This is a genomic window from Salinisphaera hydrothermalis C41B8 (genome assembly GCF_000732535.1).
Classification (GTDB): domain Bacteria; phylum Pseudomonadota; class Gammaproteobacteria; order Nevskiales; family Salinisphaeraceae; genus Salinisphaera; species Salinisphaera hydrothermalis.
Genome location: NZ_APNK01000025.1, coordinates 1 through 57328 on the forward strand (window position 1 = coordinate 1; position 57328 = coordinate 57328).

The 57328-nt window shown below is 64.1% G+C and carries 45 protein-coding genes and 1 pseudogene; 34 read left to right on the plus strand and 12 right to left on the minus strand.

The window, feature by feature from the left end; translation table 11 throughout:
* The first annotated feature begins 176 nt into the window (after window positions 1-176).
* From cyoA to cyoD, 4 genes are read left to right on the plus strand one after another with little or no spacing between them, the layout of a single operon-like run.
* A complete protein-coding gene (cyoA, locus tag C41B8_RS13955; RefSeq protein ID WP_051883549.1) occupies window positions 177-1088 on the plus strand; it encodes a ubiquinol oxidase subunit II in 912 nt (303 codons plus the stop codon).
* Between the two features lie 45 nt (window positions 1089-1133).
* The gene (gene cyoB, locus C41B8_RS13960; protein WP_037339526.1) at window positions 1134-3116 is read left to right on the plus strand and encodes a cytochrome o ubiquinol oxidase subunit I; all 1983 of its coding nucleotides are present in this window, start codon (window positions 1134-1136) and stop codon (window positions 3114-3116) included.
* Between the two features lie 54 nt (window positions 3117-3170).
* The gene (gene cyoC / locus C41B8_RS13965; RefSeq protein ID WP_037339445.1) at window positions 3171-3773 is read left to right on the plus strand and encodes a cytochrome o ubiquinol oxidase subunit III; all 603 of its coding nucleotides are present in this window, start codon (window positions 3171-3173) and stop codon (window positions 3771-3773) included.
* A complete protein-coding gene (gene cyoD / locus C41B8_RS13970) occupies window positions 3773-4108 on the plus strand; it encodes a cytochrome o ubiquinol oxidase subunit IV (RefSeq protein WP_037339447.1) in 336 nt (111 codons plus the stop codon). Before cyoC ends, cyoD begins: the two co-directional genes overlap by 1 nt.
* Before the next feature lie 142 nt (window positions 4109-4250).
* On the opposite strand, the gene xylB is transcribed toward cyoD, so the two are convergent.
* Entirely contained in the window at window positions 4251-5765 is a 1515-nt protein-coding gene (gene xylB / locus C41B8_RS13975) for a xylulokinase (RefSeq protein WP_037339450.1), read from the minus strand.
* Between the two features lie 171 nt (window positions 5766-5936).
* Here xylB and fsa point away from each other — a divergent pair, with 171 nt between their 5' ends.
* From fsa to C41B8_RS14015, 8 genes are all read left to right on the plus strand, one after another.
* Complete coding sequence (gene fsa / locus C41B8_RS13980) at window positions 5937-6593, plus strand: fructose-6-phosphate aldolase (protein ID WP_037339452.1); 657 nt, start codon at window positions 5937-5939, stop codon at window positions 6591-6593.
* Window positions 6594-6689: 96 nt separating this feature from the next.
* Entirely contained in the window at window positions 6690-7625 is a 936-nt protein-coding gene (locus C41B8_RS13985) for a sugar kinase (protein ID WP_037339455.1), read from the plus strand.
* A gap of 259 nt (window positions 7626-7884) precedes the next feature.
* Complete coding sequence (locus C41B8_RS13990) at window positions 7885-9201, plus strand: ABC transporter substrate-binding protein (protein WP_037339458.1); 1317 nt, start codon at window positions 7885-7887, stop codon at window positions 9199-9201.
* 96 nt (window positions 9202-9297) lie between these two features.
* Entirely contained in the window at window positions 9298-10215 is a 918-nt protein-coding gene (locus tag C41B8_RS13995; RefSeq protein WP_084189009.1) for a carbohydrate ABC transporter permease, read from the plus strand.
* Entirely contained in the window at window positions 10212-11048 is an 837-nt protein-coding gene (locus C41B8_RS14000; RefSeq protein WP_037339464.1) for a carbohydrate ABC transporter permease, read from the plus strand. Before C41B8_RS13995 ends, C41B8_RS14000 begins: the two co-directional genes overlap by 4 nt.
* Window positions 11049-11389: 341 nt before the next feature.
* Window positions 11390-12505 carry an ABC transporter ATP-binding protein gene (locus tag C41B8_RS14005; protein WP_037339466.1) on the plus strand — a complete coding sequence of 372 codons (1116 nt, stop codon included), beginning with the start codon at window positions 11390-11392 and terminating at the stop codon, window positions 12503-12505.
* 62 nt (window positions 12506-12567) lie between these two features.
* Entirely contained in the window at window positions 12568-14037 is a 1470-nt protein-coding gene (locus C41B8_RS14010) for a mannitol dehydrogenase family protein (RefSeq protein WP_037339468.1), read from the plus strand.
* A 252-nt stretch (window positions 14038-14289) separates the two neighbouring features.
* Window positions 14290-16560, plus strand: a complete 2271-nt coding sequence (locus C41B8_RS14015) for a TonB-dependent receptor (RefSeq protein ID WP_156962546.1) — start codon at window positions 14290-14292, stop codon at window positions 16558-16560.
* Window positions 16561-16655: 95 nt separating this feature from the next.
* On the opposite strand, the gene C41B8_RS14020 is transcribed toward C41B8_RS14015, so the two are convergent.
* Together C41B8_RS14020 and C41B8_RS14025 are read right to left on the minus strand one after the other, a co-directional pair.
* The gene (locus C41B8_RS14020) at window positions 16656-17702 is read right to left on the minus strand and encodes a 3-oxoacyl-ACP synthase III family protein (protein ID WP_037339473.1); all 1047 of its coding nucleotides are present in this window, start codon (window positions 17700-17702) and stop codon (window positions 16656-16658) included.
* 152 nt (window positions 17703-17854) lie between these two features.
* Complete coding sequence (locus tag C41B8_RS14025) at window positions 17855-18154, minus strand: rhodanese-like domain-containing protein (RefSeq protein ID WP_051883551.1); 300 nt, start codon at window positions 18152-18154, stop codon at window positions 17855-17857.
* A 182-nt stretch (window positions 18155-18336) separates the two neighbouring features.
* On the opposite strand from C41B8_RS14025, the gene C41B8_RS14030 reads away from it, so the two are divergent.
* Window positions 18337-20025 carry a phosphoethanolamine transferase gene (locus C41B8_RS14030; RefSeq protein WP_051883552.1) on the plus strand — a complete coding sequence of 563 codons (1689 nt, stop codon included), beginning with the start codon at window positions 18337-18339 and terminating at the stop codon, window positions 20023-20025.
* Between the two features lie 76 nt (window positions 20026-20101).
* Here C41B8_RS14030 and C41B8_RS14035 read toward each other — a convergent pair whose 3' ends face one another.
* The 3 genes from C41B8_RS14035 to C41B8_RS14045 are packed head-to-tail and all read right to left on the minus strand — an operon-like array spanning window position 20102 to window position 22472.
* Window positions 20102-20383, minus strand: a complete 282-nt coding sequence (locus C41B8_RS14035) for a DUF6587 family protein (RefSeq protein WP_051883553.1) — start codon at window positions 20381-20383, stop codon at window positions 20102-20104.
* On the minus strand, window positions 20380-22224 hold the full coding sequence (gene feoB, locus C41B8_RS14040; protein ID WP_037339475.1) for a ferrous iron transporter B: 1845 nt from the start codon (window positions 22222-22224) through the stop codon (window positions 20380-20382). Before feoB ends, C41B8_RS14035 begins: the two co-directional genes overlap by 4 nt.
* Window positions 22224-22472 (minus strand): FeoA family protein, encoded by a 249-nt coding sequence (locus C41B8_RS14045; RefSeq protein ID WP_037339476.1) that lies wholly within the window; start codon window positions 22470-22472, stop codon window positions 22224-22226. Before C41B8_RS14045 ends, feoB begins: the two co-directional genes overlap by 1 nt.
* A gap of 157 nt (window positions 22473-22629) precedes the next feature.
* On the opposite strand from C41B8_RS14045, the gene C41B8_RS14050 reads away from it, so the two are divergent.
* The 3 genes from C41B8_RS14050 (at window position 22630) to fhuB (ending at window position 26350) form a co-directional block, all read left to right on the plus strand.
* Complete coding sequence (locus C41B8_RS14050) at window positions 22630-23397, plus strand: ATP-binding cassette domain-containing protein (RefSeq protein ID WP_037339478.1); 768 nt, start codon at window positions 22630-22632, stop codon at window positions 23395-23397.
* Window positions 23398-23561: 164 nt separating this feature from the next.
* Window positions 23562-24374, plus strand: a complete 813-nt coding sequence (locus tag C41B8_RS14055; RefSeq protein ID WP_269634494.1) for an iron-siderophore ABC transporter substrate-binding protein — start codon at window positions 23562-23564, stop codon at window positions 24372-24374.
* Window positions 24371-26350 carry a Fe(3+)-hydroxamate ABC transporter permease FhuB gene (gene fhuB / locus C41B8_RS14060; protein WP_037339480.1) on the plus strand — a complete coding sequence of 660 codons (1980 nt, stop codon included), beginning with the start codon at window positions 24371-24373 and terminating at the stop codon, window positions 26348-26350. The genes C41B8_RS14055 and fhuB overlap by 4 nt, the downstream gene beginning before the upstream one ends.
* Window positions 26351-26369: 19 nt before the next feature.
* On the opposite strand, the gene C41B8_RS19740 is transcribed toward fhuB, so the two are convergent.
* The 3 genes from C41B8_RS19740 to fhuF are packed head-to-tail and all read right to left on the minus strand — an operon-like array spanning window position 26370 to window position 29624.
* Window positions 26370-27128, minus strand: a complete 759-nt coding sequence (locus C41B8_RS19740) for a class I SAM-dependent methyltransferase (RefSeq protein WP_051883555.1) — start codon at window positions 27126-27128, stop codon at window positions 26370-26372.
* Entirely contained in the window at window positions 27125-28792 is a 1668-nt protein-coding gene (locus tag C41B8_RS14070; protein WP_037339483.1) for a multidrug ABC transporter permease/ATP-binding protein, read from the minus strand. The genes C41B8_RS19740 and C41B8_RS14070 overlap by 4 nt, the downstream gene beginning before the upstream one ends.
* 58 nt (window positions 28793-28850) lie before the next feature.
* Window positions 28851-29624: a siderophore-iron reductase FhuF gene (gene fhuF, locus C41B8_RS14075; protein ID WP_037339485.1), complete on the minus strand. Its 774-nt coding sequence runs from the start codon at window positions 29622-29624 to the stop codon at window positions 28851-28853.
* A 219-nt stretch (window positions 29625-29843) separates the two neighbouring features.
* On the opposite strand from fhuF, the gene C41B8_RS14080 reads away from it, so the two are divergent.
* Window positions 29844-31391: a flavin-containing monooxygenase gene (locus C41B8_RS14080; RefSeq protein ID WP_051883556.1), complete on the plus strand. Its 1548-nt coding sequence runs from the start codon at window positions 29844-29846 to the stop codon at window positions 31389-31391.
* Window positions 31392-31412: 21 nt separating this feature from the next.
* On the opposite strand, the gene C41B8_RS14085 is transcribed toward C41B8_RS14080, so the two are convergent.
* Window positions 31413-32687 carry a PQQ-dependent sugar dehydrogenase gene (locus C41B8_RS14085; protein WP_037339488.1) on the minus strand — a complete coding sequence of 425 codons (1275 nt, stop codon included), beginning with the start codon at window positions 32685-32687 and terminating at the stop codon, window positions 31413-31415.
* A gap of 409 nt (window positions 32688-33096) precedes the next feature.
* On the opposite strand from C41B8_RS14085, the gene C41B8_RS14090 reads away from it, so the two are divergent.
* From C41B8_RS14090 to C41B8_RS14105, 4 genes are all read left to right on the plus strand, one after another.
* The gene (locus C41B8_RS14090; protein WP_037339490.1) at window positions 33097-34170 is read left to right on the plus strand and encodes an NADH:flavin oxidoreductase/NADH oxidase; all 1074 of its coding nucleotides are present in this window, start codon (window positions 33097-33099) and stop codon (window positions 34168-34170) included.
* A 182-nt stretch (window positions 34171-34352) separates the two neighbouring features.
* Complete coding sequence (locus C41B8_RS14095) at window positions 34353-35336, plus strand: bile acid:sodium symporter family protein (RefSeq protein WP_037339493.1); 984 nt, start codon at window positions 34353-34355, stop codon at window positions 35334-35336.
* Complete coding sequence (locus C41B8_RS14100; RefSeq protein ID WP_037339495.1) at window positions 35333-36544, plus strand: MFS transporter; 1212 nt, start codon at window positions 35333-35335, stop codon at window positions 36542-36544. Before C41B8_RS14095 ends, C41B8_RS14100 begins: the two co-directional genes overlap by 4 nt.
* Window positions 36545-36906: 362 nt before the next feature.
* Window positions 36907-38571 (plus strand): methyl-accepting chemotaxis protein, encoded by a 1665-nt coding sequence (locus C41B8_RS14105; RefSeq protein WP_037339498.1) that lies wholly within the window; start codon window positions 36907-36909, stop codon window positions 38569-38571.
* 39 nt (window positions 38572-38610) lie between these two features.
* Here the strand turns inward: C41B8_RS14105 and C41B8_RS14110 are convergent, their stop codons facing one another.
* Window positions 38611-39492 (minus strand): metallophosphoesterase, encoded by an 882-nt coding sequence (locus tag C41B8_RS14110; protein ID WP_051883557.1) that lies wholly within the window; start codon window positions 39490-39492, stop codon window positions 38611-38613.
* Window positions 39493-39620: 128 nt separating this feature from the next.
* On the opposite strand from C41B8_RS14110, the gene C41B8_RS14115 reads away from it, so the two are divergent.
* From C41B8_RS14115 to C41B8_RS14130, 4 genes are all read left to right on the plus strand, one after another.
* Window positions 39621-41774 (plus strand): TonB-dependent receptor plug domain-containing protein, encoded by a 2154-nt coding sequence (locus tag C41B8_RS14115; RefSeq protein WP_037339501.1) that lies wholly within the window; start codon window positions 39621-39623, stop codon window positions 41772-41774.
* 80 nt (window positions 41775-41854) lie between these two features.
* Window positions 41855-43114 carry an ATP-binding protein gene (locus C41B8_RS14120; RefSeq protein WP_037339504.1) on the plus strand — a complete coding sequence of 420 codons (1260 nt, stop codon included), beginning with the start codon at window positions 41855-41857 and terminating at the stop codon, window positions 43112-43114.
* Window positions 43111-43644 carry a response regulator transcription factor gene (locus C41B8_RS14125; protein WP_037339507.1) on the plus strand — a complete coding sequence of 178 codons (534 nt, stop codon included), beginning with the start codon at window positions 43111-43113 and terminating at the stop codon, window positions 43642-43644. The genes C41B8_RS14120 and C41B8_RS14125 overlap by 4 nt, the downstream gene beginning before the upstream one ends.
* Before the next feature lie 638 nt (window positions 43645-44282).
* Window positions 44283-45491: a TraB/GumN family protein gene (locus C41B8_RS14130; RefSeq protein ID WP_415752839.1), complete on the plus strand. Its 1209-nt coding sequence runs from the start codon at window positions 44283-44285 to the stop codon at window positions 45489-45491.
* A 156-nt stretch (window positions 45492-45647) separates the two neighbouring features.
* On the opposite strand, the gene C41B8_RS14135 is transcribed toward C41B8_RS14130, so the two are convergent.
* On the minus strand, window positions 45648-46664 hold the full coding sequence (locus C41B8_RS14135; protein ID WP_051883558.1) for a sugar-binding transcriptional regulator: 1017 nt from the start codon (window positions 46662-46664) through the stop codon (window positions 45648-45650).
* A 445-nt stretch (window positions 46665-47109) separates the two neighbouring features.
* Between C41B8_RS14135 and C41B8_RS14140 the strand changes: the two genes are divergently transcribed.
* The 9 genes and pseudogenes from C41B8_RS14140 (at window position 47110) to C41B8_RS20180 (ending at window position 57083) form a co-directional block, all read left to right on the plus strand.
* The gene (locus C41B8_RS14140) at window positions 47110-48237 is read left to right on the plus strand and encodes an MDR/zinc-dependent alcohol dehydrogenase-like family protein (RefSeq protein ID WP_037339508.1); all 1128 of its coding nucleotides are present in this window, start codon (window positions 47110-47112) and stop codon (window positions 48235-48237) included.
* A gap of 245 nt (window positions 48238-48482) precedes the next feature.
* The gene (locus C41B8_RS14145; RefSeq protein ID WP_037339511.1) at window positions 48483-49148 is read left to right on the plus strand and encodes a DUF2291 family protein; all 666 of its coding nucleotides are present in this window, start codon (window positions 48483-48485) and stop codon (window positions 49146-49148) included.
* Window positions 49145-50683 (plus strand): sugar ABC transporter ATP-binding protein, encoded by a 1539-nt coding sequence (locus C41B8_RS14150; RefSeq protein WP_037339513.1) that lies wholly within the window; start codon window positions 49145-49147, stop codon window positions 50681-50683. The genes C41B8_RS14145 and C41B8_RS14150 overlap by 4 nt, the downstream gene beginning before the upstream one ends.
* A gap of 24 nt (window positions 50684-50707) precedes the next feature.
* Complete coding sequence (locus tag C41B8_RS14155) at window positions 50708-51865, plus strand: ABC transporter permease (protein WP_051883559.1); 1158 nt, start codon at window positions 50708-50710, stop codon at window positions 51863-51865.
* Window positions 51866-51937: 72 nt separating this feature from the next.
* The gene (locus C41B8_RS14160; RefSeq protein ID WP_415752840.1) at window positions 51938-52885 is read left to right on the plus strand and encodes a D-ribose ABC transporter substrate-binding protein; all 948 of its coding nucleotides are present in this window, start codon (window positions 51938-51940) and stop codon (window positions 52883-52885) included.
* A gap of 72 nt (window positions 52886-52957) precedes the next feature.
* The gene (locus C41B8_RS14165) at window positions 52958-54691 is read left to right on the plus strand and encodes a dihydroxyacetone kinase family protein (RefSeq protein ID WP_037339516.1); all 1734 of its coding nucleotides are present in this window, start codon (window positions 52958-52960) and stop codon (window positions 54689-54691) included.
* On the plus strand, window positions 54688-55170 hold the full coding sequence (locus C41B8_RS14170) for a ribose-5-phosphate isomerase (protein WP_037339518.1): 483 nt from the start codon (window positions 54688-54690) through the stop codon (window positions 55168-55170). Before C41B8_RS14165 ends, C41B8_RS14170 begins: the two co-directional genes overlap by 4 nt.
* A gap of 41 nt (window positions 55171-55211) precedes the next feature.
* A complete protein-coding gene (locus tag C41B8_RS14175) occupies window positions 55212-55961 on the plus strand; it encodes a triose-phosphate isomerase (RefSeq protein ID WP_037339520.1) in 750 nt (249 codons plus the stop codon).
* Window positions 55962-56282: 321 nt separating this feature from the next.
* Window positions 56283-57083 (plus strand): annotated as a pseudogene (locus C41B8_RS20180) (IS1595 family transposase).
* Window positions 57084-57328 lie beyond the last annotated feature (245 nt).

The following is a 57328-nucleotide window of genomic DNA, read 5'->3' on the forward strand; positions in this document are numbered from 1 at the left end:
TCAAGAACAATCATCGTGATATCAATGTGTTATATTTTATCACGAATTAACGGTGACATAGCCCTCCCGAGTCATGGTCGGTATGGGGTTCCGGCCAAGCCGTTTTCACGAGATTTGGCCGGTGGGCTGTGCTCGCCAGTGCCCGATCCGGTTTCGACTCCAAGGCATATAACGCAATGCTAGGTAAGATTTTTCGATTCTCATCGGGCGCTGCTGCCGCCGGTCTGCTTCTGCTGGTCAGCGGCTGTGGTGTGAGCCTGAGTACCATGATGCCGGTTGGCCCGGTCGGGGAGACCGAGCGCAACATCACGATCTTCACGATCCTGTTGCTGTTGTTCGTGCTCATTCCGATCGTGGGGCTCACGCTCGGCATCGCTTGGCGCTATCGCAAGTCCAATACGGATTCGACGTACTCGCCGGACTGGGATCATTCCTGGTTGATCGAGTTCTTCGTCTGGGGGGGGCCGCTGGCGATTCTGATCATCCTGTCGGTGATGACCTGGATCTCGACCCATAACCTGGATCCGTACAAAGCCATCAAGTCCGATGCGAAGCCCGTCACCATCCAGGCGGTGGCCACCGACTGGAAGTGGTTGTTCATCTATCCGGATGAACACGTCGCCTCCGTCAACGAATTCGCGTTCCCGAAGAACGTGCCGCTGAACATCAAGCTGACGTCCAATTCGGTGATGAACGCGTTCATGATTCAGCGCATGGGCACGCAGATCTTCGCGATGTCGGGCATGCAGACCCAGCTGCATCTCATGTCGCACAAGACCGGTGATTTCGCCGGTGGCAATTACCAGTACAACGGTCATGGCTTTGCGAAGAACCGTTTCGTCGCGAAGGCGATGACCAAGCAGGGCTATCAGCAGTGGCTCGACAAGGTGCGTGCCCAGGGCAAGCCGCTGGACATGAGCCAGTTCAAGCAGTTCGCCAAGCCCAGCGTGGTCAAGCATCCGATCTACTTCGCACCGGTGTCCTCCGGGCTGTTTGCCGACGTGATCGGCCAGTTCCACGCACCGAAGGGGCCGGACATGAAGCCGGGCATGAAGGCCGAGCTCAAGCAGACGGCGGCGCACGAGTAGCGCGGCCGGCGGCTTTGGCGAGACCAGCGAGATAACACCATGGATATTTTTGGCAAGCTCACAATCCACGCGATCCCGTACGACAACGCGATCATCTTCAGCGCCGACATCCTCATGGCTGTGGTCGGGCTGTCGGTCATTGCGGCCATCACCTACTTCGGGCAGTGGAAGTATCTCTATAACGAGTGGCTGACCTCGGTCGACCACAAGAAGATCGGCGTGATGTACATCATCATCGCCTTCGTCTTCCTGTTACGCGGGTTTGTCGATGCGTTGATGATGCGGGCCCAGCAGGCCTTTGCCGGACCCGGCATGTCGGGCTATCTGCCGCCGGACCATTTCGCCGAGCTGTTCACCGGCCACGGCACCATGATGATTTTCTTCATGGGCATGCCTTTCCTGATCGGCTTGATGAATATCGCGGTGCCGACGCAGATTGGCGCACGTGACGTGGCGTTTCCGTATCTCAATGCCGTCAGTCTGTGGCTGACCGCTTCGGCCGGCATGCTGGTGATGGCATCGCTCGCCATCGGTCAGTTCTCCGAGGCGGGTTGGACCGGTTATGCCCCGTATTCGGGCATCAAGGCCAGCCCGGGTGTCGGCGTCGATTACTGGATCTGGGCGCTACAGATATCCGGTATCGGGACCACGATCACCGGCATCAACTTCTTCGTAACCATCATCAAAGAGCGGGCCCCGGGCATGACGTTCATGCGCATGCCGCTGTTCACCTGGACCACGCTCTGCACCAACATCCTGATGGTGCTGGCGTTCCCGGCACTGACCGTGGTGCTGGCGCTGCTCACGCTGGATCGTTACGTCGGTACGCACTTCTTTACGTCGGGCGGCGGCGGCAACCAGATGATGTACGTCAACATGTTCTGGGTGTGGGGTCATCCGGAGGTGTACATCCTCATCCTGCCGGCCTTCGGTGTGTTCTCCGAGGTGGTGGCCACGTATTCCAACAAGCGCATCTTCGGCTACACATCGCTGGTCTACGCGACCATGGTGATCGCCTTGCTGTCGTTCACGGTCTGGGTGCATCACTTCTTCACGATGGGCCAGGATCCGGTTCGTAACTCCATCTTCGCCATCGCGACCATGGTCATTGGCGTGCCGACCGGCGTGAAGATTTATGACTGGTTGTTCACGATGTTCCGCGGTCGGATCTCGTTCAACCTGCCGATGTTGTGGACGCTGGGCTTCATCATCACGTTCACCATCGGTGGCATGACCGGCGTGATGCTCGCCATCCCGGGCATCGACTTCAAGATGCACAACAGTCTGTTCCTGGTCGCGCATTTCCATAATGTGCTGATCCCGGGGATGCTGTTCGGTCTGTTCGCGGGTTACCACTACTGGTTCCCGAAGGCGTTCGGCTTCCGTCTGGACGAGAAGTGGGGCGCCCGTTCCTTCTGGGGCTGGCTCATCGGTTTCTATCTGGCCTTCATGCCGCTGTACGTGCTGGGCCTGATGGGCATGCCGCGTCGAATGGTCACCTACAACGACCCGGCCTGGCAGCCGTTCCTGATCGTCGCGGCTATCGGTGCGCTGTTCGTGCTGTTCGGCGTCATCAGCATGATTATTCAGCTCATCGTAAGCGTGCGCGATCGCGAGCAGCTGCGTGATACCACCGGCGATCCGTGGAACGGCCGGACCCTGGAATGGTCGACGTCATCGCCGCCGGCGGACTATAACTTCGCGGTCATTCCGACGGTCGAAGACCGTGACGCCTTCGCCTATATGAAGGAGCACGGTACGGCCTACAAGCGGCCCGAGAAGTACAACGACATTCACATGCCGAAGAACACCATCGCCGGGTTCGTGATTGGCGGGCTATCGTTCTTCCTCGGGTTTGCGCTGATCTGGCACATATGGTGGCTGGCGATCGCCTCCGGCCTCGGCATGCTGGCGACCGTGATCGCCCGCGGTTGCCAGGACGATGTCGAGTTCGTCATTCCGGCGGCCGAGGTCGAGCGCATCGAGAACGAGCGCTATCGCAGGCTGGAGGAGGCCGGCGTCGCCTAGTGCGACGCCGCGTCCCCGGTCCTTTCAGGTTTCCGTGAGCGATTTGGAATAACTATGACGAGTCATGCCGCCAGCGGTAACGACGTTCATGCGGCATCCAACCCGAACACCTTGGTGAACTTCGGGTTCTGGGTGTACCTCATGAGCGACGTGATCATCTTTTCGATGCTGTTCACGATGTTCGTGACCGTGTCCACGCATTACAACGGCGGGCCCTCGGGCCGCGACCTATTCGAGCTGCGCGATGTTTTCTTCGAGACGATGGCGCTGCTGTTCTCCAGTATCACCTTCGGTATGGCGATGCTGTCCATGCATGCCCGGCGCAAGTCGCAGGTGCTGCTCTGGTTGCTCATCACCTTCGTCTTCGGCGCCCTGTTCGTTGGGCTCGAGGTGCATGAGTTCCTGGGTTTGGTCCATGAAGGGGCCGGCCCGTGGACCAGCGCGTTCTTATCCGCGTTCTTCACTCTGGTAGGCACCCACGGTACTCACGTGACCTTCGGTCTGATCTGGATCGCGGTGATGATCGGCCAAGTGGCCGTGAAGGGCGTGACCGCGCCGGTGGCCTCGCGCCTGATGCGCCTTGCGCTGTTCTGGCACTTTCTGGACATCGTGTGGATCGCGGTGTTCTCGACGGTCTATCTTTCGGGAGTCATGTAATGAGCACGTCCAGTCATGACGCACGTCTTGGGGGGCTGAACCTCAAGACCTATCTCACCGGCTTCGTTCTGGCCCTCATCCTTACCGCCATTCCGTTCGGCGCAGTGGCGTTCGGCTGGTTCTCCTCTGGCCTGACGTTGATCCTGGTCGCGGTGGCCGCGGTGGTCCAGATCCTGGTGCATCTGTTCTGTTTCCTGCATCTGGATTTCTCGGAAGAGAACGCCTGGAACACCGGTTCTGGCGCATTCTGCGTGCTGATTCTGGCGATCCTCGTTGGCGGCACCCTGTGGCTGATGTATAGCCTCGAAATGCGTACGATGATCGCGGGCGGATAAGCGGCCAGGCCGGAAGGGCGCGCCAGCGCGCCGCCGGCCTCGATCTAACGACCCAAAAAAAGGCGACTCCCTCGGGAGTCGCCTTTTTTTGTCGGCCGGATTCGGCCGGGGCGGCGCCATGACGCCCGTTGGGCGCCATTGCTTAGTCGATATCACGCAGGGCGGGATACAGCCGGGTGAAACGCTGGTAACGCGGTGCATACTCGGCAACCAGCTCGGCATCCGGCGCTTCGAAGGTTTCCGGTGCCGACACCATGGCTGCGACGGCCGCATCCACATCAGCATGCACGCCCGCGCCCACGGCGGCCAGTACGGTAGCGCCGTAAGCCGGGCCTTCCTGGTCTTCCTGCACGGCAACGGGCTTGTTCAACACGGCGGCCAGAATACGGCGCCAGACGTCGCTGTGTGCGCCGCCGCCGCCCAGAATGAGCTTGTCCGGCGTCACGCCCTGAGCTTCGATACGAACCAGCGAGTCGCGCAGAGAAAACGCTACGCCCTCGAGAATGGCGCGCACCATGTGTCGGCGATCGTGCGACAGGGTCAGACCGATCCAGGCGCCGCGCGCGTTCGGATCCATATGCGGCGTGCGTTCGCCGGCGAGATAGGGCAGGAAATACAGATCGTCCGCCCCGGGCGCCACCGTATCCGCTTCGGCCGCGAGCAGTTCGTGCAGATTACGGCCCAGCCGTTGGGCCACCGCCGCTTCATCGCTGGCGATACGGTCGGCGAACCACTGCAGGCTGCCGCCCGAAGCCAGCGATACGCCCATCAGATGATAGGCGCCGGGCACGGCGTGGCAGAAGCAGTGCAGCTCGCCGCTGGTGTCCGGCGTGGCGGATTCGCTGTGCGCGAAGACCACGCCCGACGTGCCCACCGAAACGAAGGCGACGCCGGTTTTCACGATGCCGCCGCCGACGGCGGCCGCGGCGTTGTCGCCTGCACCGGCGACGATCGGCGTGCCGGCCACGAGGCCGGTCGTGCGCGCGCCGGTGTCCGAAACTTCGGCGGTGACCTCCGGGCTCTCGAAGACCTGGGGCAGCCATTCGCGCGGAATATCGAGCGCGGCCAGCACTTCGTCGGACCAGTCGCGCGCGGCGAGATCCAGCAGCAGCGTGCCGGCGGCATCCGAGACGTCGGTCGCGAACGCGCCGGACAGCCGGTAGCGGATGTAGTCCTTGGGCAGCAAGACATGCGCAAGGCGCGCGTAGTTGTCCGGCTCGTTGTCGCGCAGCCACAGAATCTTCGGCGCCTGGAAACCGGTCAGCGCCGGATTGCCGGTGATGCGGCGCAGCTTCTCGCTGCCGACGTCGCGTTCGATGGTTTCGCAGGCCGCGCCCGTGCGCTGGTCGTTCCAGAGAATGGCGGGGCGGATGACTTCACCCGCGGCGTCCAGAAAGACGGCACCGTGCATCTGGCCGGTGAGACCGATCGCCTCGATCGGCGTGTCGGCCGCCGCCACGAGAGTCTGCAGGACGCTCTCGGCCGCGCTCCACCAGGCCTCCGGATCCTGCTCGGTCCAGCCGGGTCGCGGCACGAGCAGCGGGTAGTCGCCCGACGCCCGGGCGATGACCCGGCCGGCATCATCGACCAGTACGCCCTTGGCGCTGCTGGTGCCGATATCCAGGCCAATGAAAAGTTTGCGCGCGTCGCCGACCATTGGGGCATTCTCCTCGTGCACGGGTTTGCGTTACCTTGCCATGTTTGGCACGGGCGATGATGGCGTTATCCTGAAAGCCCGAGCCCAAACCGGGTATTCTGGCCGAAACCATACACTAGGCGCACGTGTCCCGTGCGCCGCTCGGCTTGAGAAATCAGTAAAGGATCCACCATGAAATTCTTCGTCGATACCGCCAACGTGGACGAAATCCGCGAACTTGCCGACATGGGCATGCTCGATGGCGTGACCACCAACCCCAGCCTGATCAACAAGGCGGGCAAGGACTTCATCGAGACCATCACCGAGATCTGCAAGATCGTCGACGGTCCGGTGAGCGCGGAAGTGGCCGCGACCGACTACGAGACGATGATGAAGGAAGGCGAGAAGCTCGCCACGATCGCGGACAACGTCTGCGTGAAGGTGCCGCTGACCCCGGCCGGCCTGAAGGTCGGCAAGAACCTGGTCGACAATGGTCAGGAAATCAACGTCACGCTGTGCTTTTCGGCCGCGCAGGCGCTGCTGGCCGCCAAGATCGGCGCGACCTATGTCTCGCCCTTCATCGGCCGTTTGGACGACATCGGTCAGGAAGGCATGCAGCTGATTCGTGACATCAACACGATCTACAGCAGCTACGACCGCATCAACACCCAGGTGCTGGCCGCGTCCGTGCGCGGTGCGCAACACGTGGTGCAGGCGGCGCTGGCCGGCGCCGACGTGGTGACCGTGCCGCCGGCCGTGCTGCATCAGATGTTCAAGCACCCGCTGACCGACAACGGTCTCGAGAAGTTCGTCTCCGACTGGAAGGCGACCGGGCAGTCGATCCTGTAGCGATCCGCCCGTCTCGATGATGACGGCCCGCGAGCCCGGCTGCGCGGGCCGTTCTCGTTCCGGCCGTTTCCGTCATTCACTCCATCGCATTCGCATATGACCGATATCGTGACCTTCGGCGAAGTCCTCGCCGAATTCATGGCCACCCGGATCAACCAGCGCCTCGGCGAAGCCGGGCAGTTCGCGGGGCCTTACCCGGGCGGCGCGCCGGCCATTTTCATCGACCAGGCCGCCAAACTCGGCTCGACGGCAGCGCTGGTGAGTGCGGTGGGGGATGACGACTTCGGGCGCATGCTCGTCGAGCGTCTGAAGGCCGATGGCGTGGATACCTCGTCCATCGCCACCCTGGCAGACGAGACCACCGCGAGTGCCTTCGTGACCTATTACGACGATGGCTCGCGGGATTTCATCTTCAATATAGCCAACGGCGCCTGTGCGAGGATCGCCGAGGCCCAGTTCGGGCCAGTGCTCGAAGGCTGCAAGCTGTTTCATGTCGCCGGCACGGCATTGTTTTCGGAGCACATGATCGAGCTCGCGCGCGTCGCCATCGGGCGCGTGAAGGCCGGCGGCGGCCGGATTTCCTTCGACCCGAACGTGCGCAAGGAAATGCTCGACCGGCCGGGCGTGCGCGAAGCGCTGACCGGCCTGCTGTCGTCGACCGATATCCTGTTGCCGAGCGACGACGAGTTGAATGTGCTCGTCGAACGCGAGGCCGAGAGTGAGGCCGTGGCGCGTGCCTTCGAGCTCGGTGTCAGCGAGATCGTGCTCAAGCGCGGCGGCGACGGTTGTCGTTACTACGACGGCAGCGGTATGCGCGAGCTGCCAGGCTTCGAGGTCGAGGAAGTCGACCCCACCGGTGCTGGCGATTCCTTCGGCGCAACGTTCTGCACGCTGCGCAGTCAAGGCATGGCGGCTGCCGATGCGCTGGTCTACGCCAACGCGGCCGGCGCGAGCGCCGTATCCCGACAGGGCGCCATGGAAGGCACCTCGACACGCGAGCAGCTCGACGCCTTTATTGCTTCGCACTCCTGACACCTTCGTGCCGGGAGTCTGACTCTCGCCCCCACCGGCCCGACCGACGCCGCGTGGTCTCGAACGAGATCACGCGACGCGCGTTCGCCCCCACGGCCGGGTGCTTGCTCCGCGTATACGATTAAAGGCGAATTGCGCCCGGGGCGAATTAATTTTCATCATAAGAACAATATTGCAGGCGCCGGCGGTTCGGCACCTGTAGGAGGGCACCCTTGGGGGCCCGCTCGTCTACCGATAGACAACGAGGAGATGCTCCGTCATGAGAATAAAGTTTCTGGTTGCCGGCCTGATGCTGGGCGCCGGTGGTATGACCGCGGCCCAGGCTGCGACCCAGATCACGATCGCCACCGTGAACAATCCCGACATGCAGACGATGGAGAAGCTGGCGCCGGCGTTCGAGAAATCGCATCCGGATATCAAGGTCAACTTCGTCACCCTGCCGGAAAACGAAGTGCGTCAGAAGATGACTACCGACATCGCCACCAACGCCGGTCAGTACGACGCGTTGATGATCAGCAACTATGAGGTGCCGATCTGGGCCAAGAACGGCTGGCTTGTGCCGTTCGATAACGTGCCGGCGTCGTACGACGAAAGCGACATGATCCCGACCGTCAAGAAGGCGCTCTCGGCCAATGGCAAGCTCTACGCCATGCCGTTCTACGCCGAGTCCTCGATGACCTATTATCGCAAGGACCTGTTCAAAAAAGCCGGCCTGACCATGCCGGAGCACCCGAAGTGGTCGCAGATTCAGCAGTTCGCCAAGAAGTTGAATGACCCCAAGAACAATACCTACGGTATCTGCCTGCGCGGCCTGCCGGGCTGGGGTGAGAACATGGCGTTGTTCTCCACCATGGTGAATTCCTACGGCGGTCGCTGGTTCGACATGAACTGGAAGCCGCAGCTGACCTCGTCGGCCTGGAAGAAAGCGGCGACCGAATACAAGAACCTGGTCACCAAGTACGGCCCGCCCGGCGTGACGTCGAACGGTTTCACGGAGTCCGAGACGCTGTTCGCCAACGGCCAGTGTGCGATGTGGGTCGATTCCACCGTCGCTGCGGGTTATCTGTCCGATCCGGCCAACTCGAAGGTCGCCAAGGATGTCGGTTTTGCCCAGTCGCCGTATGCGACCACCAAGAAGGGCAGCCATTGGCTGTATAGCTGGGCGCTGGCCGTGCCGAAGTCGTCGAACCACAAGGAGGCCGCCAAGACCTTCATCGAGTGGGCGACTTCGAAGAAGTACATCGATCTCGTAGGCCAGAAGAAGGGCTGGGTCTCGGTGCCGCCGGGTACGCGCAAGTCCACCTATGAGAACGCCGAGTACAAGAAGGTCGCGCCGTTCGCGTCGCTGGTGCTCAATGCTATCCAGACGGCCGATCCGAAAGATCCGTCGGCCAAGCCGGTGCCTTATACGGGTATCCAGTTCGTCGACATCCCGCCGTTCCAGGCGATTGGTACCCGCGTCGGTCAGATCCTGGCCGGTATCGTGGCGGGGCAGACCAGCGTGGACCAGGGGCTGTCGCAGGCCAATTCGGTCACCAAGCGCATGATGCAGCAAGCCGGCTACCCCAAGAAGTAAGTCGGGCGCTGTAGAGGCCGGGCGGATCGAATGATCCGTCCGGCTCCTGTCGTTCGAAAGGCTCATCCCGATGAGGACGTTTGATCCGTGGCATCCATGACAACCCGAAGCCCAGCCGCAGACGCCGCCAAGCGCGAAAAAGCCAAGCGCGCGCCTGCGAAGTGGTTGCTCGCCCCGGCCGTGATCTTCCTGCTGGTCTGGATGATCGTGCCGCTGGGCATGACGCTGTACTACTCGTTCCGCAACTACAACCTGATGATGCCCACGATGACCGGCTGGGCGGGCATCACCAATTACAGCATCCTGTTCACCGATCCCACGTTCTGGAGCGCCCTCAAGGTGACGCTACTGATCGTGCTGTGTTCGCTGATCATCACGGTGGGCTTCGGCCTCGCCTTCGCATTGCTGTTTCATCGAAATTTCTTCGGTCGCGGCGTGGCACGCACGCTGGCCGTGGCCCCGTTCTTCGTCATGCCGGTGGTAACCGGCCTGATCTGGAAGAACATGCTGTTTCACCCAGCCTTCGGCCTGTTGGCCTGGCTGTTCCGGTTGTTCGGCGCCACGCCGATCGACTGGCTGGCGCACTTCCCGCTGACCTCGATCATCATCATGATCAGCTGGGAGTGGACGCCCTTTGCCATGCTGGTGTTGCTGACCGGCCTGCAATCGCTGCCCGAAGACCAACTCGAGGCCGTGCGGCTCGACGGCGCCAACAAATGGCATGAATTCCGGCACATTGTGGTGCCGCATCTGGGGCAGGTGCTCTATGTCGTGGTCATGTTGGAATCGATCTTCTTTCTGACCTCCTTCGCCGAAATCTATACCACCACCAGCGGCGGGCCCGGCACGGCGACCACTAATCTGCCGTACTACATCTTCCAGGGCACGTTCGCCCAGTACGACATCGGCACATCGTCGGCGGCGGCCATAGGCGCGGTGATCCTCGCCAATATCTTCGCCATATTCCTGATCCGGTTCGTGGCCGGCAATCTCAACGCGGGAGAGAACCGATGAGTACTGCAACACGCAAGACTTCGTTCGGCGGTATCGCGCTGGGTATTCTGGGTTGGATCGTTGCGCTGCTGATGTTCTTTCCCATCGCGTGGTTGTTGCTGACGTCTTTCAAGACCGAGGCCGAGGCGTTCACCATCACGCCGCACCTGTTTTTCACGCCGACGTTGCAGAGTTTCGAAACGGCCTTGTCGCAGGGCGGTGGCTATTGGCACTACGCCTGGAATTCAGCGGTCACCTCGGTGGTCTCAACCCTGTTCGGGCTAGTGCTGACGGTCCCGGCGGCGTATGCCATGGCGTTCTACCCGTCCAAGCGAACCGATTTCACGCTGGTGTGGATGGTCTCGACCAAGTTCATCCCGGCGGTCGGCGTGCTAATCCCGATCTTTCTGGTCTACAAGAACCTCGACCTGCTGGATAACGTCTGGGGCCTGATCGCCCTGTATACGGCGATGAACCTGCCGATCATGGTGTGGATGGTCTATTCGTATTTCCGGGATATTCCCAAGGACCTTGTCGAAGCCGCGGACATCGACGGCGCGAGCATGATGCAGACCATGACGCGGGTGATCCTGCCCCTGGCGATGCCGGGGCTGGCTTCGACCTGCCTGCTGGCGTTGATCCTGGCGTGGAACGAGTCGTTCTGGTCGATCACGATGACCAACCACTCGGCCGCGACACTGGCCGTATTCATCGCCTCGTTCAAATCGGCCGAGGGCCTGTTTTGGGCCAAGATGTCGGCCGCGTCGGTGCTGTCGATCGCCCCGATCGTCGTGCTCGGCTGGTTCGCCCAGCGGCAGATGGTTCGAGGCCTGACCTTCGGCGCAGTGAAGTGATCCAGCACGGGTCGCCTGACTCAGGCGATCCGCTCACCAACACGAATACAAGCAAGACACCAAGAGTTATCTGCAGATCGACGTGGAACCGCGCCGATCGAATACAGACCCGAAAACGTTCATCCGCATATTGCACAGATTCAGCAGATTTGAAGACAGAGGTTGGGCGGTATCGATTCGGTGCCTCCGTTCGAGCCGACGCCAGCCGCGATGCCTCCGGTTCTGCAGCGCCTACCGCGCTTAATCTGCGTATATCTGTGAAATCTGTGGATAAAACGTCGGTATTCATTCGTCGGTCGACGCCGATCCGCGGATAGACAGAGTTTTCAGAGGACAGACCCATGGCAGTCGTAGAACTCAGCAAAGTCGGCAAGCAATACCCGGGCTCGGACGACCTGGCGGTCAAGGACTTCAACCTCGTGACCGAAGACGGCGAATTCGTCGTCCTGGTCGGCCCGTCGGGCTGTGGCAAGACCACCACCATGCGCATGATCGCCGGCCTGGAAGAACACACCCAGGGCGCGATCAAGATCGGCGGGCGCGACGTCACCGGGGTGGCCCCCAAGGATCGCGACATCGCCATGGTTTTCCAGAGCTATGCCCTGTACCCGCACATGACCGTGCGCGACAACATGGCCTTCTCGCTCAAGCTCAAGAAATACGACAAGGCCGACATCAAGAAACGCGTCGATGAAGCGGCCGAAGTGCTCGGCATCACCGCCTTGCTGGAGCGCAAGCCAAGAGCCCTGTCCGGCGGTCAGCGCCAGCGTGTCGCGCTCGGTCGGGCCATCGTGCGTCAGCCGCAGGTCTTTCTCATGGACGAACCGCTGTCCAACCTCGACGCCAAACTGCGCGTCGACATGCGGGCCGAGATCGTCAAACTGCATCGCAAGCTGGGCGTCACCACCTTCTACGTCACCCACGACCAGACCGAAGCCATGACCATGGGCCAGCGGATCGCGGTGATGAAGGACGGCATCGTCCAGCAGATCGACAGCCCCAACAATCTCTACCAGCGCCCGTCGAACGTGTTCGTGGCCGGTTTCATCGGCACGCCGTCGATGAATTTCCTGGATGCCGATATCGACGGCGAGCGGGCGACCGGCACCAGCTTCGAGCTGGCGTTGGACGAAGCTCATCGTCAGGCCGCCGGCGATCGTTCGCGTATCCGGATCGGCATTCGGCCTGAGCATCTGCATCTGGCCAGCGCCGACGACTCGCGTTGTCGTCTGTCCGGGGCAGTGGAAGTGGTCGAGCCCCTCGGGTCGCTCACCATGATTCAGGTCAAGGTCGGTGAGACTACGCTCACCGCTCAGATCGAACCACACCAGCAGGTTGCCATGGGCGACGACGTCACCCTGACGTGCGCGCCCGACAAGCTGTATCTGTTCGATCCGGAATCCGAGGCCGCGCTGATCGGTATCGATTCCGGCGTCGCCGACAGCCCCAAACACTGAATTCGAATGATCCGCGCAGGCCGGGGCGCCCGAGCGGCGGCCCGGCATCGAGAGAGACTGTCATGCCTGCACTGAACAATACTTCGCTCGCCGAAATCGACGGCGCCGTTCCCACGCCGAGCTACGATCGCAGCCGGGTCGCGACCGGCATCGTGCATTTCGGGGTGGGCGGGTTCCATCGCGCGCATCAGGCGATGTATCTCGATGCGCTCATGAACGACGGCAAGGCCCTGGAGTGGGGTATTTGCGGCGTCGGCGTGATGCCGTCGGACAAGCGTATGGCCGAGGTCATGGCCGATCAGGACGGCCTGTATACGCTGGTATTGAAACACGCCGACGGCACCTACGAACCGCGTGTGATCGGCTCCATCGTCGACTACAAGTTCGCGCCGGACGATCCGGAGGACGTGATCGAGACCATGGCGGCCGAAACCACGCGCATTGTGTCGTTGACGGTGACCGAGGGCGGCTACAACTTTCACCACGTCACCGGCGAATTCAATTTCGACAACCCGGACGTCCAGCATGACCTGGCCGACGGCGCGACGCCGAAGACGACCTTCGGTCTGGTGACCGAAGCCTTGCGCCGACGTCGGGAGCGGGGCACTACGCCGTTCACGCTGATGTCCTGCGACAACATCCAGGGCAATGGCGACGTGGCGCGCAAGATGTTCACGGCCTACGCCAAAGCCAAGGATGCCGAGCTCGGCGCCTGGATCGACGACAACGTGCAGTTCCCGAACTCGATGGTCGATCGCATCACCCCGGTGACGACCGACGCCGATCGGGCCGAAGTACGGGATCGTTTCGGTATCGACGATGCCTGGCCCGTGGTCTGCGAGCCGTTCACGCAGTGGGTGCTGGAAGACCACTTCAACCTCGGGCGGCCGCCCTATGAAGACGTGGGCGTACAGATCGTCGACGACGTCATGCCCTACGAACTGATGAAGCTGCGCCTGCTGAATGCCAGCCATCAGGCGCTGACGTATTTCGGTTATCTGGCCGGCTATCGCTATGCCCATGAAGTCTGCCAGGACCAGCTGTTCGCCGATTTCCTGATGGACTACATGACCCACGAGGGGCAGCCGACGCTGCGTCCCGTACCGGGCGTGGATCTCGAGGACTACAAGCGCACGCTGATCGAGCGTTTCTCCAACCCCGAGATTCGCGACACGCTGGCCCGGCTGTGTGCCGAGTCGTCGGATCGCATCCCGAAATGGCTGCTGCCGGTGATTCGCGAACAGCTCGCGGCGGGCGGCGAGATCCAGCGTTCGGCCGCCGTGGTAGCCAGCTGGGCACGCTATGCCGAGGGCACCGACGAGGCTGGCGAGCCGATCGAGATCGTCGATCGGCTGGCCGACGAACTCAAGGCCATCGCGCAGCACAACCGCGACAACCCGACCGCCTTCATCGAGAACCGCGAGCTCTTCGGCGATCTGGTCGACGACGAACGCTTCGTCACCGCCTATACCGAAACCTTGGCGCTACTTCACGAGCGCGGTGCGCGTGCAGCGCTCGAAGCCCTGAAGTAAGCGCGTTCTGCTGCCGGGAGCGATAAGACGCCGGTCGTCAAAGAGGACGGCCGGTGTCTTGTCGCGCTGGCGATACGCGATCATCCCGCGCTCCGTTTGCAAATGAGAACGATTATCATTACATTTCTGCCTCGAATTTGATGGGCGTCGGCGCTTTGCCGAAACATGCCCAGCCGTCGGCTTGTTTGGCCGACATGACGAGGACAGGGAATGAAGGCAGCACGGGGCAGGGTCGCGACGTCTGTTGGACGTTTGCAACGAGTCGGGACGGTCTTCGGGGTCTGTGTAGGGGTGGCCTCGCTGCCGGCCTGGGCCGCGTCGTCGAGCACGGATACCGGCCATCGCGCGGACGCGCCCGCGCCGGCGGCACCCGCGGCGCCGGCCGATGCCGCGGCGCCTGCACCGAGCGAACCGACGACGCAGTTCGGCACGGTCCATGTCCAAGGTCAGGTCACCGGGGGTGATCGCGTGCCGCCTGCGTATGCCGGCGGCCAGATTGCCACGGGCGGTCGTATCGGCGTGCTGGGGGAGAAGAATGCCGCCAACGTGCCGTTTTCGGTGGTCAGTTTTACCTCGCAGCTCATCAACAACCAACAGGACGGCACGCTCGCCGGCGTGCTGGAGAACGATGCCGCCGTGCAGAGCTCGAACGGCTACGGCAACTTCGCTCAGACGTTCCAGATTCGCGGTTTCAACTTCGACGGCGACGATGTGTCGTTCGGCGGCCTGTACGGCGTGCTGCCGCGTCAGATCGTGCAGACGAACTACGTCAACCGGGTCGAGCTGTTCAAGGGCGCCAATGCTTTCGCCAAAGGCGTCGGACCCGGTGGCTCGGGTGTCGGCGGCGCGGTCAATCTCGAGCCCAAACGGGCCACGGATAAGCCGATAACGCGTCTGCGCCTGGGTTATGCCTCCGATTCGCAGTTCGAGCAGTCGCTGGACGTCGGGCGCCGATACGGCCGCAACGACCAGTACGGCGCGCGGCTCAACGTCCAGCACGAGAGCGGCGACACGGCCATCAACAAGGAAAACGCCAACGATACCTCCGCGGCCATCGCGCTGGATTATCGGGGCGGGCGCGGTCATGTCGCGCTCGATTTCGGCTATCAGCGCCAGCACATCGACCACGGTCGTTCGACCGTACGGGTCGGCGACGCCACGACGATACCCGCCGCGCCGGACGCCGAGACCAACTACTGGCCCGAGTTCGCCAATACCGAATTGAAATCCGAGTTCGGCATGCTCAGCGGCGCGTTCGATATCACCGACGACTGGACGGCCTACGCAGCGTTCGGCGGCAATCACAGCCACGAATCCGGAGACTATGGCCAACCGGTCCTCAGCAGTCCCGACAGCACGGGCTATCAGGTCGGTGATGCCACGGTGTCGCGCCTGACGGTCGTGCGGGCAACGCAGACTTATACCGGCCAGGCCGGTTTCCGCGGCCATTTCGATACCGGCCCGATCAGCCACGACGTGAATCTCGGGTATTCGGGCTATTACCAGCGGGCCGACAGTGCCTACAACTACTCCGGCAGCGTCGATACCAATCTCTACCAGCCGGCAACCATCGACAGTCTGCCCACCATTGGCAGCGCGGGCGATCTGAACGATCCGAACGTGGTGAGCCGCACCCACGCCAACGGCTGGGCCCTGTCGGACACGGCCGGTCTTTTCGACGATCGGCTGTTGGTCACGGTCGGTGCGCGGTATCAGAGCCTGTCGATCCGGAACTACGACTACAACAATGCCGATCAGGCCAGCGGCAAGCCGATCATCGGGCATCGTGTGTCGCCGGTCTACGGCGTGGTCTACAAGCCGACCTCCTGGCTGTCGTTGTATGCCAACCATATCGAGGCCCTGCAGCCGGGCGATACCGCGCCGGCGACAGCTCAGAATCCGGGGCAGACGCTGGGTATTCTGCATGCCAAGCAGGACGAAGTTGGCGCCAAGCTGGATTTCGGGCGCATCGGCGGCAGCCTCGCGCTCTATCAGATCAAAAAGCCCAACGCCTATCTCGACCCGAAGACCCAGCAATATGGTTATTTCGGCGAACAGCGTAACCGTGGCGTCGAACTCAATATCCACGGCCAGCCGACCCGGCGTCTCAAGCTACTGGCCAGCGCCACCTATGTGGACCCGAGGCTCACGCAGACCCCGGGTGATCAGTTCAACGGCAACGATGCAGTCGGGGTGCCGAATTATCGCGTGGCCCTGTCGGGTGACTGGCAGTTGCCGGGCGCGCCGCACTGGCACGCCAATGCCCGCGTGATTCGGACCGGGTCGCAGTACGCCGACCAGGCCAACGATCTCAAGGTGGATGCCTGGACGCGCGTGGATCTCGGTCTGCGCTACAACATGCCGTGGGGCAACGACGGCCGGTCGATCGTCTGGCGCGCGAACGTGGAGAACGTGGCGAACAGCAGTTACTGGTCGTCGGTGCGCCGCATCGCGAGTACGAACTATCTCACCCAGGGTGATCCGCGCACCTTCAAGTTGTCGGCGACCTTCAATTTCGACTGAGGATAGAGCGCAGGCGTTCATAAAAAAGCCGGCCTCGGGGCCGGCTTTTTTATGGCTCCGGTGCGGGCCCGAAGCCTGTGGGGCAGGCCTTGGATTCAGTCCGGCTCGCTCAGCACGAAATCCGAGGGCAGGCGCACGAGGGTGGCCCCCCAGGACAGTCCGACGCCGAACCCGACCAGCAGCACCAGCGCGCCCGGGCCGATCTGGCCGGACAGCACTGCGCGCTTGAGCGCGATCGGCACGCTGCAGGAGACGGTATTGCCGATGTCTTCCATGCAGACGACGAATTTCTCTTTCGGCAGTTTCAGGCGTTCCCGGATGCCTTCCAGCACCATGGCGCTGGCCTGATGCGGCACGACGGCATCGACGTCGTCGAGCGTGATGCCGGCTTTCGCACAGGTCTCGTGTATGGCTTTCGGCACTTCGCGCAGCGTGAACTCGACCACGGCGCGACCGTTCATGAAGATATTGTGGTCAGAACGCACGTTGCCGTGCCGGTCGGTATATTCCTCAACCGGATTGTGTGAAGCGCGACGGCGCATGCCGCTGGTCGGCACAATCAGGTCCTTGGCGCCGGATCCATCCGTGCCGTAGACGAACGGGCCGATCTTGGGATCGCCGTCGGCGGCTCGATCGCTGAGCAGTGTGGCGGCCGCCGCGTCGCCGAACAGGGCGCGTACGCTCTTGTCGCCCGGGTGCACGAACTTGCTGTAGGTATCGGCAGTGATCAGCAGCAGGCGCCTGGCCTGACCCGATTCGATCAGCGCCTTGGCCACGCCCAGCGCGTAGATATAGCCCGAACAGCCGAGATTGATGTCGAGGGCGCCGATATGCTTATTCAGCCCCAGCCGTTCCTGGACCAGGCACGCCGTCGTGGGTGCCAGATAATCCGGCGTCTGGGTGGTAAAGATCAGGTAATCGATCTCGTCGCGGGCGATACCGGTCTTGTCGAACAACCGCTCGGCGGCGATCACACCGAAATCCGAGGCGCATTCCTCCTCGCTGGCTACATGGCGAGCCCGGATGCCGGTTTTTTCGGCGATACGTTCCAGCGGCCAGTTGGGAAAACGCGCGGCGATCTCCTCGATCGATTCCGTGCGCGCCGGCAGCATATATTCGATGGCGTCAATGACAGCAGGCATCGGACCTCGCTTTACGCATGAACGGGTGGAGCGGTCGGTCGCAGGATCGGCCGCCGGCGCGAATCGGCGCGTCCAAACGGACGGTCCGATTCGTTAAAGTCGCACAATATCCGGGTCAACGCCTGTCACGTCAACGCCTGGACGGGCCAAGCCTATTCCGTTGGGTATCCGGCGGCACGCCAGTCTTCGAACCCTCCGCGCATCGCGCGCACGTTCGCGTAGCCGGCCGCCTCCAGGACTTCGGCGGCTCGCTGGGCACGGCCCCCGGCCTTGCAATACGTCACGATCGGCGTAGTGGGGTCGACATCGACGTCCGGATCGCTGGAGATACGCGTGACCGGATAGAACAGGGCCCCGGCCACATGGCCCGCCTCCCATTCATCGCGCTCGCGCACATCGATGAGAGCCGCGCCGTTCTCCTGCGCTTCACGGGCTTCGTGATGATCGATCATAAGACGGTCTCCAATACGTTCCGATGTCGCATTAGTGGTGCCACGATGCACCAGAATCAAGTCGTCCGACGGTCGCGACGTCATGGCACGGCCGGCCTACAACGGCAGCGCGCCGTGGGTTACGATCTGATTACGCAGGATTTATAAAAATACCAGCCCGCGCATTGACCCGAGGGCCGCGCATGACCGCTGCACGTCCGTCCGCCCCCGATCGCGATCACCGGCGCGTGCCACGCCCCGCGCTGGGTGTGCCGAGCCTCACGTTGTTGGCCGCGGCATTCATCATCGGCTTCGACAACGTCGCCTTCTGGCACCAACTGGCGTCGGTTTCCCGTGTCGGCACCACGGCGGGTCTGGGCTTTGCTTCAGCCACTGCGGTGTTTCTCGTCAGCGCCCTGGCGCTGATGATGTCGGTGTTCGCCTTTCGCTGGATCTACAAGCCGTTTCTGATCGGGCTGTTGATCGTGGCGGCCGTGGTCGGCTATTTCATGCAGACCTACGGCGTGGTCATCGACGACACGATGATTCGCAACACGCTGGATACGGACACCGGCGAAGCCGAAGGCCTGTTCAATTTCACCCTGGTCTGGCACATCGTGGTGTTCGGGTTGCTGCCGGCGGCGTTTGTGGCCTGGGTGCGCATCAAGCGCGCGGTATGGTGGCGCCAGGCGTTGATTCGCGTCCTGTTCGGCGTGGTGCTGGCAGCGATCGCGGTCGGGGCGCTGGCCTCGCATTACAAGGAATTCTCGTTGACCCTGCGCCAGCATCGCGAGCTGCGCATGTACATCAACCCGACTTATGCCATCTACTCGGCTGCGGAGCTTGCCCATGGCGAGGCCGATGTGGCTGATCACCCGCTGGTGACCATCGCCCCGCATGCGCATCGCACGGCTGCGGCCAGACGGATCAAGCGTCGCAAGATCGTGATCGTGGTCGTGGGCGAGACCACGCGCGCCACGGACTGGGGCATGGACGGCTATCACCGCCAGACCACGCCGGAGCTGGCGGCGCTGCCTAATCTGATCAATTTCCCCAACGCGCACTCCTGTGGCACGTCCACCGCCATATCCGTGCCCTGCATGTTCTCGGCCAAGTCGCGCGCCGATTTCAATGCCGATACCGCGGGCTATACGGAAAACCTGCTCGATGTGCTCAAGCGGGCCGGCATCACCGTGCGCTGGGAAGAAAACCAGGCCGGGGGCTGCAAGGGCGTATGTGACCGCGTGCCAACCCAGAACATGCGCAAGATGCGTATTCCGGGCGTCTGCGGCGATGGCCATTGTCTGGACAGTGTGTTCCTGCACGGGCTGGCCGATCGGATCAACGCCACCTCGGGCGATCTGCTGCTGGTGATGCACACCATGGGCAGCCACGGGCCGAGTTATTTCGAGCGTTATCCCAAGGCGTTCGAGAAATACAAGCCGATCTGTCACTCCAATCGCCCGCAGGACTGCTCGACCCAGACGCTTACCAACAGCTACGACAACACCGTGCGCTACGTCGACCACGTGCTGGCGTCACTGATCGGCGTGCTCAAGACCAAAGAATCCGACGCCGACACCGCGCTGATCTATATGTCCGACCACGGCGAATCGCTGGGCGAGGACGGCATCTACCTGCACGGCTTTCCCTACATGCTGGCACCGTCCCAGCAGACGCATATCCCGATGATTCTCTGGCTGTCGCCGGACTGGCGCCACGACAACCAGCTGTCGAACGCCTGTCTGAGCGGTCTCAAAAAGCAGCGCGTGGGGCAGGACAACCTGTTTTCGACCGTCATGGGCATGTTCGACGTGCGCGCCGACGTCTACCAGCCGAAGCTCGATCTGCTGGCGCCCTGCCGGGGGCAGGGCAGCGTCGCGTCGAACTAGAGTTTCAGGGCGTCGCGGGGCAAGCGTCGCCGGCGGCCGATGACGACAGCGAGGCCTGCATTGGCCGGTGGGGCGGCTAGCGTTCCGGACGCGTCAGGCGCGCTTTCAGGTCGCAGCCGCGACAGGCGCTGCAGCCCCCGGTATCGCAGCCGCTGGATTGGGCCTGGATGCCCGGCGTGATCCGTCGGGCTATGGCCTGGCGCCAATCGGCACTCGCCGGCGTCGGCGCGATCCGATAGGCCGCGATCATGCGAAGACGATGCGTGATCCGCGGTGCGAAGCGATGGGCGACGTGCACCAGGCAGGCGAGGCCCACCAGCGCCAGCAGGATCCCCTGGATGATATCGAACGCGCTCATCCGGCCCCCAGGGCGGCGGCGATCTGATAGGTCGCCAGCGACGCCAGATAAGCCAGCCCGAACAGATACACCAGCGCGATGATCACCACCCGCCACGAATTGGTCTCGCGGCGCATCACCGCCAGCGTGGAAATACACTGCGGCGCGAATACATACCAGGCCAGCAGCGACAGCGCCGTGCCCAGCGCCCATTGCTGACCGATCAAGGTGCCGAGCTGATGGCTGATACCGGCCGGATTACCTGACATCGAGTAGACCGTGCCCAGCGCCGAGACCGCGACTTCGCGAGCGGCCATGCCCGGCACCAGCGCCACGCAGATCTGCCAGTTGAAGCCGAGCGGCGCGAGCAAGTAATGCAGGTAGTGGCCAATGAAGCCGACCACGCTGTATTCGATCGCCGGGCCGGTGGCACCGGCCGGCGGCTGCGGAAAACTCGCCAGGAACCAGAGCAGCACCGTGACCGTGAAGATGATGCCGCCAACACGCTTGAGGAATATTCGAGCGCGCTGCCACAACCCCAGCGCGATATCGCGCGGGTTGGGCATGCGATACGCCGGCAGTTCCATCAGCAGGGCATGATCGGAACTGTCGCGGCGGACGTGTTTCATCACGAACGCCACGGCCATCGCGCCCACGATGCCGAAGATATACAGACCGAACAGCACGATGCCCTGCAGATTGAACAGATCGAGCACGGTGCGATGCGGAATGAAGGCGGCGATCAGCAGGGTGTAGACCGGCAATCGGGCCGAACAGGTCATCAGCGGCGCGACCAGGATGGTCGCCAGCCGATCGCGTGAATCGGCCATGCTGCGCGTGGCCATGATGCCGGGGATCGCGCAGGCGAAACTCGACAACAGGGGAATGAAGGCCCGGCCGGTGAGCCCGACCTTGAACATCAGCCGGTCGAGAAGAAACGCCGCGCGCGGCAGATAGCCTGATTCCTCGAGCATCAGAATGAACAGAAACAGGATCAGGATTTGCGGCAGGAACACCAGCACGCCGCCAACCCCGGCCACGATGCCATCGGTCACCAGGCTATGCAGGGCGGAATGCACCGGCAACAGGCTCGCCACCGTGCCCCCGACGAGGTTCACCCCGGCATCGATCGCGTCCATGAGGGGCACGGCCCAGGAGAATACCGCCTGGAATATCAGGAACATCAGAACGGCGAGGATCGCCGGGCCGGCCACTGGGTGCAGGGTCCATGCGTCGATGCGGTCTTCGAGCGTCGGGCCTGGATTCGTAAGGCGGACCGTGGCGTCCATGATCACGCGCGCGGCGGTATGAATATCGTCGTGATCGGCGCGCAGCGTCGGCGGCGCGGGTGGTGTGCCGTCGAGATGGGCGATCAGGGCGGCTGCGCCTTCGCGATGTACGGCCACGGTCTCGATCACCGGCACGCCCAACTCGGCGGCCAGCCGCGTGCTGTCGATCTCGACGCCGCGCCGGCGGGCCGCGTCCATCATGTTCAGAGCCACGATCATCGGCCGGCCGAGCCGCGCGACTTCCAGCACGAAACGCAGGTGCAGCCGCAGGTTGGTGGCATCGACCACGCATACGATCACATCAGGCGCGGCTTCACTGGCATGGGTGCCGGCGCAGATGGACGCGGTGATTGCTTCGTCCGGGCTGGCGGCGGCCAGGCTGTAGGCGCCCGGCAGATCGAGCACATCGAATTCGCGCCCCGCTACCGTGGTCATGCGCCCACTCTTGCGCTCGACCGTCACGCCGGCGTAGTTGGCCACCTTCTGGCGGCTGCCGGTGAGTCGATTGAACAGGGCTGTCTTGCCACAGTTCGGATTACCGACCATGGCGATGCGTGAAACCGCGGTGCTCATCAGAATTCCGGAATATCGGGTTCGACGGTAATACGGGCGGCCTCTACGCGCCGTAGCGCGAATCGAGTGCCACCGATGCGCACCAGCAGCGGATCGCCGCCGAACGGTGCACGGGCCACGATGCAGATGCGTTCGCCCGCGATGAATCCCAGGTCGCGCAGTCGCTGCGCGATCGGATCGCCCTCGCGTTCGTCCCGTATGGTGGCCACGCGTGCCGGGCGGTTCTTGGGGAGTTCGGTGAGCTGCACGGGCGGGTAGTCAATTGAGAACCATTTGCATCGGAGCCGATATCGTGCGCTTGAAGTACTGCCGATGCAACATATCGTCATTGATACTCATTCGTATTTAGCTTATTCTCGGCCCGGTCAAACGCGATGCGCGCGACCCGCGTAGTCGGAGAAATCGATGTTCGAAGTCAATGACTGCCGTTTCGAGGTGCAAGGGCGCTGTCTCCTGGAGGCATCGGATCTGCGTTTCGAGGAAGGCAAGGTCTATGGCCTGATCGGACACAACGGCTCCGGCAAGTCGACGCTGCTCAAGCTGCTGGCGCGTCAGCAATGCGCCAGCTGCGGCGAAATCTGTCTCAACGGTCGGGCCGTAGACCACTGGGGGCCCCGAGAGTTCGCACGCAACGTCGCGTATCTGCCGCAGCACCTGCCGAGCGCGGCCAGCCTCACGGTGCGTGAACTGGTCACCTTCGGCCGCTATCCCTGGCATGGGTTGCTCGGGCGCATGTCGAAGCAGGACAAGGCCCAGATCGACCGGGCGATGACGCTGACCGATACCACTGAATTCGCCGAGCGCATGGTCGATACGCTGTCGGGCGGTGAACGCCAGCGCGTGTGGCTGGCGATGCTGCTGGCTCAGGGGAGTCGTTTCCTGTTGCTCGACGAGCCGCTGTCGGCGCTCGATATCGCCCATCAGGTCGACACGTTGTCGCTGATTCGCAATCTGTGTCGCGACCTGGGGATCGGTGTGATCATCGTCCTGCACGATGTGAACATGGTCTCGCGCTATTGCGATCAGCTCGTGGCCCTGCGTGACGGGCGCCTGCTGGCGCAGGGCACGCCCGACGAACTCATGAACGACGCCACGCTCGAGGCCATCTATGGCATCCGCATGAACGTGATGCCTCATCCGACCGACCACCGCCCGATCGCCGTCGTACAGTGAGGCCCGGCCGTTTCGGCGTCGGGGCCCGGCGATGCGCCGGGCGGCGAGCTCTGCGGTGGTTTGCTGGGGCGCTTGGCATCATCCTGCTCGCCGCCGCGATCCCCGTACTGGCCGCCGATGCGACGAGCGGCCCGTCCGCCGGGTCGACGCCGCGCCTGGCGACAGTGGACTGGGGGCTCGCCCAGGATTTGATCGCCATGGGGGTGACGCCTTTGGCCGTTGGCCAGACGAGCGGCTACGAGACCTGGGTCGGCCAGCCGAAACTGCCGCCGGGCACGCATAACCTCGGGCTGCGTTCGCAGCCGAACCTCGAGCTGTTGTCCCAGCTCGATCCCGACCGGATCCTGATCACCGGGATGTATGCGGCGCTCAAGCCGAAGCTGGCCGCGGTGGCGCCGGTGACCACGGTCGATGTCTACTTCACGCCCGGCCCGGTCTGGGACAAAACCGTGGCCGCGGCGAAAAAGCTGGGGCGCATCACGCATCGCCCACAGGCGGCCCAGGCGCTGATCCAGCGGACCGAGGAGGCCGTTCGCCATGCCGCCCAGCGCCTGCCGGATGATGTGGCGCCGTTGCTGGTTATCCAGTTTTCTGACGCCCAGCACGTCTATGTGTTCGGCCGGGGCAGCCTGATTGGCGCGACCCTGCAGCGTATGGGGCTGACGAATGCCTGGCAGGGTGAGACCTCTCGTTGGGGCTCGGCTCAGATCCCGTTGTCGCGTCTGGCCTCAGTTCAGACCGGCCGGGTGGTGGTGATGGGGCCGATACCGGTCGGATTGCGCCAACGACTGGCCCATAACCGGCTGTGGCAAAGCCTGGCCACCGTGCGCAACGCGCCGGTGGTTTATATCCCGGGCGTCTGGAGCTTCGGCGGCCTGCCGTCGGCCAGTCGTTTCGCGCGTCTGGTAACCGCGGCATTGCGCTCGGCGCCGGCCAGCGGCCCGGGGTGGCCGGAACAGACCGAGCGTTCGTCGTGAACGCCGGCACGCTCGTTACGCCGGCGCGATTGTGCGGCACGATCGCGCTGATCGTGATCGGGCTGGCCGTGGCCGCCTTGCATGCCGTGGCCGGTAGCGACGGGTTCGGCGTATTGACGAGCCGCGCGGGCCCCGATGTTCACCAGATTCTGGTGCACTACAGCTGGCTGCCGCGGCTAACCGTCTCGCTGATCGGCGGGGCCGGACTGGCCCTCGCGGGCGTGCTCATGCAGCAGACGCTGCGCAATCCGCTCGCGTCGCCGACGACACTCGGCGTAGCCACCGGGGCCCAGGTCGCGTTGCTCGCGGCGACGTTGTTCGCGCCCTGGCTGCTGGGCTACGGGCGCAGTGCGATCGCGTTCGTCGGCGGCGCGCTCGCGGTGGCGCTGGTCTTCGCGCTGGCCTGGCGGCGCGGGCTGGCGCCGACCGTGCTGGTGCTGGCCGGGCTGGTGGTCAATCTCTATCTCGGGGCGGTTTCGCTGGCGCTGATCCTGCTCAATCAGGAAAAACTGCACGGTCTGATGATCTGGGGTGCGGGCTCGCTGGCGCAAGACAACTGGGCCGACGTGATCGACCTGGCGCCGCGGCTGGCGATCACCGGTATCGGTGCGGTGGTGCTGGCGCGCGCGCTCGCGTTGCTCGACCTCGACGAGCTCAACGCCCGCAATCTTGGCGTGTCGCTGGCCTGGCTACGGCTGGCGAGTCTCGGCCTCGGTGTGTTCATCACGGCCAGCATCGTGTCGGATCTGGGGGTGATCGGTTTCATCGGCCTGGCCGCGCCGGCCGTGGTGCGCCTCGCCGGCGCGCGTACGCTCGGCGCCCGACTGCTCTGGGCGCCTGTGTTCGGTGCGTTACTGCTCGCGGCGACTGATCTGCTGTTACAGCTGATCAGTGGCAGCAACGCCGCGCTGATTCCGACCGGCGCGACCACCGCCGCCCTCGGCGCGCCGTTGTTGTTGTGGCTCGTGCCCCGGCTGTCGGCCGCGCGCAGCGCGCCACGCCCGACCGCGCCGCCGCCGATCCCGCGCCGCGCCGCGCCCTGGCGTCTCATCGGCGGCGGCATGCTCGCGCTGGCCGGGATGATTATTGTGGCGTTGTTTGCCGGGCGCGGGCTGCACGGCTGGAACGCGCCGTTCGCCTTGCCTTGGTCGGAAACCGGCGTCTGGCGGGCGCCGCGGGTGTTGGCTGCCGGTGCGGCCGGTGCGCTGCTGGCCCTGGCCGGCACTATTATCCAGCGGGTCTCCGGCAACCCGATGGCCAGCCCCGAAGTGCTCGGGGTGAGCGCGGGCACCGGCATGGGGTTGTTGGCCCTGATCTGGTTCGTGCCGGGCGCCAGCACGCCGGCGCTGCTCGGCGCCGGCACGGCCGGCGCGCTGGCGACGCTGGTCGTGCTGATTGCGATCAACGCCCGCTCGCGCTTCGAGCCCGAGCAGCTGCTGCTGACCGGCATCGCCGTGATGTTCGCCTTCGACGCGATCCAGCGCATCGTGCTGGCCGGCAACGATCCGCGCACGCAGTCCATGCTGGCCTGGGTGTCGGGTTCGACCTACTTCGTGACCATGCATACCGCCGTGCTTATTACCGCCGTGGGCGCGGTGTTGGTTGCGCTCGCCTGGCCGCTGGGGCGCTGGCTGGATGTGCTGCCGCTCGGCGAATCGGTCTCGCGCGCGCTCGGCCTGCACGTCACGATCAGCCGGTTGGCGCTGCTGGCCCTGGTGGCGGTGCTTACGGCGGCGGCGACGCTGATCGTTGGGCCATTGTCGTTCGTGGGCCTGCTCGCGCCGCATCTCGCGCGGCTTTCCGGGCTGGCCCGGGCGCGTACGCAGATGGCTGGCGCCATGGTGTTCGGCGCGCTGCTGATGATCGCCGCGGACTGGGTCGGCCGCGAGATTTTGTTCCCGGTGGAGCTGCCGGCCGGGCTGGTGGCCACGCTGATCGGGGGCAGTTATTTCATGTGGCGGCTGCGTCGGATATAGGGCCTTCCCTGGGACCCGGTCAGCGCCGGCGAAAGCAATGGATGCGGCCGGAAAAACGCAGCGTTCGGGGCTCGCCGACGAAGAAATCGTCCACCGAGTTGCGAATCCAGGCCGCGATCGTGTCGAAGGTCTCGCCACGCGCCGTAGCGGCGATGGCGTTGCTCTGGCTGGTGAGATAAGCCACGAAATCTTCGCGCGTCATGATCAGGTCGTGGGCGAACGATTCACGGTGTTGTAGAGCCAGCCGGGCGCGCGCGGCCTGTTTGTGGCTGATTTCGCCGCCCGCCCGCGGTGGCCGCGGGTAGCGTGCGTAGTAGGCCTGCACCCAGTCGCCGAATCGAGGCTGGCCGACCATCTCGCCGCGAAAACCGCTGTCGTAGATCACGAGATGCCCGCCTGGCCTGAGCACGCGGCTCGCCTCGGCCAGAAATCGGCGGCGATCGAACCAGTGCAGGGCCAGGGCTACGTTGACCAGCTCGAAGCGGGCGTCGGCAAACGGCAGGGCTTCGGCACGAGCCGCCGCGTAGCCGGTGCCTGCCAGCGACGGCGCGGCGGCCAGCATGCCCGGCGCGGCATCGACGCCGATGACGTGCTTGGCCAGGGCGCGCAGCGCGCGCGTCGACTGGCCGGTGCCGCAGGCAATATCCAGCGCCCGGTCGAGTGGGCCGTCGGGGGCGACCCGCAGGCCGACGCGCTCGATCACGCGGGCATGGAAATCCGGACGGCCGGCGGCATAGCGATCGGCCGCCCCGGGGCAATCGAACGGGTTGTCGTTCACGTGCGGTGCGCGGTGCGGTCGATACGCGCCACGGCATCGCGGCTCGCCGCGTCGCGTTCCTGCCCTGTGAGTTCGATGAGCTGCCCGGCGCGCATCTCCAGCAGGCGATCGGCGGCGGCGAAGTAAGTGTCGTCGTGGCTGATCGCAACCACGGTATGACCCATGTCGCGAAACGCCGGCAGCAACTCGTGGTAGAACACGCGCCGAAAGATCGGGTCCTGGTCGGCGGCCCATTCGTCGAGCAGCAGAATGTCGCGCCGTTCGGCCAGCGCAACCAGCATGGCGACGCGCTTGCGCTGGCCCTGCGAGAGCTGGGTGTCGAGCAGCCGTGCGCCCTCGCGCGAGAGCTTGCCATCGAGCTGCAGCCGGCGGCACCAGCGTTCGATGAAAGCCTCGTCGGCGTGCGTGCCGTCCGCGCCGAGCAGGCGATCGAACAGATAAAAATCGGTGAACACCGACGAGAACAGGCGCCGCAGGCGGGCCCGGTCCGCGGTGACGTCGTCGCCGTCGATCGTCAGGGGCCCGCTACTGGGGGCCGACAGGCCGCACAGCAGCCGGGCGAAGGTGGTTTTGCCGGAGCCGTTGCCGCCGATGATGAACACCAGTTCGCCGCGCTTGAGCGTGAAGTCGATCGGTCCGATGGCAAACCCGGGGCCATCGGTCTTGTCATAGGCAAAACACGCGTTCTCGACTCGGATCGCTTGCCACGCCGATTCGGCGGGCGCGGTATCGAATGCCGCGCGATAGGGGGCGAGATCCAGCGCGGCCAGCTTGTTGAAGGCGACCTGGGCATTGAGCAGCGTTGGCAGCGCGCCGACGGCGCCGATCATGGGTGTGCGCAGGAACAACAGCGTGAGGGCATAGGTGGCGGCCGTGGCGGTATCCGCCCAGGCCAGCGTGTTGGCGAGAAAGAACACCAGCCCGATCGCGCCGAGCATCATGATGTTGGCCCAGTTGTTGGCCGATAGATGGAACGTGTCCGCGCGGATGATGTGGCGCCGATAGCGTTTGGCGTTGTCGGTATAGCGGGTCCGGTAGAGCTCGCGGGCCCGGGCTCGGTTGAGCGCGAGCTCCTTGCGACCATGAATGACCGTTTCATAGTCCGCGTATAGCGCGTCCTCGGCTTCGCGGACTTCGGTCAAGTGGGCATAGACACGCTGGATCAGCCAGTTGCCGATCATCAATGTCACCGCGATCCAGGCCGCGGTCACCATCAGCAGCGGCAGCGACAGCCAGCCGAGATAGGCCGCGCAGGCCACGGTGAGGACGAGCCCCTGCACCAGCTCGGGCAGGCGAACGAACGCGATGGTGACGTTGCGGATATCGGCCGAGAGGCTGGCGATCAGCGCGGCGCTGCCGATGGCCTCCTGGCGCCCGATATCGGTGTCGAGAATGCGTTTGACCAGCCGCGAGCGTAGAGCGAAGACGAAATGATGCCCGAGCGTGGTCAACCCGAGCTGGGCCACCAGTGCGATCACCAGCAGTAGCCCGATCAGGCCGAAGAATTCCGGCAGGGCCGAGAGCGCGGCATCCTGATGGGCGATCAGGCGCTGATTGATGAAGGCGATCACGCCCACGCCGAGCCCGGCGTTGGCCAGACTCGCCAGCATCACGCCGCAAAACGGCAGGCGATAGTCGCGAACGATCAGGCGGATCAGGTCCATGGGCGGGTCGGCGTCTTGTCGGCGGAACAGGCAAGCCGGCCGGCGGCCGGCCCGGCGCTCAGGATACGCGCTCGGGGGCGGCTTCGCCGGCCGGGTTCGGTGGGCTCGGATAGGTGATCGCCCGCGGGCAGTTCGCGCACAGACCCAGGCTCGGGTCGAGATCGCGCACGCAACACAGGCGACGACATTCACGCGTGGGCTCGCCGTTGCCGTCGCGCGCGCCGGGTTCGAGCGTTTTGAACGGGGCGTGAAAAGGATTGGCGCCGCCGTCGGGTCGACGCGGGGCATCCATCAGCGCCCGGGCGGGTGCCAATCGTCGAGCCGGCAGGTGGCCCTGCTCGGCGAGCTGATCCAGCGCCCAGGCGTAATACATGGCCGCGTTGGAGCCGAATACACGCGGCGACAATCGGTATTCGCCCACGAGGGCCGCGGTGACCGGCGTCATCACGTCGTCGACCAGCGAGCGAATATCGCCGTCGGCGGGCCGCGTGCCGAGCGGGTCCTGATCGAACACGAAGCGGTCGACGGTGCCGTCGGGATGGCAGTACGCCTGCCAGTGGGCCGGGGCAAGATCGAGCGCGCGGCGCGTGCTGCACTGAATCACCACCAGCGGAATAATCAGGCGTGCGAAGAAGAACTTCGACCATTCGGTGGCTGCGGCGCGGCGATCGTCGATCGCGCGCGAGTTCGCATAACGGCGGACCAGATCGTCGAGCGCGCTCCCGTCCACCATGGCGCGTCCGTCGATCACTGGGCCGTGGTCGTCGGGTGCGGTGTCAGACAGCGCATTGGCGGCGAATTCGAGCCGGTCGTGAAAGAAACGCGCGTACATGCCGCCTTGATGGGTCGCGTGAATGCGAATGGTTATCGATACGGTAACGCGGGCCGCGGTCCGAGGAAAGCGCGAAGTCCCGCGGGGCTCGGCTGGATCGAGGCCGGCCAACGCTTGTCGCAATTCTGACACGGCTTCTTGTCAGAAATGCCGCGCGTTGCTATGTTGCCGCCATGGCCGTGTACCGCGCGGCGCCCATTCCTAGTCACGGAGGCCGTCATGGCCGCGATCAGCCTGCTATCCCAGTTCAATCCGCTGGCGAATCGGACCATCGACACCGATATGGATATCGCCATCGTCGGGGCCGGTTTTTCCGGACTGGGCATGGCGATTCAGCTCAAGGAAGCCGGGGTCGAGAATTTCACCCTGATCGAGCGCGGCGACGAAGTGGGTGGCACCTGGCGCGATAATCATTATCCCGGCGCGGCCTGCGACGTAGCCTCGCATCTGTATTCGTTCTCGTTCGAGCAGAACCCGAACTGGTCGCGGGCCTTCGGCCAGCAGCCCGAGATCTTCGATTACATCAAGCGCGTCGCGGCCAAGTACGATCTTTATCGTCATATCCGCTTCAATACGGCGATCCGTGAAGCGCGTTTCGACGAGGACGCCGGCATCTGGCATGCGACCACCGATGGCGGTGAAGAGATCACCGCTCGTGTGATGATCTCGGCGGTCGGCGCCCTGTCCGATCCGGCCTATCCGAAGATCGAGGGGCTGGAGCACTTCCGCGGCAAGCTCATGCACACCGCGCAGTGGGACGACGATTACGATCTCACCGGCAAGCGCGTGGCGGTGATCGGCTCGGGCGCTTCGGCGATCCAGGTCGTGCCCGAGATTCAGAAACAGGCCGGGCAGATGACAGTGTTCCAGCGCACGCCGAGCTGGATCATGCCCAAGCCGGATCGGCCGATTCCGGAAAAAGAGCAGTCCGAATATCGCGAGTCGCCGTTCAAGCTGTCCAAGCGGCGCTATCGCATCTACTGGATGAGCGAGCTGTTCGCGCCGTTCATCATTTCCGATCGCCCGTTCTTCAAGAAGCGGGCTGCGCAGATCGCGAAAAGCCATATCCGCAAGCAGGTCGCCGATCCGGCGCTACGCGAGACCGTGACCCCGGACTATGCGATTGGCTGCAAGCGCATCCTGATTTCCAACGACTGGTACCCGGCGATCCAGGCCGACAACGCCGAGCTGATTGCCGACGGGCCGGCACGCATTACCGAACACAGCATCATTACGAAAGACGGCCGCGAGATCGAGGTCGATGCGATCGTCTGTGCCACCGGGTTCAAGGTGCCGTCCCGGGCCGCGCCGTTTCCGGTGAAGGGGCTGGGTGGCAACGACCTGAATGCGGCCTGGGCCGACGGGGCGGAAGCGTACAAGGGCGTGACCGTGTCGGGCTTTCCCAATCTGTTTTTCCTGATGGGGCCGAACACCGGCCCGAGTCATACCTCGGTGCTCGCCTTTACCGAAATGCAGATGGAATACATCGCCAAGGCCATCGGCCACATGGCCCGCCACGATCTGAAGTGGATGACGGTGAAGAAATCAGTTCAGGACCGCTTTAACCGCGGTATCCAGAAGCGCATGAAACACACCTCGTGGACTTCGGGGTGCAACAGCTGGTATCTCACCGACTCCGGCAAGAACACAACGCTCTACCCCGGCTTCAACTGGGAGTATCGGATGCGGTTGTGGCTGTTCCGGCCGAGCGAGTACGAATCCGCGCCCATGCGGCGCGGCGCGGAGTCGTCGCGCGCCGCGGCCTGATCAGCGCGGCGCAAACAGACCCTAGTTGTGGCGGTAAGTAATGCGATAGATCGTGCTGCCTTGATCATCGCTCACATACAGTGCGCCCTTGGGCCCGACGGCGAGACCGGCGGGCCGGTGGGCGGCGCTGCCCGGCGAGCGCACGATTTTCTCGCCGGTAAAGCCGGTTGGGCCCGCGAAGGTCTGGTATGACGCCGTTGGTTGGCCGCCGTCGAACGGCTGGTAAATCACCCGGAAGCCTTGCTGTGGTTCGGGTGAGCGGTCCCAGGAGCCGTGAAACGCGATGAACGCGCCACCTCGATAAGCTTTCGGAAACATCTTGGCATGGTAGAAGACCACGGCCATGGGGGCCCAATGGGCCGGGTAAGCCGTCATCGGCGCATCCTTGTACTTGGCGCAGCGCCCGACTTTTTGGCCGTCGCCGCCGTACTCCGGATTCAGGCGTCGCAGACGCGCCTCGCCGTCGTAGTAGCAATAGGGCCAGCCGAAATCACTGCCCTGTTTGACGTTCAGGAGAGCCTCGGCTGGCAGGTTTACGCTTTGTTCGGTCGAGAATATCTTGGGCCAGAGCGACGCCAGTTGATCCCGGCCCATCTGGGCGCCGATCAGCCGGCCGCTCGGCGCATCCCAGGTGAGCGCGAACATATTGCGAATACCCGTGGCATAGCGCGCCTGCGGGGTGAACTTCTGGTTCGGTTTATCGGCGACGAAACGCCAGATGCCGCCATGTGTCTTGAGTAGCGGGCACGGATCCTGCCCGGGCGAACCCGGCTTACGATCGTCTTCCTGGCAAGCGTTCGAGGGCGCGCCGATCGAGACATACAGATGATCGCTATCGTCGACGGCCAGCCCGCGCGCGCTGTGGGCGTCCTGCTCGGGCAGATCGGTGACGATGAGTTCGCCGTCGCCCGGCGGTACGGCGGCTTCGCCGAGTTTATAGCGCCGTACGCTATCGGCGGAGGCGGCGTACAACCAGCCGTCATGGATCACCAGGCCGGTGGCGCCACCGCGGCCGAACAACTGGCGCTTGTCGGCAACGCCGTCACCGTTGCTGTCGGTCAGGGCCATCAGGTCGTGCTTACCATCGCCGCGGTTGAGGTTGGCGTAGACCGTGCCGTTCGCGGCCACGGCAATATGCCGCGGCTGGCGCGCGTTCTTGGCGAAAACCGTGGCACAGAAATGCGGTGGCAGATCGAGACCGGCTGTCTTGCAGGCTGCGGCCGCACTACCCGAGCCGGCCAGTGCCAACAACGCGAGCGGCGTGCCCAGTAGCGGGATATTCGATCGACGACTCATCGGCGTGTTGTGGCGCAAACCTGCCTGCGCTTATAGCAGGCAGGCGAGGGCGGCGCTATCCGCAGCAATACGCAGTGTGTTGCAGCCTCGACCGGCGCGGAAATTCCTCCCCGCGATGCGACAGCGATGAACCGATCGTGCGGGGCAGGCGGACGGCGACGGCCGGCGGCTGCTATTCGGGACGGGAGCGTCGACTTCAGCGTCGACTGACCTGGGCTCGGCGATCAGACGGCCGGAGTTCGCGACCGGGATGCGCCGCAGGACGCGAACTGAATCCCGGCGGTTCGGGCTGACATCGCTCGCGCCAATGACGCCGATAGGCAGAATCACACGTCGCGGGTCTTGAAGTCATGCATGATGCACCGATCTAGAATGCTTACTGAATTATTGCGTCCAATCGGAGTGCTGCATGCCTGATCTGTTCAAACCCTGGACCATTGGCGACGTGACCTTTCGCAATCGCATCTTCGTGTCGCCGATGTGTCAGTACTCGGCCGACGACGGTTACCCGAACGACTGGCATTTCGTGCATCTGGGCTCGCGTGCCGTCGGTGGTGCCGGTCTGGTCATGATGGAAGCCACGGCCGTGACCCCCGAAGGCCGGATCACGCCGGGCGATCTGGGGATCTGGAGCGACGATCACGTTGCCGAGTTCAAGCGCAACGCGGACTTCATCCATGCCCAGGGCGGGGCTGCGGGGGTCCAGCTGGCCCACGCCGGGCGTAAGGCCTCTTGTGCGGCGCCGTGGGTTGATGGCGGGCGTGCGCTCACGGCCGATGAAGGCGCGTGGCAGACCGTCGCCCCCAGCGCGATTCCGTTTTCGGACAATGCGCCCACGCCACATGCGTTGACCGCCGATGAGATGCAGGAGATCGTCGATGCATTCGTGGCGGCAGCTCGTCGTGCCGATGCCGCCGGCATGGACATGATCGAAGTGCACGGTGCCCACGGTTATCTGTTGCACGAGTTCGTCTCGCCGCTATCCAACCAGCGCACCGACGAATATGGCGGCAGCCTTGAAAATCGCTGTCGTTTCCCGCTGGAGGTCGTACGCGCCGTGCGGGCGGTCTGGCCGGAGAACAAGCCGTTGTTCTATCGCGTATCCGCCAGCGACTGGGAAGACGGCGGCTGGGACATCGACCAGACCGTTCAACTGGCCCAATGGCTCAAGGCCGAGGGCGTGGACGTGCTCGACTGCTCCGGCGGTGGTAACACGCCGTCTGCGAAAATCCCGGTCGGCCCGGGCTACCAGACCGAGTTCGCGGCCCGCGTGCGACGCGAAACCGGCCTGGCGACCGGCGCGGTCGGCATGATCACCGAGCCGGTTCAGGCCGAGCATATTGTGCACTCCGGTCAGGCCGACTGTGTGCTGCTGGCTCGTGAACTGCTGCGTGACCCGTATTTCCCCTTGCGGGCCGCGGCCGAACTGCACGGCGACGATAATCAGGCGCCGCCGGTGCAGTATGCGCGTGCCTTCACTTAAGACGCGCCCTCGGGCGTCGCGACGCCGCTAGGCGGCGACCGGGCCGGCGACATCGCGAGTCGGTGTCGCCGGCCCGATTCATGATCAGGTCGACCGTTTCCGGTCACGTTGCAATTGAAGCGGCATTCATCGAAATCGACGCGCAGTCGGCAGGGCACGCGATCGCCGGTTAGAATTGCACGATGCAGCGACCTCGTTTCTTGCCCGACAATTTCATCCTCGCGCTAATCTCGGCGATCGTGCTGGCGACGTTCCTGCCGATCCGTGGCGGTATGGCCACGATCTACGAGCACGCCACGACCGTAGCGATCGCATTGTTGTTCTTCCTGCATGGGGCCAAGCTCTCGCGCGAGGCGGTGATCGCCGGGGCGTCGAACTGGCGCCTGCATCTTTGCGTGTTGGCGGCGACCTTTGTCTTGTTCCCGGCGCTAGGGCTGGCGGCGCATCCGTTGTTGTCGGATCTGCTGACGCCGGGCCTGGCCGCCGGCGTGCTGTTCGTCTGCTTGCTGCCGTCGACCGTGCAGTCCTCGATCGCCTTCACGTCCATCGCCGGCGGTAACGTATCGGCGGCGGTGTGCAGCGCGAGCTTATCCAATCTGCTGGGCGTGTTCTTGACCCCGGTGCTTGCCGGCCTGTTTCTGTCGCAGGCCGGGCATGCCGGCGGCTCGATGCCGGCCGTGGTGCATATCGTCAGCGAGATCGTGCTGCCGTTCGCGGCCGGTCAGGTCGCCCGGCGCTGGATTGGCGGCTGGGTGAAAGCCCATCCGAAGGTCGTCAAATTCGTGGACCAAGGCTCGATCGTCCTCGTGGTCTACGGCGCGTTCTCGGCCTCGGTGGTTCAGGGGCTGTGGCATCAGATTCCGCCTCAGGCGCTGGCCTGGTTGTTCGTAGCCGATGCGGTACTGCTGGCGATTGTGCTCGCGGTGACTTACGGGGTGGGGCGCGCCTTGTTTTCGCGCGAGGACGCACTGGTCCTGTTGTTCTGTGGTTCCAAGAAATCGCTGGCTAGCGGTATTCCCATCGCCAAGGTGCTGTTCGCCTCGAGCGCATTGGGTGCCATCGTGCTGCCGCTCATGATCTTTCATCAGATTCAGCTGATCGCCTGCGCGGCCATCGCACGGCGCGCGGCCCGCCACGCCCCGGACGCCGAACCCGTTCGCGGATGACGCGAACCCGGCAAAGCTGGGCGATCGCGGCGATCGCTTTCACCGGTGGCGTGGGCGGCGGCGTGGTGTTTCCCATCCTGCCCGTGGTGGGCGTGCAGCTCGGTATCGGCGGCGCCATGATCGGGCTGATTCTGTCGGCGAATCGGATCGCGCGGTTGGTATTCAATCCGGCGACCGGTTCGCTGCTCGATCGCTTCGGCGCGCGCTGGCCGGTGGTCTTCGGTCTGTTGCTGGAGACGGTGGGTACCGGTGCGTATTCGATGGCCTTGTCGGCCGATCGGCCTGCGCTATGGTTCCTGCTTGGTCGCATTATCTGGGGGCTGGGGTCGTCGCTGCTGCTGGTGGGGGCGCTGGCGGCGATCATGTCGATCAGCCAGGACGCTTCCCGCGGCGGCATGACGGCGCGCGTGCGAACCGCCATCAGTCTCGGCTTTCCCGGCGGGCTCGTCATCGGCGGCCTGGTGGCCGATACCGTCTCCGACAACGCGGCGTTTCTGGTAGCGACGGGTTTGAGTCTCGCGGCAGCGATCGGAGCTGCCTGCGTCATGTCCGAGCATGCCGAGCCGCGTCGCCGGGCGCCGGCCGCGAACGGCTCGCGCTGGGTCGCCTGGGGCGAGGTGCTGTCGCTGCGGACACTGCGCATCATTTTTGCCGCCAACGCGCTGTTGTTCTTCGCCGTGTCCGGCGTATTACTGGCCACGGTCGCGCTCGCCGTCGACGCGCGTCATCTGTTGTTGTTTGGCCTCGGGGCGCAAGGCAGCGCCGGGTTGTTGATGGCGGTGCTGATGGGGGCCCGCGCTTCCGCGTCGCTGGCCTGCGGGCGTTATCTGGACCGCTCGGCCTCGCGTACGCGTCTGCTGTTGCCGGCCATGGCCGGGGTGGCGATCGGTTTCGTTGTGTTCGGGCTGGCGACCAATCTCGGGCTGGCGATCATTGGGCTGCTGTGTATCGGCGCCGGGGCGGGTGGGCTGACGATCCCGATGCTCACGTTGCTTGGCGATGTGGCGCCGTCGCATATCCACGGCCGGGCACTGTCCGTGTACCAATGGGCGTCCGATCTGGGCGGTGCGCTCGGGCCGATTCTCGGGCTGATGGCCGGACGCTGGATCGGCTACGGGCCGAGTTATGTGGCGGTCGGTCTGCTCATTCTGTCGATGGTGCTCCCGCTGCGTTACTTGGCCGCCGACGAGCAATCGCGCCACGCCTGAGCCGCACGGTCCGCCCCGGCGAAACCGCATGGGGGGTCTGGCGATCGATGCCCGCTGCCGTTGCAGCGGATCAAACGTGTCATTCCGGCCGCCGTATCACGTTCGAAAGGTGGGGTTCCCAAGTTTGAGCTTCGAACGCGGATGTGGCGTTTGTTAGATTATCGTTATATTGGTCGTTTTTTTGGGTTTTTATTGCTTAGTGCATCAAAATTAAAGAATGGGTTTGCCGGGTCGATAGAGTGACGGCTGCGTCGACGCCAGTGGCGCCGCGAAGCTATTGGGGCGTGTCGTCACAAGGGGCGCTCCAGTGAAGCCGATCCTTCCTTCTATCGTGGTGCGCTGTGGTGTTCAGGAAATCCAAATTGAAGACTCGTTTCAATAAAATCAGCGTCAAGTACGCGGTTGTTTTCGTAGGCGTTGCTCTGTCGCTGCTGATCGTATTCGCGACCGGCGTGATGCTTGCGCATTTGCTGAAGCAGCGCATGGCGGAGTTCAGCGGCCCCTTCAGCGAGGCGACGAGTCTCGTGCTGAACGCCGATCGCGATCTCTATCAGGCGCGTGTTGCCGAGCTGGAGTATCTGAATCTCTCGCCCGGTTCGAGTCCGGCCAAGAAAGCGCTCTCGGATTACCAGGAAAACGCGCAGCAGGCGCATGACCGCATGCAGAAATTCGTGCAAACGATGGCTGCCTATCCTGATGTCGTGGCTTCGGCGGATGGGTTTAAGCAGCGTTACGACCGATGGCAATCCGAGTCGCAGAAGGTTTTCGATCTGTACGATGGCGGCGACCGGGCGGCGGCGGTGACGCAGCTCAATGGCGTATCGGCTCAGGCATTCCAGCAGTTGCGTGCGCTCTATAATGCGGGCGGCGAAGCGACCCAGGCCAGGATTGCCAAGCTGCAGTCGCAGACGTTCGCCGAGGTTGGGCATCAGCAGCTCATCGCCGGCATTTTTTCGCTGGTGGTGGCCGTCCTGGCGATGCTCGTGGCCATCGTCGGGCCGTTGACGATGTCGCGGGCGATTCGCCGGGTGACGAACCGGATTCAGGAAATCACCGACGGTGACGGCGATCTGACGGCGCGCATCACGACCACGCGGGGTGATGAGATCGGTGATCTGGCCCATCATTTCAATCGTTTCATCGCGCGTATGGACCGCACCCTGGGTTCGGTTCGGGATAGTTCCGAGAGCGTGCAGACAGCCTCCGGTGAAATTGCCCAGGGCAGTCAGGCGCTGGCTTCCCGTACCGAACAGTCGGCGGCGAACCTGGAGGAGACGTCGGCGGCGATGGAACAGATCACCGCGACCGTTCGCAACACCGCCGAGGCAGCAGAGCAGGGCAACACGCTCGCCCAGTCGACCGCGGAAATCGCGGGTCGCGGCGCCAGCGCCATGCGTGACATGGAAGAGAACATGGCGGAGATCAGCGGCTCGGCCTCGGAAATATCGGCCATCACCACATTGATCGACGACATCGCTTTTCAGACCAATCTGCTGGCGCTCAACGCATCGGTCGAAGCAGCCCGAGCTGGCGAGCACGGGCGCGGGTTTGCCGTCGTGGCGCAGGAGGTCCGGGCGTTGGCCAGCCGGGCCGCGAATGCGTCGGGCGATATCCGCAAGCAGATCGAGCGGGCGGTGAGTCGCAGCCGTTCGGGCACCGACATCGTGCAGGCCACGGTCGCCACGATCAGCGAGATCGTGACGAGCGTGAACCAGCTCAACGAGGTCATCGGCCAGATTAGCCACGGCGCACGGGAACAGAGTCAGGGCCTGGGCCAGGTCCATACCGCCGTGACCGAACTCGACAACGCCACCCAGCAGAACGCCGCGATGGTGGAACAGACCAGTGCTGCCGCGGTGCACATGCGAGAGCAGGCAGCCCAACTCAACGCGCTGCTGTCATCGTTCCGCCTTAGCGAAACGCTCGGCGGGCCGGAGACGGCCTACGCTGATATCCGCGACGCCAAGCCGGCCGGCGAGCCGCGACCGGGCTACGATAATCCGGCCGGCAGATCGCTCGCAGTGTGATCGACGTGCGTGACGGCGGCGGTGTGGCTAGCGTCGTCGTCACGACTCGCCCAGCGGCAGACGCTCGATTGTCCGGCCGGCGTCGTCGATCCAGACGGTCTCCGCGCGCACGCTGATGTCTTCGAGCGACAGGCAGACATGATGACGCCGCCCGCCGCCCTGTTCGATACGGGGCACACGGGCGGCGTTGATGTATAGCGTGTCGTCCTGGCGCGCCCAGGTTCGGCGCCAGGCGCCGGAGTGCTTGCTTTGATGATGCATGTGCCCGGCGATGACCGCGCGTACGCGATGGCCGGTGGCGCGGGCGTGTGCCAGCGCATCCCGCAGGTCCGGGTCGCCGAAATCGCCAAGCGTGGGATCGAAATCGCAACCGAACGGGTCCGTGGGCGCGTCTCCGAGCCCGGCCGGGCCATTGTGCGCCAGGACAATCAGATCGCGTGGGGCTGTATCGATCAGCGCACACAGCCGGTCACGGCTGTCGGCGAAGCTGGATACGTTGAAAGCGTGTTTGAGGTAAGGCCGGAAATACAGCCGGTTGCCGCCCATGGCATGCGGGCGCGCAATGATCAGGCCGAGATCGGCGGCCAGCGCGTGGCGACTGAAGCCGCCGAGCGTGACCGGCCCGAGGTCGGCCTCGAGCCGGGCGACACGTCGCCGCATGCCGATGGCGCCCCAGCGGGTTGCCCAGCGCCGACCGCGGATTTCGGCGATGAGCTGCGGCAGGGTGGTCGCGTCGTGATTGCCCGGAATGGCCCATGCCGGCAGCGTAAGCCGCGCCAGCCGCTGCGCGACCGGTCGACTGTTCACCACGCGTGCGAAATCGCCCACGAACAGCAGCGCATCGTAGCCCGATGCATTGAAGAACGCGGTGTCGCGCTCGTCCCAGGCGCCGTGGATATCGCCGATGATGCCGATCTGCATCCGATGTTTTTAAAAACACGGATTTCGCGCGTCAAGTCGCCGCGACCGCGACGATATGTCGCATAGGGTGGGGCGCCTGGCCCGGCTAGTCTTGGCGCCGTTTTCAAATCGTTTTTCGGGGGCAGACGATGTGGCGTTATTCGACCATGGTGTGGGGCGGCTTGTGCCTGAGTGCGGCCACGCCGGTGCTGGCGCAGGGCGAGCCGTCGGGGCATCCCGCGGCCGGGCCGGTGCCCGCTTCGAGTGCGAGCGTCACGCAGCTCGCGCCGTTGACCGTGGAGGGCATGATCAGCCGGGCCGATCTCGTCCAGCCGCCCATCGCGTCTTCGATCGTGGATACGGCCGCAGCGATGACGGACGTGCCCGGTGGCGCCTTGATCGACAATGGTGGGCTGTCGGGCCAGGTCCAGTTCCGTGGGCTCACCGGTTATCGCAACCAGACCACGATCGACGGCATGGGCGTGGCCCCGGGCGGGCCGAACTGGATGGACCCGCCGCTACACTATGCGCCGGCCGCGTTGGTCGAGTCGCTGACGGTGACACGCGGTATTCCATCGGTGGCGGACAGCGTGGACACGATCGGCACGGCCGTGAACGCGACGACGCGACAGAGCCATTACGCCCGCGGCGAAAATTACGAGTGGCACGGCTGGGGCGAAGCCACGACCCAAACGGTCGACGACGGCTATAGCCTGTCCGGCCAGACGAGTCTGGCCAACGACATCAATCGCCTGGGTTTGACCGCGGTGACGGATCAGGCGGGGAATCGGCGCACGCCCTACGGCAAGCTGAGGGCCTCGTCCTATGATCGCAAGCAGTACGGGCTCGACTTCGGGCATCGCGAAGCCTGGGGCGAGAGCTCTGGCTTCGTGCGTATGCAACGCACCGGCGATACCGGCAATCTGGATTTGCCGCTCGACGTGCATTATTTCCATAGCGCGCTGGCCGAGTTGAAGCAGCGTGCCGATATTGGCCGGACCCATCTCACCGCTCAGCTCGATTTCAACCATGTCGAGCACCAAATGGATAACTATATTCTGCGTCCGACGCCGAATTTCTCGCCGCTCAATGGCGATATGTCCGACCCGCGCTACATTCGGGCACGCAGTCAGCGTTATGCCGCGAAGTTGCATGCGGCGCATCCGCTGGCCGGCGGCACGTTCAAGGCCGGCTTCGACGGCCGCTGGGGGCAGCACGATGCGTTCGTCGGCCATCCTAAAATGGCCGTGTTCCGGGTCGACGCCTTCGACGCTATCCGCCGCGACACCTACAGCCTGTTCAGCCAATGGGCGGGCCCGATCAGCGGGCCATGGCATGGCGAGTTGGGTGTTCGTGACAGTCTCGTGCATACCTCGGCCGGGCCGGGCGGCGTGGCGTCTTCGCTGCCGGTGCCGGCACAGCGCCTGGCCGCCGATTTCGCGGCTCGCGATCGCAATCAGACCGACAACAACATCGATGTGGTGGCGAAGCTGTCGCGCGATATCGGCCGGCGCTGGCAGGCGCAACTCGGCCTGGCCCGCAAGACGCGCTCGCCTTATTACACCGAGCGTTATGCCTATATCCCGCTGCAGGCCACGGCCGGTTCGGCGGACGGCAATAATACGATCGGCGATACCCGGCTGTCGCCGGAAGTGGCCTATATGGCGGATCTAGGCTTGAGCTTTACGGGCCGCCGGCTGAGCTTCTCGCCCGAGGTGTATTACCACCGGATCCATGATTACATCACCGCCGTGCCCTACGACGGCGGCAACCCGGACGTGATCCGGGTGTCGACCGTCAACGGCGACCCGACGCCGCTGCAATACGCCAACATCCAAGCCGAGATATACGGGGCCGACATCGCCGCCGCCTACAAGCTCGCCCCGGCGTGGACACTGTCGGGCGGCGCCGGCTACACGCGCGGCCGTCGCACCGATACGAGCGATAATCTGTATCGCATCGCGCCCGCCAATATGCGCGCGCAGCTGGTCTACGATCGAGCGGCCTGGCGGTTGTCGGTAGCCGAGCGTTATGTCTTCGCACAGCATCACATCGCCGAGTCGCATCGCGATGCGAGGTTCGGCGATCCGGACACCGGCGGCTATGCCCTGACCGATATCGCGGCCCGTTATCGGGCCACAGCGCATGTCTGGGTCGAAGTGGGCGTGGATAATCTGTTCGATCGCCGCTATCGCGACTTCATGAGCGGGTTCAACCGCGTCGACGACAGCGCCGTGCCGGTTGGCGCGCGCCTTCCGGGTGCGGGGCGCAATGCGCATGCGACGGTGCATGTGTCGTTCTGAAGGCGGGCGCCGCTGACCGTGCGTGCCACGGCCGGGCATAGGACAATCGCTGGTGTGATTGCTTACAGCCCGAACGCGCCATGACGCGCATGCTGCCTGCTCATGTGTTCTCGTTGGAACCTGCCGCGGTGATGCGCGTGCTGGCCGGGCTACGTTATCTGGCGGTCGCGCTGATGGGGATCGCCGTGGTGCTCATGGCGGTGGCCGGGCGGGATCTGCCGCCGGTGTTGTGGAGCCTGCCGGCAATACTGCTGGCGTTCAACCTGGGCGTCGCGTGGCGGCTGCGGCGTCTCGCGCAGCCGAGCGCGCTCGAGCTGGTCGGCCATCTGGCGGTCGACACCCTCGCCTTGTTCGTTTTGTTCTGGACAGTCGGCGGGGCGACCAATCCGTTCGTCTCGTTGTTTCTCGTGCCGGTCGCGCTGGCGGCCACCGCCCTGTCGATCCGCCATGCGATCGCGGTGACGCTGCTCGCCGTGGCGGCGTATACCGCCTTGCTTTTGCGTTATCTCTGGCGGATTCAGGACCCGGAGGCCTTCGTCGGCTTCGAGCGTCATGTGGTCGGCATGTGGGGCAATTTTCTCTTGGCGGCGGCGCTATTGTGCGGTTTTCTGCTGGTGCTGGCTGCCGTGCTGCGTGCCCGCGAGCGCGAACTGGCCGCTCAGCGCGAGCGCCTGATGCGCGACGATGCCGTGGTGTCGGTTGCGACCGTGGCCGCGGGCGCGGCCCATGCGCTCAACACACCGTTGTCGACGATCGCGGTCGCGGCCGAATCGCTGGCCGAGCATCCGGACCTGCCGGCGGATATGCGCGAGGAGGTCGCCACCATCCGTAGTCAGGCCGAATTATGCGCGACCGAATTGCGGCGTTTGGTCGCTGCCCGCGATCCGAAGGCGCAGGAGGTCACGTCGCTGCAGCGCTATATCGCCCGGCTGGTCTCGGACTGGCGGGCGCGCCGGCCCGAGATCGATCTCATCGAGCATGGCCGGGAAACGCTCGACAAGCGCGCGCTGCGTAACGATCCAGCGCTCACGCAAGCGTTGGCCAACCTGCTCGACAACGCGGCCGATGCCGCGATCGCGGCGGGCGACCAACGCTTGTGGTTGACGTGGGCACGCGAATCGGCCGTTCTCGAAGTGGGTATCGATGATCCGGGTCGCGGGTTGGCCCGCGGCGCCGGCAACGGTTCGGCCAAGTCGGGCGGGCTTGGGCTCGGGCTTACGCTGGCTCGCGCGAGTCTGTCGCGGCTGGGCGGTGACCTGGTATTTACGGCGTCGGCCCGTGGCGGTACGCGAACTCTGGTGCATTTGCCGCTCGATGCACTGGAAGCGGAGGCGGCATGAAGCTGCTCATCGTCGACGACGATGCGATCTTTGCCCGGACATTGGTGCGGGCGTTGGATCGTCTCGGTCACCCGGCCTGTGCCGCCGACACGCCGGAGGCCGCCCTGGCGCTGGCGCGAGATCGCCGCTTCGATGCCGCGATCGTAGACCTGCGGCTCGGCGAGCGCAGCGGCCTGGCACTGATCGAACCGCTGCTTGGGGTCGATGCCGGGTTACGTATTCTGATGCTCACCGGCTACGCCAGCATCGCCACCGCGATCGAAGCGATCAAGCGCGGTGCGTTCAATTACCTGCCGAAGCCGGCCACGGCCCGGCAGATTCTCGCCGCGCTGGCACACGACGCTACGGCCGACGAGGGCTCGATGGTCGAACCTCCGGCAACGCCGACCTCGCTACGGCGGCTGGAATGGGAGCATATTCAGCACGTACTGGCCGAGCACGACGGCAATATCTCGGCCACGGCCCGTGCGCTTGGCATGCACCGGCGCACCCTGCAGCGCAAGCTGGCCAAGAAACCGGTGCAGGAATGAAGGCGTTTGTATCAGAACGCGTCCGACAGCACCTGGAACGGCGTCGTTACGTTCCGCTCAGGAGGCAGCAGTCATGACCGGCATTGTCATTTTCGCCATTGCGATGGTGCCTTTTTTTGGCCTGATCGGCTGGCTCGGCTACAAGGTGTTCACCAGCGGCCGACGTTAGCCGCAGTCCGAGCGCAAGCCGAGCGCCGCACGGCGCCCGGCCGTCGCTGCGGTCGTTGCGACATCGGGCCGTGCCGCGGCCCGCCCGGGCGCGCGCGTGGACGCCGAACGCTGCAGCGGCGACAATCGGGCGGTTGCTAGGGTCTGTTGAGGTTTCGTGCGAGTCCGCGCCAAGCGCTGTTTTGCGGCAAGACGAGGCGTAGCGAACGTGGCGTAGTTGTTCTACGCGAGAGAGCGACAACGCTGTATTGCCGCAAAACAGCGCTTGTCCCTTGGGGTTGGGCCGCAAATCGCGCCCGGCGGCGTTGCGAGTCTGGGTCGTGGCACGCCACAACGCGGCGACTCGCGCCTTGCCGGACACGATTTGCGGACGCCAACGCGGCGCTCTCACGAAACCTCAACAGACCCTAGCGCGTCATGCTTCATTCCCGGTGATTTGTCCTATGTCCGAGTTGTCGATGTCGAACGAGATCGCGTCTGCCCCGGAGCCCGCGGTCGAGGCCGGGCCGCGTCGTATTGTCCAGCGTGGCCCGCGGCGTTTCGTGCTGCTCGGCACGGCGCATGTTTCCAAAGCCAGTGCCGACGAAGTCCGCGCCGAAATCGAAAGCGGTGACTACGACCACGTGGCGATCGAGCTCTGCGATGCGCGGCACGCGGCGCTGACCCGCCAGTCCGAGATGGCGGATATGGATCTGTTCGCCGTGATCAAGAACGGCCAGGCCGGTATGGTCGCGGCCAATCTGGCGCTCGGCGCCTACCAGCAACGTCTGGCCGACCAGTTCGGCATCGAGCCGGGCGCGGAAATGCGTGCGGCGATCGCGGCGGCCGAGGCCGGCGATACGCCGCTCACGCTCATCGATCGCAATATCGGCATCACGCTCAAGCGGGTCTATCGCAAGATCCCCTGGTGGCAGCGCGCCACGGTGCTGGCCGGACTGGCGGCCAGCCTGGTGTCGTCGGACAAGATCAAGGAAGAAGACATCGAGCAGTTGAAGGAAGGCGACATGCTCGAAGCCACCTTCAACGAGTTCGCCGAACAGTCGGAGCACATGCATGCTGCGCTCATCGACGAACGCGATCAGTACATGGCGGCCAAGCTGCTCGAACAAGACGAGACACCGGGCTCGACGCTGGTGGTGGTGGGCGCCGGCCATCTGAAGGGCCTGGCGCGCTATCTAGAAGCCGGTATGGACGATCCGGCCGGGCGCGTGTCTGAGCTGGATAGCGTGCCGTCGGGCGCCCGCTGGGTGAAGTGGATCCCTTGGATCGTGGTAGCGGTCATCGTGGTCGGCTTCGCGCTGGGTTTTTCGCGTAGCACGGGTCTGGGCCAGCAGATGGTCGTGGAATGGGTGGTTATCAACGGTGCGCTCTCGGCGCTGGGTGCGCTGATCGCGCTCGGGCATCCGTTGACGATCGTTACGGCCTTCGTCGCCGCGCCGATCACTTCGCTCAACCCGACCATCGGCGCCGGCATGGTCACGGCCGCGGCCGAACTGTGGTTGCGTAAACCGCGGGTGGGCGATTTCTCGACCCTGAAAACCGACGTAACCAGCGTGCGCGGCTGGTGGCGCAACCGGGTGTCGCGGACGTTGCTGGTGTTCCTGTTCTCGACCATCGGCTCGGCAATCGGGACTTATGTCGCCGGGTTCCGGATTTTCGGGCAGTTGTTCGGGAGTTGACGACACTCTGACCAGTGACTCGGAGCGACCGCGCTCCTGCCGGGCCCAGAGTCTGTCGGGTTTGGCGCGGGCTCGCACGAAACCTCAACAGACCCTACCGCTTACGCGACGCTCATGTCGTGGCGCGCCGGCGAGACGGCGCGGCCGCGGATCGGCTCAGGGCCGATCTCGTAGCACTCGGTCGCCGGTGCGAGCCACGTGATTCGGCTGACGCTGTACATTCTCGGTGGCCTGGGCCAGGTTGAGCACTGTCTGGGCGATCGATTGCGTGGTGGCCAGCGTATCGATCGCGCCGGTGCGCAGGGCGCCGAGGATGCCGGTGACCTTGGTCGGCTCGCTGGCGGTGGCGATGACGTCGGGGATATGACGCAGGTGATCGATGGTCAGCCCGATCACTCGGCCGAGCAACTGGGTTTCGGCGAGGTTGCCGTCGATATCGATGAAATCGTAGCCCATGATGTCGCCGACCACCCCGAGCTGGCGTAACGCGGTGATTTCGTCGTTGGTGAACCAGCCCATGCGCACCATGTTGCTGTCTTCGAGAATATCGCCGACGCCCACCACGGCCACGTCGGCGTGCTGGGCCTTGGCCAGCGACTGGCGCACGGTATCGTTGGCGAGCAGGGCATCGCGGATATGCGTGTCGGAGACGATGGCCGGCGCATAGAGCGTCACGCTTTCGCCGCCGAAGCGCATGGCCATCTGGCGACAGATCTGGTCGGCGTTCATGGTCTCGCCGCCGCGATACGAGCCGCCGATGGCGCAGACGAAGCTGCAATGCCGGCGTTGATTGGACACCACATGCTCGGGCACCGCGCTCACGTTACGACCCATGCCGACCGCGACCACGCTGGTGTCGGTCAGCGTCTGGTCTAGATAGCGGGCCACCAGGCCAGCGAGCAACTCGCGCTGTCGTTCCGGGTCCTTGTGATCCACAGAGATGATCGCGCGCCGGATGCCGAAGCGTTCGATCAACGCTTTTTCCAGCGCGGCCGTGGTGTTCGGCGGGTGCTGGAGCCGGACACGGATCTCGACGATGCCATCGGCGACTGCGCGCTTGAGCAGCCGCCCGACTTTAACGCGCGAGACTTCGAAACGGCTGGCCAGCTCTTCCTGGGTCCAACCGTCGATGTGATAGAGCTTGGCCAGCTCGGTCAGTTCATCAGGTGACATAGATTTTGTCTTTCACCCCTCGTGCCTCGGCTGAACGCCTGAACAGTCTGCCCCGACGCTGGTGCGATCATATGTTCGATTAATGTTCATATGCACTAGACCTTTATCCTACGGCCTCATCCCGGTCTGTCCAGTACCATGCTCGGCTATCAGCGCGCAATATTTCAGTATTCGCAGGAATTTGAGACCTAAGTCGTATCGACCAAAGTCTAGGTATGGAAAAGAGGGTTTCGCGTTGACCGCCCTCGGAGCGCGAAATAATATCGATCACGAATAAACAAATGAACCGTGAATGATCAGATGTTCATTCGCGACTGGCCGGAACTGAAACGCTTGATACGAGCGTGGTCGGCGGCATCGGGCATACGAACCGCCCGGTGCGGAGGACGAGGACCGGCCATGGCGTGCCCCGCGGCGCGAAAGTCACATTGAGGAGTCAGCCGTCATGTCTGATGTTACCGATCGTCCCGAAACCGCCGCCCAGCTGGGCGATATCCCCAAAACCATGCAGGCCGTCGTCTGCTACGCGCCGGGCGACTATCGACTCGAGGAAGTGGAAGTGCCCACGCCGGGCCCGGGCGAGATCCTGTGCCGGGTGGAAATGGTCGGCATCTGTATGTCGGACGTGAAGGTCTACCACGGCGCGCCGTCCTTCTGGGGCGACGACACCCAGCCGCGCTACGTCAAGCCGCCGATGATCCCGGGCCACGAGTTCGTCTGCCACGTAGTCGCCCTCGGTGAGGGCGCCGGTGAGGCCAAGAACGTCAAGATCGGCGATCGCGTGATCTCCGAGCAGATCGTGCCGTGCTGGGATTGCCGCTACTGCAACCGCGGCCAGTACTGGATGTGCGAAAAGCACGACCTGTACGGTTTCCAGAGCAACGTGAACGGCGCGTTCGCGCAGTACATGATCTTCACCAAGGAAGGCATCGTGCATCACGTGCCCGATCATGTGCCGGCCGAGGAAGCCGTGCTGGTCGAGCCGCTGGCCTGCTCGCTGCACGCCGCCGACCGCGCTCAGGTCACGCCCGATGATGTGGTCGTCGTCGCCGGCGCCGGCACGCTGGGGCTGGGCATCATCGGCCAGGTTGCGCTGTCCAACCCGAAAAAATTGATCGTGCTGGATCTCAAGCCCGAGCGGGCCAAGTTCGCCAAGCAGCTGGGCGCGCACGAAGTCTGGAACCCGGCCGAGGAAGACGTGATCGAGAAGATCAAGTCGATCACCGACGGCTATGGTTGCGATATCTACATCGAGGCCACCGGTTACCACAAGGCGGTGAATCAGGGCATTCACATGCTGCGCAAGCTGGGCCGCTTCGTGGAGTTCTCGGTGTTCGGTTCCGAGGTCACGCTCGACTGGTCGATCATCAGCGACCGCAAGGAACTGGATGTTCTGGGGTCGCATCTCGGTCCCTATACCTATCCGCGCGCGATCGATTTCGTCGCCACTCGCAAGCTCGACATGCGGGGCGTGGTCACCCACACCTACCCGATGTCGAAATTCCACGAGGCGCTCGAGGTCATGGAGCGCGGCGAGAATTCGATGAAGGTTGCGCTCGACCCGCACAGCTGATCAGGACAGGCCGTCGCGCTGCCGGTGCATGGGTGGCGTGACGGTGACCGACCATTCGCAAGGCCGTGCGGCCGCCCGGCACAAGAGCGCAGAAGCGCCGGCCTGGCGGGACGCGCGGGCCGGCGCTCGATTCTCGGATCGGTTGCCCGGGAGGATGCCATGACTAGCCAAACCATCGTGCCGCGCGAGATCTCGCACGGCTTCACCCACGAAGCAGACAACGCCCTCGCGGCGGGGAGTTCCGCATGACCGCGGCCACCAGTTCGAATCGCCCGGGCGCCAGCAAGATGTCGCCGATGGTCAAGCGCGGGATCGGTGCTGCCGTCGTCGTCGCGCTGCTTATCGCCATGGGTCTGGATACGACAGTCGTGCCGATCGGCTCCGACATCGGCGCCTCTGCGGACCAGTTCTCGCCGGAGAAATACGGCAAGTCCGAGTTCCCCAAGGTGCAGCAGAAGATCGAGCAGCGCGCGGCGCCAGCGCCGGTGCTGGTCAAGGCGCTCAAGGACAACAAGGACACCGCGGTCAAGAAATACGGCGTGCCCAACGACATCGGGCCGATCCTGTCGGTGAAGTTCACCGGCACCGTGGGTGACGGCCAGGACGGGATCTATAACGTGAAGGTGCCGGGCGTGCCCGACGATCTGACGATCCGCGTGCAGACCGGTCCGGCCGTGATGGGCACCGTCCTGCGCGATGGCGCCGGCGATATCAGCTTCGGCGATTTCACCAACCAGATTCAGTATCAGAACGCCGGCGCGGCCATCAATAACGAGATGAAAAAGGAAGTGCTCTCCGGCCTCAAACGCGACGCGCTGAAGGGCAAGAAAGTCACCGTTGTCGGCGCCTTCCAGTTGATCAACCCGAGCAACTGGCTGGTGACCCCCGTACGTTTCAGTGTGCAGCAATGAGTGATACCCAGCGGACATCCGGAGGCGATGCGCCGGTGCTCTCCGCGCGCAACGTGGTCAAGCACTACGGCGGCGTGCAGGCGCTCAAGGGTGTGGACTTCGATATCTATCGCGGCACCGTGACCACGCTGTTCGGGGAGAACGGCGCGGGCAAGTCCACGTTGATGAAGATCCTGTCCGGCGTCGAGCAGCCGACCGACGGCCAGCTCATTCTCGATGGTGAGCCGGTGCGCTTCGCCTCGACCGTTGAGGCTCAGCACCGCGGAATCTCGATCATCCACCAGGAGCTGTCGCTGGCGCCGAATATGTCGGTACGCGACAACATTTTCATGGGCCGCGAGCTGCGACGCGCCGGTGGAGTGGATTATGCCGAAGAGGCCCGTCAGGCCGCCGCGCTGATGACGGAACTCGAGGAAGATATCCACCCGTTGACCAAGGTCGGCGATCTGCGCGTCGGTCAGCAGCAGATCGTGGAAATCGCGCGTGCGCTGTCGGTGGACGCCCGCATTCTGATCATGGACGAGCCGACCTCGGCGCTGTCTGCCACCGAGGTGGAAGTGCTGTTCAAGGTGATTCGCGATCTCACCGCGCGCGGCGTGGCAATCGTGTATATCTCACACCATCTCGAGGAGGCGCTGGAGATCACCGACCACGCCGTGGTGCTGCGCGACGGCAGCATGACGGCCAAGGCCGAGCGCGCGGATATCGATCTGGCGTGGATCGTGCGCAACATGGTCGGCGAGAACTTCGATCTGGGCTCGCCGCCGACCGGCTATGAGTTCGGCGATACGCTGTTGTCGGTGCAGTCGCTGACCGTGCCGGACGATTCCAACGTCGACCGGGCCGCCGTGGATCATCTGTCGCTGGATGTGCGCGCCGGTGAAGTCGTGTGTATCTACGGCCTGATGGGCGCCGGGCGCACCGAACTGCTGGAAGCCCTGGCCGGGGCCTCGCAGGTCAGCGATGGCAAGGTGATGCTGGAAGGCCGCGACGTGACCCATATGGATATCGCGCAGCGTATTGCCGCCGGTTTGGTGCTCGTGCCGGAGGATCGGCAGCGTGACGGTCTGGTCCAGACCATGACTGTGGGCCGCAATCTCTCGCTGGCGAGCATCGGCGCCTTCGTCAAGAACCTGTTTCTTTCCAATTCCGGCGAGCGCGGCCTGGTCGACGATTCGATCCGCGACGTGCACGTCAAGACCGACGGGCCGGGCGCGATGATTGGGTCGCTGTCCGGCGGCAACCAGCAGAAGGTCGTCATCGGCAAGATGGTGACCACCGATCCGAAGGTGATCCTGCTCGACGAACCCAGCCGCGGCATCGACATCGGCGCCAAGGCCGAAGTGTTCAAGCTGCTCGCCGAGCGGGCGAAGCAGGGGCTGGGCGTCGTCTACTCGACCTCCGAGGTCAACGAGTGTCTGTCGATCGCCCACCGCATCATCGTCATGGGCCGTGGCCGCATCGTCGCCGAATTCGGGCCCGATGTCTCCAAGGAACAGATCATGGCCGCCTCGGGCGAGTCCGTGGCCGCGTAAGCCTTACGACCAGGAATTACAAACATGAGCGATACACGCGCTGCAACCAACACGAAGGGCAAGAGCGGGCTGTTTGCCAACGGTTTCGACCCGGTCGGCCTGCTGCTTGAAGGACGGGCGTTCTTCGGCCTGATCGCGATCATCGTGGTCTTTTCCTATCTGTCGCCGAATTACTTCACGTTCGACAACCTGCTGACCATGTCCTCGCATGTGGCCATTTACGGCCTGCTCGGTCTGGGCATGCTGTTGGTGATTTTGAACGGCGGCATCGATCTGTCGGTGGGCTCCACGCTGGGACTTTGCGGGGTCATGGCCGGCTTTTTCATCCACGGCGTAGAACTCGCGCCGCTTGGTGTGACGCTGTATCCGCCGATCTGGGTGGTCGCCGTGCTGGTCTGCGGCGTTGGCGCGTTCGTCGGGTTGGTTAACGGTATCCTGATTGCCCGCTTCAAGGTGCCGCCGTTCGTGGCCACCCTGGGCTCGCTGTACGCCGTGCGCGGTATCGCGCTGCTGATCACCGGCGGCCTGACCTACAACAACCTGGGCGGTAAGGAAGCGCTGGGCAACACCGGCTTCGACTGGCTGGGCTTCAATCGGCTGTTCGACATTCCGATCGGCGTGCTGGTGATGATTGTGGTCGCGCTCATTCTGAGCGTGGTGCTCAACAAGACCGCGTTCGGCCGCTGGTTGTATGCCTCGGGCGGCAACGAGCGCGCTGCGCGTCTGTCGGGCGTACCGGTCAAGCGGGTCAAGATTTCGGTGTATGTGCTGTCGGGCATCTGTGCCGCCATCGCCGGTCTGGTGCTGACCTCCGAGCTGACCTCGGCCGGGCCGACCGCGGGTACCACCTATGAACTGACCGCTATCGCCACGGTGGTGATTGGCGGGGCGGCGCTGACCGGCGGTATCGGTAACGTGCGCGGCACCTTGCTGGGCGCATTCGTGATCGGCTTTCTGTCCGATGGCCTGGTCATCGTGGGTGTGTCGGCCTATTGGCAAATGGTGTTCACCGGCGCCGTGATCGTGCTCGCTGTCCTGCTGAACTCGATCGAATACAGCGGCCGTGCCAAGAAGAAGAGCTCGAACGACGGCGGTGCCACGCCGTCGCCGCAGAAAACCGAATCCGCCGGAACCGCCGCATCGGGCGGCGCCCGACAGGTTCCACAAAAGACCGCCGGCTGACCGGGGGATGCAACCAAAGAGAAGGAGATGCAAGCAATGCTACGCAGAACAATAATCCTGGCCGGTGCCGCCATGGTCGCCGCCGCGGCCTTCACCGGCCTGTCCACGGCGTCCGCGGCCGATTCCGGCAACGGTAAGCTGATCAGTATTATCGTCAACGATCCGTCGAATCCGTACTGGCGCACCGAGGGCCAGGTGGCGGCCACGGAAGCCCGCTCGCTGGGCTACAAGGCCAACGTGTCGGCGCATAAGGGTGATACCAACACCGAGCGCAACCTGATCGACACCGCCATCACCAACCACTCGGCGGCGATCATCCTGGACCCGGCCAACGCCGACGGTTCCATCGGTTCGGTAAAGAAGGCCGTACAGGCCGGTATCCCGGTGTTCCTGGTCAACGCCGAGATCAACCAGAAGGGTCTGGCCAAGGCGCAGCTGGTGTCCAACAACGCGCAGGGCGCGGCGCTGGGTGCGCAGCAGTTCGTCAAAGCCATTGGCGGCAAGGGCAAGTACGTCGAGCTCAAGGGCGCGCCGTCGGATAACAACGCGGCCACGCGTTCCAACGGTTATCGCACTGTGCTGTCGCAGTACCCGGACCTGAAACGGGTCGCCCATCAGGTTGCCAACTGGGACCGCACCCAGGGCCACGACAAGATGCAGGGCATGCTGCAGGCGCACCCGAACATCAACGGTGTGCTCAGCGGTAACGACGAAATGGCCCTCGGCGCCATTGCCGCGCTCAAGGAAGCCGGCAAGCTCAAGGGCGTGACGGTTGGCGGTTTCGACGGTTCCCCGGACGCCGTGGATGCGGTCAAGTCGGGTGAGCTGGCCTACACCGTGCTGCAGCCGGTTGCCGTGTTCGCGAAGAAGGCGGTCGACGAAGCCGACCACTACATCAAGCATGGCAACACCGGTGTTGATCACGAGAAGCAGCTGTTCGACTGCGTCCTGATCACCAAGAAGAACGCCGACGACTTCGTCGCCCCGTTCACCCTGAAGAGCATGACCAGCAGCTCGTAAACCCGCTACGGCATCAAGCCGACGAGTGCGCGCGGGCCGTGGTGGCCCGCGCGTTTTGTTGAGGAGTTCCCCATGACGTACCTAGTGAATAATCCCGCCGATTTCGTCGATGAGAGCATCGACGGTTTCGTTGCCGCCAACAGCAATCTGGTGCGCCGCGTGCCCGGCGGCGTGGTGCGTGCCACTCGAACCCCGCCTGGACAGGTTGCCGTGGTCATCGGCGGCGGTTCCGGTCACTATCCGGCGTTTGCCGGGCTGGTTGGCCAGGGCCTGGCCCACGGGGCGGCCATGGGCAACGTCTTCGCTTCGCCGTCGGCACAACAGATTTATTCCGTGGCCAAGGCCGCGGCTTCCGATTCGGGTGTGCTGCTGTCGTTCGGCAACTATGCCGGCGACGTGCTCAACTTCGGCATCGCCGAGGAACGCCTGAAAGCGGAAGGGATTCCCTGTCGCTGTTTTGCTGTCACCGACGACATCTGCAGCGGCCCCGCCGACAAGGCCAGCGAGCGTCGCGGCATTGCCGGTGATCTGACCGTGTTCCGTGCGGCTGCGCTGGCTGCGGCCGAGGGCAAGTCGCTGGACGAGGTGTATGAATTCGCAAGCCACGCCAACGATCGTACGCGCTCGTTCGGCGTGGCCTTTTCCGGCTGCACGCTGCCCGGCGCCAGCCAGCCGTTGTTCACCGTGCCCAAGGGCCGCATGGGCGTGGGCATGGGTATCCACGGCGAGCAGGGTATCGAGGAAGTCGATATGCCGAGCGCGTCGGATCTGGCCGACATGCTGGTCGATCGCCTGCTCGATGAACGTCCGGACGGCGCGGCGTCGCCGCGCGTGGGCGTGATGCTCAACGGCCTGGGCTCGGTCAAGTACGAAGAACTGTTCGTACTCTACAAGCGCGTCTCCGAGCGGCTGGAAGCCGCGGGCCTGACGTTGGTGCAACCCGAAGTGGGCGAACTGGTCACCAGTTTCGAGATGGCCGGCGTATCGCTGACCCTGTTCTGGCTCGACGACGCGCTGGAGCAAGCCTGGACCGCGCCTGCTACCACGCCGGCGTATTGTCGCGGCGGTGTGGCGCTGGAAGGCGAGCCGCGCGATGACGCCGATCTGGCCGCAGCGCACGAAGAAGAAACGCCGGACGCGAGCGAGGACTCCAAGTCCGATGCCGCCGGCATGCTGGCCGTGATCGAGACCATTCAGGCCAAGATCGAGGCCGAGGCCGAGGATCTCGGCAAGCTCGACGCCATCTCGGGCGACGGCGACCACGGCATCGGCATGGACACCGGCGCCCGTGCGGCGCTGTCCGCCGCCCGGCGGGCGGTTGAAAAAGGCTGTGGTGCCGGCACTGTCCTGATGCGGGCCGGCGATGCCTGGGCCAACGAGGCTGGCGGCACGTCGGGCGCCCTGTGGGGCCTCGGCCTGCGCAGTGTCGGCGCCTGCATCGGCGACGAGAACAGCGTGGCCGCTCCGGTCGTGGCCGAGGGCGTGGTTGAAGCGACCGACGCCATTATGCGCCTGGGCGGCGCCGAGATCGGCGACAAGACCATGCTCGACTCGATGAAGCCGTTCTCGGACAAGCTGGCCGAAGAAGTGAAGGCCGGTACGCCTTTGCGCCAGGCCTGGCGCCGCGCGGCGGAAGCCTCGCAGCAGGCCGCCGACGCGACCGCAAACCTGGCCCCGAAGAAGGGCCGGGCCAAGAACCACAGCGACAAGAGCATAGGCCACGCCGATCCGGGCGCCATTTCGTTCGCCATGATCGTTTCGGCGGTCGCTGACACACTCGAATCCCTGCATGAGGACGCAGCATGAGCGACAAACTTCGAATCATCCTCGGGTCCGACGAAGCGGGCTACGAGTACAAGGAAGCCCTCAAGGCCGATATGCAAGCCAGCGACTATGTGTCGTCGGTCGAGGACATGGGCGTGGACGAGGCGGCGAAGACGCCGTACCCGACGGTCGCCATCGCGGCCGCTCAGAAGATTGCGGCCGGTGAAGCCGATCGGGCGTTGCTGATCTGCGGTACCGGGCTGGGCGTGGCGATTTCGGCCAACAAGGTGCCCGGCATTCGTGCCGTGACCGCGCACGACGGCTACTCGGTCGAGCGCAGTATCCTGTCCAACAATGCCCAAGTGCTGTGCTTCGGCCAGCGCGTGATTGGTCTGGAGCTGGCGCGCAAACTGGCCCGCGAGTGGCTGACCTATCGTTTCGACGAAAACTCCTCGTCGGCCAAGAAAGTGGCCGTCATCAAGCAGTACGAGGAAACGGGCGACCACAGCCCCGTGGAGTGACGCCATAATAGACGCCGATTGATTCAGCGTTGGATTCTTCCATGCATATCGGCGTCAGTTTCAAGATGTATCTCGACCGGCCGCGTACCCGCCAGTGGTGCGCGGCGGCCGCCGAGATCGCTCGTCGGCATCGCGCGGTGGCGTCTGGCGCCGTCGAACTCTCCGTTTTTCCCACCCTGCCGGCCATGGAACTGGCCATGGCGGCCTGTGCCGATAGCCCGATCCGCTTCGGCGCCCAGGATTTGTTCTGGCATGACCGCGGCGCTTATACCGGCGCGGTCTCCGGCGCCGATCTGGCGGAGATGGGCTGTTTCTATGCCGAGATTGGTCACGCCGAACGTCGTCGAGTGTTCGGCGACGATGACACCATCGTGGCTCGAAAAGTGGCCGCAGCCGTGCGCAACGGTCTTACCCCCTGGTTATGCATCGGCGAACCCGAAGAGGGCCCGGTAGACGCCGCCACGGCGTTCTGCCTGGAACAGCTCATGGCGTCTCTGGCCGAGTTGTACGAGCCGGTTCCGCTGGTCATTGCCTACGAGCCGGTCTGGGCGATCGGGCAATCCGATGCCGCGAGCGCCGCGCATGTCGCCGAGGTGGCCGAAGGCCTCAAGACCGGTCTTGCCGAGCGCACCGGCCAGCGTGATGTGCCCGTGGTTTATGGCGGCAGTGCCGCGCCGGGAACGCTTAGCGAGCTCGGCCACGGCATCGACGGCCTGTTCCTGGGCCGCTTCGCGCACGACACGACGGCCTTCGAGGCCATTCTCGATGAGGCTGCCGAGCTGGCGAACTAGTTTTTCAAGACAATTGTCCGCAGATCGACGCAGATTTGCGCAGATGCAAGAAGATCTGGTTCCCTGCCCGAGAGGCATTCGCCGGCCGATCGAGCCGGCTCAATCGCGATTCGTCCAAAATAAGAATGACCCGGCGTTTTCTTCTTCTGCGCGCGGCGCGGCCATCGATTGCTCGCGCCTGTATAAGGTCCGATGTCATCGGCGTCGGTCTGCAGACGATCGGTCTTAAGAGTCTACCTGATTATGGATGAAGCTCAGCGGGGTCATGACCTGACCCACCGACGGCGGATAATCGAGCCATGACGCTAACGGAGATTTGTCATGGCGATCAATCAGGTCCAGATGCGACCCGGCCTGTCGCTGGTTGACTTCATGCAGCAGTATGGTACCGAAGCACAATGCGCACAGGCATTGGCCGCAGGGCTTTGTCTACGCAGCGTGCCTCTGCCGGTTGCACACGACGTTTGAACGCGCGGGCCGCGGTTATTGGCCGTGTCGACGTTGTCGACACCAGACCACGGTCACCGCCGGCACACTCTTCGATTCGAGGAAACTCCACCTGACGACCTGGTTTCTGGCCATGCATTTGTTGCCGCAAGCCAAGAACAACGTCTCCGCCCTGGCACTGCGGCGCCAGCTCGGGGTCAACTGACGCATGGCCTGGCGCATCAGACACAAGCTCATGACCGTCATGGCTGAACGCAAGCCGCATCAGACCGTGATCCGCTGTATGCCCTTCACATCAAAGGCGGTGGCCGGCTGGCCAACGACGCCTTAACAGCAGACACCGACGCCGTATCGGACGGGCTGCCGGTGTTTTGGCTATTGCGCGCGGAAGCCGCAAATCACCTCGGGATTGTCACCGGCTCGGGCCGGGCGTCGGCCGAGCATCCCGAATTCCGGTGGGCCAATATCATGCTGGGTAATCTGAAGACCGCCATCCATGGCACCTATCACGCCTTCAAGTTCGCCAAGTACGCACCGCGTTACCTGGCCGAGTTTCAGTACCGCTTCAACCGGCGTTATAACCTGCGTTCCATACTGCCGCGGCTGCGGCGCGCCGCCGCGACCACCGCGCTGCGGCCCGAGTATCGACTGATGCGGGCTGAGCTTTGTACATAATCAAGAAGCATGATGGCCGTGCTCCACGTCTAAGCAGCCGCGCCAGCAATCTCGATAGGTGATTTGACATGTAATGAATCCTTGTTCAATTCTATGCGCAGATATTGAACCTTGATTCAATTCTTCGTTGTCGTTAGTTCCGGGAGAGGGCAATGACCATAGATGAACAATTCGAGATCGGCCAGCAGGCACTCAAGGCCCAGGCATTCAGCCAGCTCGTCGGCGCCGAACTTACCGCTTTTGAT

Coding starts and splice junctions, on each gene's coding strand:
- cyoA (WP_051883549.1), top strand. CDS start 177: ATGCTAGGTAAGATTTTTCGATTCTCATCGGGCGCTGCTGCCGCCGGT.
- cyoC (WP_037339445.1), top strand. CDS start 3,171: ATGACGAGTCATGCCGCCAGCGGTAACGACGTTCATGCGGCATCCAAC.
- cyoD (WP_037339447.1), top strand. CDS start 3,773: ATGAGCACGTCCAGTCATGACGCACGTCTTGGGGGGCTGAACCTCAAG.
- xylB (WP_037339450.1), bottom strand. CDS start 5,765: ATGGTCGGCGACGCGCGCAAACTTTTCATTGGCCTGGATATCGGCACC.
- fsa (WP_037339452.1), top strand. CDS start 5,937: ATGAAATTCTTCGTCGATACCGCCAACGTGGACGAAATCCGCGAACTT.
- C41B8_RS13985 (WP_037339455.1), top strand. CDS start 6,690: ATGACCGATATCGTGACCTTCGGCGAAGTCCTCGCCGAATTCATGGCC.
- C41B8_RS13990 (WP_037339458.1), top strand. CDS start 7,885: ATGAGAATAAAGTTTCTGGTTGCCGGCCTGATGCTGGGCGCCGGTGGT.
- C41B8_RS13995 (WP_084189009.1), top strand. CDS start 9,298: ATGACAACCCGAAGCCCAGCCGCAGACGCCGCCAAGCGCGAAAAAGCC.
- C41B8_RS14000 (WP_037339464.1), top strand. CDS start 10,212: ATGAGTACTGCAACACGCAAGACTTCGTTCGGCGGTATCGCGCTGGGT.
- C41B8_RS14005 (WP_037339466.1), top strand. CDS start 11,390: ATGGCAGTCGTAGAACTCAGCAAAGTCGGCAAGCAATACCCGGGCTCG.
- C41B8_RS14010 (WP_037339468.1), top strand. CDS start 12,568: ATGCCTGCACTGAACAATACTTCGCTCGCCGAAATCGACGGCGCCGTT.
- C41B8_RS14020 (WP_037339473.1), bottom strand. CDS start 17,702: ATGCCTGCTGTCATTGACGCCATCGAATATATGCTGCCGGCGCGCACG.
- C41B8_RS14025 (WP_051883551.1), bottom strand. CDS start 18,154: ATGATCGATCATCACGAAGCCCGTGAAGCGCAGGAGAACGGCGCGGCT.
- C41B8_RS14030 (WP_051883552.1), top strand. CDS start 18,337: ATGACCGCTGCACGTCCGTCCGCCCCCGATCGCGATCACCGGCGCGTG.
- C41B8_RS14035 (WP_051883553.1), bottom strand. CDS start 20,383: ATGAGCGCGTTCGATATCATCCAGGGGATCCTGCTGGCGCTGGTGGGC.
- feoB (WP_037339475.1), bottom strand. CDS start 22,224: ATGAGCACCGCGGTTTCACGCATCGCCATGGTCGGTAATCCGAACTGT.
- C41B8_RS14050 (WP_037339478.1), top strand. CDS start 22,630: ATGTTCGAAGTCAATGACTGCCGTTTCGAGGTGCAAGGGCGCTGTCTC.
- C41B8_RS14070 (WP_037339483.1), bottom strand. CDS start 28,792: ATGGACCTGATCCGCCTGATCGTTCGCGACTATCGCCTGCCGTTTTGC.
- fhuF (WP_037339485.1), bottom strand. CDS start 29,624: ATGTACGCGCGTTTCTTTCACGACCGGCTCGAATTCGCCGCCAATGCG.
- C41B8_RS14080 (WP_051883556.1), top strand. CDS start 29,844: ATGGCCGCGATCAGCCTGCTATCCCAGTTCAATCCGCTGGCGAATCGG.
- C41B8_RS14085 (WP_037339488.1), bottom strand. CDS start 32,687: ATGAGTCGTCGATCGAATATCCCGCTACTGGGCACGCCGCTCGCGTTG.
- C41B8_RS14090 (WP_037339490.1), top strand. CDS start 33,097: ATGCCTGATCTGTTCAAACCCTGGACCATTGGCGACGTGACCTTTCGC.
- C41B8_RS14095 (WP_037339493.1), top strand. CDS start 34,353: ATGCAGCGACCTCGTTTCTTGCCCGACAATTTCATCCTCGCGCTAATC.
- C41B8_RS14100 (WP_037339495.1), top strand. CDS start 35,333: ATGACGCGAACCCGGCAAAGCTGGGCGATCGCGGCGATCGCTTTCACC.
- C41B8_RS14110 (WP_051883557.1), bottom strand. CDS start 39,492: ATGCAGATCGGCATCATCGGCGATATCCACGGCGCCTGGGACGAGCGC.
- C41B8_RS14115 (WP_037339501.1), top strand. CDS start 39,621: ATGTGGCGTTATTCGACCATGGTGTGGGGCGGCTTGTGCCTGAGTGCG.
- C41B8_RS14120 (WP_037339504.1), top strand. CDS start 41,855: ATGACGCGCATGCTGCCTGCTCATGTGTTCTCGTTGGAACCTGCCGCG.
- C41B8_RS14125 (WP_037339507.1), top strand. CDS start 43,111: ATGAAGCTGCTCATCGTCGACGACGATGCGATCTTTGCCCGGACATTG.
- C41B8_RS14135 (WP_051883558.1), bottom strand. CDS start 46,664: ATGTCACCTGATGAACTGACCGAGCTGGCCAAGCTCTATCACATCGAC.
- C41B8_RS14140 (WP_037339508.1), top strand. CDS start 47,110: ATGTCTGATGTTACCGATCGTCCCGAAACCGCCGCCCAGCTGGGCGAT.
- C41B8_RS14145 (WP_037339511.1), top strand. CDS start 48,483: ATGACCGCGGCCACCAGTTCGAATCGCCCGGGCGCCAGCAAGATGTCG.
- C41B8_RS14150 (WP_037339513.1), top strand. CDS start 49,145: ATGAGTGATACCCAGCGGACATCCGGAGGCGATGCGCCGGTGCTCTCC.
- C41B8_RS14155 (WP_051883559.1), top strand. CDS start 50,708: ATGAGCGATACACGCGCTGCAACCAACACGAAGGGCAAGAGCGGGCTG.
- C41B8_RS14160 (WP_415752840.1), top strand. CDS start 51,938: ATGGTCGCCGCCGCGGCCTTCACCGGCCTGTCCACGGCGTCCGCGGCC.
- C41B8_RS14165 (WP_037339516.1), top strand. CDS start 52,958: ATGACGTACCTAGTGAATAATCCCGCCGATTTCGTCGATGAGAGCATC.
- C41B8_RS14170 (WP_037339518.1), top strand. CDS start 54,688: ATGAGCGACAAACTTCGAATCATCCTCGGGTCCGACGAAGCGGGCTAC.
- C41B8_RS14175 (WP_037339520.1), top strand. CDS start 55,212: ATGCATATCGGCGTCAGTTTCAAGATGTATCTCGACCGGCCGCGTACC.